Origin of the sequence: Haloarcula pellucida (assembly GCF_014647235.1) — an archaeon.
Classification (GTDB): Archaea; Halobacteriota; Halobacteria; order Halobacteriales; family Haloarculaceae; genus Haloarcula; species Haloarcula pellucida.
This window is the reverse complement of sequence record NZ_BMOU01000004.1, coordinates 382,702-437,386: the sequence shown is the minus strand read 5'-3', so window position 1 is coordinate 437,386 and position 54,685 is coordinate 382,702. Positions and strand designations below refer to the sequence as shown.

The window sequence follows — 54,685 nt, the reverse complement described above, 5'->3', positions numbered from 1 at the left end:
GTCTCGCTGAACGTCCCGCTGGTGCTGGACCTCGTTGTCGGCGGGTCCCTGCCGCTGGCGAGTCGGCTGACGGTCCTCGTCGAGTTGTACCCGTTCGTCGGCACGTTCTTCCACCCGGCACAGGGCGTCTTGCTGGTGGCCGTCGCCGCGCTGACCGGCGTGGACGTAGCGATAGCGACCTATCACTTCCGGGAACACGGTTTGCAGATTCGACAGGGCGGGGCCGGCGCCGCGGGCGTCCTCCTCGGGACGCTCGGGGCCGGGTGTGCGGCCTGCGGGTCGGCCGTCCTGCTGGGACTGCTCTCGCTGTTGGGCGTCTCGACGTCGCTCCTCTTTCTCCCGCTTGACGGACTAGAGTTCGCCGTCGGTGCGCTCGTCGTCCTCACGCTCTCCATCTACTGGCTCGCCGACGGGATGCGCGGCGGCGAGATAAACGGTTGCCCGGTCGATATCTGAGCGGCGGTCTCATACTGGTGGCTGTAACAAACTGAAGTACTTCGCCACCCCGGGGTGGCGAATATCGTTACGAACTTACAGCCACCAGTATCAGTCGTCCGTCGCCTGTTCGCTCGCCACGCTCGTGTGGTCGACGTCGACCGTCGCGTCGGTGTCGTACTGCTGGAGTTCGAACTGCAGGGTCTCTGCGTCGGTCGCGAACGTGTCGACGCTGTCGACCATCTCGCCGACGACGGCGTCCTGCTGGTCGGCGGTGGTTGCTACCTCGCCGGCCTCCGTCGCGGTCTGGTCGGCGATAGCGCTGATGTCGTCGATGCGTTCGACCACGTCCTGTGCGGTGCTGGCCTGCTGGTTCGTCGCGCGGTCTATCTCCTGAATGCTGTCGTTGACGTCGACGGTGGCTTCGACGACGTCTTCGAGCGTGGTGATGGTCTCGGAGATGGTGTCGCTCCCGCGGTCGACGGCGGACTCCATCGTCTCCATCGCCTCGACGGAGTCGCCGACCTGCGAGCGGAGCGTCTCGATGAGCGTCTCGACGTCGGCCGTCGCGTCTTTCGTCTCGCTCGCGAGTTGCTTTATCTCGTCGGCGACGACGGCGAACCCGGACCCGGCCTCGCCGGCCCGGGCGGCCTCGATAGAGGCGTTCAGCGCCAGCATGTTCGTCTCCTCGGCGATACTGTCGATGACGTCTAGGATCTCGGCGACGTCGCCGGCTATCTCGTCGAGTTGCTGGACTTCGCCCGCGGCGGTCATCGACCGATGGCGGATGGCGTCGACGGCGCTCTGGGCCTCCGAGGAGGAGTGTTGGGCGTCCCGGCCGAGTTCCGCGGCGGTGTCGCTCCGGTCGGCGATTTCGGTGACCGACGAGGCCATCTCTTCGGTGGTCGCCGAGAGGTCGCTGAGTTCGTCGGCGGCCGCCGAGAGTTGCGCTCGCTGGGTCGACGCGCCGTCGGCGATTTCGTCGACGCTCGCGGTGACGGACTCGGTTTCGCTACGGACCTGTTCGCCCTGACTCGCGACCAGACCGCTCTCGTCGGCGATACGCGCCGAGATGGCCTGCCCCTGCGCGATGGCCCGTTCGAGCGCGTCGAGCGTCTCGTTGATGGCCGTTCCGACCTCGCCCATCGCGTCGCTCATGCTCTCTGTGTCGACGCGGGCGGTCAGGTCGCCGTCGGCCGCGGCCGCGAGCGTATCGCGGTACTGGGTGGCTTTCAGTTCGAGGTGACTGGAGAGTGCTTCCATCTCGTTTCGTTCGTGCTCGGCGGCCGCTGTCGCGTCTTCGGCCTCTTCGCGGGCCGCTTCGGCGCGCTCCTGTGCGCGTTCGGCTTCGCGTATGGACTCGCCCAGCGAGTGGGCCGTCCGTTCGAGCGTGTCGTACGTCTCGCCGATTTCGTCGACGCGGTCGACGCCGAAGTCGATGTCGTACTCGCCTTCGTCGACCGCTCGGGCTTTCTGGTTTATCTCGATTATCGCACGGTACAGCTCACAGTACCCCAGGAATCCGGTACAGAGGACGATGGCGGCGGCGAAGGCAACAGCGGGTAGCGCATCGGAAAACAGCGTCGCCGCGATAGCCGGACCGACGACGACCGAGATGAGCGCGAGCAAGAAGAGGCGGACGCCGAAATCTCGACGAAGCGGGCCCGGGAGGTACGGTTCGGCGGTCATCGGCACGGCACCGACCGAGACGAGCAGTCGGCCGACGAGACGGCTCTCGGCCGTTTCGGGACTCATCTATCCTCCTCCGTACGACGGGCGTCGGCGTGCAGCGACTGCAAGCGAGGTGTCGAATCGGGCATATTCCAAGGTAGCGGCCCGTAGTCTCAAAAAATAGGGCCCCGGATTATCACAGTTGATGCTCGCGGGCCGCCGACCGTTCAGTTCGTCGTCGTGATCTCGACCACGTCGCGGTGGTCCAGTTCCGTGTCGGCACCGACCTGCCGACCCGAGCGAACGTCGTGGGCGTGGAGGAACCCCTCGCCGATGTCCGTATGCAGGAAGTACGCGAAGTCCTCGGCGGTCGACCCGTCGGGCAGGACGAAACAGTCCTGCAGGAACGTGCCGTCGTCCTGTGGCTTTCGCGCACCGGGGAAGACGGCGATGGCGTCGAGTTCCTCGAACAGCGCCGTCTCCAGTGCCTGCTGGACGCCGGTGCCGTCGAACTCGTCGACGAACTCGCGAATCTGTTCGAGGCCGGCAGCCTTCTCCTCGGGGAGGTCCGCCGTGACCTCGAAGTCGTCGTCGCCGGGCCGGTACTCCAAGACGCCCTGTTCGTCGCCGTTCTTCAGGGCCTTCTCGGCGTGGGCCGAGACGGGGACGAACGTGAGGTGCTCGTACTCGGGGTCCGAGGTGACCGTCTCCCAGTTGTCCTGTGCCGCCGGGGTGTCCATCTTGTTGGCCGCGATGACCATCGGCTTGGTGCGGATGCGGATCTCGCGGGCCAGCGCCTCCCGGTCCTCGTCGTCCCACGTGTCGGGGTCGAGTTCCATATCGAGCGAGAGGACGACCTGCTTGATCTCGTCCTCGCTGATCTTGAACGCCGACATCTGCTCTGCGAGGTCGGCCTCTATGTCCTTGTCCTCGCCGTGGTAGCCCGAGCGGTAGCGCTCGATGCCTTTCTCTAGGACGTCGAGGTACCACATGTCCAGTTCGTTCTCCAGAAAGTCGATGTCCTCGCGGGGGTCGTGGTCCTCGGTCGGTTCGCCTTCGAGGTCCGTCTCGCCAGTGAAGTCGACGACGTGGATGAGCACGTCGGCCTCGTTGAGGTCCGAGAGGAACTGGTTGCCGAGTCCCTTGCCCTCGTGGGCACCGGGGACGAGGCCGGCGACGTCGACCAGTTTCGTCGGGACGAACCGGACGCCGTCGGCACAGTAGCCGTGGTTGGGGGTACAGCTATGGTCGAACTCCGGGGCTGCACACTCGACGCGGGCGTACGCTTCGCCCATCGAGGGGTCGATGGTCGTAAACGGGTACGCCCCCTCGGGGACGTCGTTCATCGTCGCCGCATTGAAGAACGTGGACTTGCCGACAGAGGGCTTGCCGACGAGTCCGATCTTGTAGCTCATTGGGAACTAGCAGGCCAATCGGCGGCTAAAACGTTGCCAAACGGAGCGCGAGCGCGTGTGAGTGGCAGGCACAGGACCCGTCTCGGGTGGAACGGAGTGTGCCGTGGAGCGACGGCGGCGGAGCGAACGAGGCGACGGAGCCCGCAAACCGGCGAGCGGCGGTAGCCGCGAGCGTGCGGCGCAGTCGAGTGGTGTGAGGGCTGCGCTCGTCACTGCGTGTCGCGCCCTCGCTACTGCTTGCGGGTCCCCGTGGTCACCGCTGTGCGTTCCGAGGGGCTTCGCTGGCGCTCAGACCCACCCTAGTCCCACAACGACCGCTCGTATACGTTGACGGGCAGTTCTTTGCCACCGAACCGCTCGGTACGCTGGTCGACGTGGTCGAAGTGTTTCCGGTAGAAACCGTTGCCGACCTCGTTGTCGACGAGTACCTCGTCGCGTATCTTCCGGACCGAGAGGCTCTGAAGGTGTGTCTTGCCCCGGTCGAGAAGTCGACTCCCGATACCTTCGCCCCAGTAGTCGGGGTGGACGTAGAGGTCGAGGTCGCCGATGCCGGCCGGGTCGGTCATCCCGCAACTGGCGTAGCCCACCACGTCGCCGTCCGCCGTCGCGACGAACAGACCGATGTCGTCGAGGTCGACCATCTCCTCTAGGAGGTCGTCGCCGTACCCCTCCGTCAGCAGTGTCTCGACGGTGTCTGGCCCCAGAATGCCGTCGTAGACGGCGTGCCACGAGGCGCGAGCGACCTGCTGAATCGACGAGATGTCGGTCTCGTCCGCCGGTCGGATACGCAGTTGGAACGACATATGTGAACGTGTCACGCCCACAACTATAGAACTATCCCTGCGGCGGGGCTGTGCGGGGGCCGGACTACTCCCCGGCGCGTTCGCGAGCGGCGGCGACGACCAGCGGCAGGGTGATGGTCGCGTCGGCGTAGACGCTCACGTTACGGGCGTCTTTCTCCAGTTTGCCCCACGACCGGGCCTCGTCCAGCGTCGCCCCGGAGAGGCCGCCGGTGTTCGAGGGGTCCATCGTCAACTGGACGGCGTAGTCGTAGGCGTCCGGCGAGACGAGCATCGTCTGGAGGACGTAGTTCTTCGGGACGCCGCCGCCGACGACCATCGCGCCGGCGCTGTCGGCCTCGTAGGCGATGTCCGTGATGTCGGTCATGTCCGCCAGCGCGTCCACCGTGAACTCGCTCGTCTGGGAGTACATCCACGCTTGCAGGCCCAGCACGGAGTCCTGGAACGCGGGACAGTACACCGGGACGTCGTTCTCGTAGGCCGCCGCGAGCACCCCCGCGTCCTCCGCGACGTCCTCGCGGGCGTTGACCTCGCTGTTGGCCCGTCCCAGCTCCTCGGTCATGCGCTGGATGGACACCGCGCCCTCGGCTTCGAGGACGGAGAACACCTCCTCGCGGAGGTGGTTCTCGAACAGCGCGAAGTGTTCCTGCGGGAGGTAGACGTTGTAGATGCGGTCGACGCCTTCATCGCGCAGGGTCTCGTCGTGTTCGCGCTCGGTCCGCTCCGGCGGCGTCACCTCGCCGTGGTGGTGCTTCCCGCCGATGGCCTCGATGGTGTCGTGGGTCAGGTTCGCGCCCGTCGTCACCAGGACGTCGACGTGGCCGTCCCGAATCAACTCGGAGACGACGGCACGCATCCCCGTCGGCACCATCGCGCCGGCCAGTCCGAAGAAGGTGGTCACGTCGTCGTCCAGCATCTCGGCGTAGACGTCGACGGCCTCGTGGAGGTCGTTCGCGCCGATACCGGCCTCACCGTAGCTCTCGGCCAACTCGCCGACCGTCATTCCGGCGCGGGCCTCTGCGTGTCCGATGGGGTCGTGACAGAACGTCTCTCGGTCCTCGTGGTCGCTCATTGATCCACTGTGGTCGGTCCGAGGGCTTGAACGACGTGGTTCACACCAGTGTCTCGGTGTGGGTCCGGCCGTCGAACGGGAACCGAGTCCCACGCCCGAACGTCGCGACAAGATACGAGTGGGTCGCCACAAGACCATTCATCCCCCCGCCCGTGCGAAGAAACGATGCCCGCGTCGAACGTTTCGTCCTCGCTGCCCGAGCGAACACGGACACGGTTACAGGGTGGGGTCACACACGTCGCCGACCGCGACCCGCTGACGGTCCGGAGTCCGTTCACCGGCGAGGAGATGGGTACCGTCCCGGCCTGCCAACCAGCGGACGTCACAGAGGCCGTCCGGACAGCACAGGCGGCACAGAGCGACTGGAGCGAGCGCCCCATCGAGGAGCGAGCGGCCGTCCTCCAGCGGTTCGCCGACGAGGTGCTCGACCACCGCGAAGAGTTGCTCGACATCGTCCAGTTGGAGGCCGGAAAGGCCCGACTCGATGCCCACGTCGAACTGCTCGACATCGTTCTCAACGCCGACTACTACGCCCGGGAGGGCCCGAACCACGTCGCGCCGACCCGGCGAGACGGCGGGTTCCCCCTGCTGACGAAGGCCGTCGAACACCACGACCCGGTCGGGGTCGTCGGCCTGATCGAACCGTGGAACTATCCCCTGACGCTGGCCATCTCCGACATGCTGCCGGCGTTGCTGGCGGGCAACGGCGCGGTGCTGAAACCGGCCGAAGCGACGCCGTTCTGTGCGCTCCGGGCGGTCGAACTGCTCGTCGACGCCGGCGCCCCCGAGGACCTCGTGCAGGTCGTCACCGGTCACGGCACGACCCTGGGCGAACCGCTGATCTCGAGCGTCGACTACGTCACCTTTACCGGGAGTACGGAGACGGGCCGGACCGTGGCGTCGCTGGCCGGCGAACACCTCGTCGACGCCTCGATGGAACTGGGCGGGAAAAACGCCGCCGTGGTTCTAGACGACGCCGACCTCTCGCAGGCGGTCACGGGGACGGTCCACGGAAGCTACGCCAACGCGGGCCAACTGTGTATCTCCTTCGAGAGAATTTTTGTCCACGAAGCCGTTTACGACCAGTTCGTCGACCGGTTCGTCGACGCCACCGAGACGCTGGACCTCGGTGCGTCGCTCAAATTCGGCCCGGACGTGGGGTCGCTCATCGGCCAGCACCAACTCGACACGGTCGAGGACCACGTCGCCGACGCCCGCGAGCGCGGTGCCACCGTCGAGACGGGCGGGCGCCGACGCGAGGAGGTCGGACCGCTGTTCTACGAACCCACGGTGTTGACGGACCTGCCCGACGACGCCACCGCCGCCTGCGAGGAGACGTTCGGCCCCGTCGTCTCGATAACCCCGGTCGCGGACGCCGACGAGGCGGTCGCACGCGCCAACGACACCGACTACGGCCTCCACGCGAGCGTCTGGACCGAGGACACGGACCGCGGCGAGGCGCTCGCCCGCCGTATCGAGGCCGGGTCCGTCTGTGTCAACGACGCCTACCTCGGCATGTGGGCCTCGACGGACGCCCCCATGGGCGGGGTCGGTGACTCCGGCATCGGCCGGCGTCACGGCCCCCACGGCATCCAGAAGTACACGGAGTCACAGACGGTCACGACACAGCGCCTCCATCCACTGGTACCCGTCGAGGGCCTCCCGAACCGCGTCGCCGCCGCGGGAGCGACGCTGAGCATCCGGGCGCTCCGGCGACTCCGACGACTCTCGCCACTGGACGGACGCTGATGCGGTTTCTCACGGGCTTTCTGGGATCGCCACTCGTCGGCCGACTGGTACGCGCGCTCGGACGGGCCAGCGACCGCCGGGCCGTCCCGGGTACGGTCGGACTCTCGTACGCGGCGCTGTCTCGCCTGCCGCGACTGGCCGACCGACTCGGCGTCGAACCCGAAGCGCTCCCGTACCTCTCGCACCCGACGAGAACACGCGGCGAGCGCTCGCGGGAACCGGCGTCAGGTGTCCGCTGTTCGAGGCGTACGTCGACACGCTGGTCGCGTACATCCGCGAGCATCCGGGCGTCGACGACGCGGCGATGGTGTGATACGACGGCCATTGTCGAGTGTGCCCACGGACCGTAGAACTATGTCGCCTCGTTGTCTACCCCCGACGATGGAGTCCGAACACGCGTTCCTGCCTCTGTTCGCGGTCGTGCTCTCGCTCGGCGTCACCGGTCTCCTCGCGATACCCTCGTGGTCGATGGTGTTCGCGACCCTCGCGGCGGTCGCGTGTCTCGGCATCGGCGTCGTCGTCTACGCCACGTACTGGTACTGACTCCGGTCAGATGATGCGTGCTACAGTCTCGTCGAGTGCCGACAGCGGGACCGTCTCCGCGTCGACACCGGGCGCGTCTAGGTCGCGTTCGGTGAATCCCGTTCCGGTGGCGACGAGTACGACGTCGTCGTCTGCCACGAGGTCGCCACGGTCGTGCAACCGGCGAGCGCCCGCCAGCACCGTCGCACAGGCGCTCTCGACGAACAGGCCCGCGCTGCTCGCTAGCGCTCGGCGCGCGTCGAGGATGGCGTCGTCGTCCACGGCGAGAACCCCTCCGTCGGTCTCGCTGGCGGCCGCCAGCACCCGATTGCCGCTCGGCGGGTCGGCGTTGGCGATCGAGTAGGCGACCGTCTCCCCTGCCTCGACTGGCGTGACGACGTCGTCGCGCCGGGCCCACGCCTCGGCGATGGGCGCGCAGGCCGACGTCTGTACGAAGTAGAGTCTCGGTACTCGGTCGACGAGGTCCGCGGCAGACAGGTCTCGAAAGGCCTTCCAGACACCGCTCGCGTGACCGCCGCTGGAGACGGGGAGTACGACGGCGTCGGGCACGTCGGGCGCGAACGACTCGGCGATTTCCAGCGCCGTCGTCCCCTGACCGGCCACGCGGAGCGGCGTGTCCGAGTTGACGAACCGGACGCCGGCCTCGGAGCCGACTCGAAGTGACTCGCGGTAGAGGCGGCCGTAGTCGCCCTCCACCCGGAGTATCGTCGGGTCGTAGCGAGCGAGGAGCGCCAGTCGTTCGACGGGGATGTCCGCCGGGACCAACACCAGACAGTCGAGCCCAGCGCTGGCGGCGTGGGCGGCCATCGACCGGGCCATGTTGCCGTGGGAGACGGTGCCGACGGCGTCGTCCCCGGCCGCTGCGCCCGCCGCGACGCCGACGGCGCTCCCGCGGTCTTTGAACGTCCCGGTCGGGTTCGCCCCCTCGTACTTCACGTGGACGGTCGCGCCCACGTCGTCGTCCAGTCGCGGCGCGCGCACCAGCGGCGTGCCGCCAGCGCCGGCGGCCAGTCCGGCCGGTGTCACGTCCGGCAGGAGGGCACGATAGCGCCACAGCGACCGCTCGGAAGTGTCGGGCCACTCGAAGGTCGAGGGGTCGGTCTGGACCCAGTACGGTTCGCCGCAGTCACAGCGGGCCCCGTCCGCGAGCGCCGCCGTCGTCCCGCAGGCGTAACAGGAGAGCGGCACGTCCATACCGCCTGTTCGACCGTGAGGGACCTAACACTGCCGCCGGTCAGTCCAGCGCCAGTTCGGCACCACAGCAGTCCGAGCGGTAGCGCTCCCGCTCTCGCACCAGTTTGCAGTCCCGGTAGCGCCGTGCCACGAGGTCCCCGCAGGCTACACACGAGAGGACGTACTTCGGGTCGGCAAAGGCGGGGCAGTGGACGTCGGTGTCGAGGTCGGCCGCTCGTTCGCGGAACGCCCGGCCGTGGTCCGTCGTGCCGTCGCGCTGGTACTGCTCGACGTGGACGAGTTCGTGGCGCAAGGTCGCTTCCCACTCGGTGCGGTCGAAGGCCTCGAACGCCTCGCGAGTCAGCGACAGGGTACAGGGAAGTGGCCGGCCGTCGGCCCCCTCGAGACGCTCCCAGTCGTAGGGTTCTCCCACCGCGGCGTCGGGAAGCGTCGGGCGCTTGACGGCCGCCGCGCGCCGCTTTGCGCGGGCAGACACCTCCCACTCGACGAGGTCGAAGCGCACGTCGACGCCCCACTCCCGGCGTACGTCCCGACAGTACTCGCGGGACCACGCGACGATGTCGGCGTCCGATGCCACGTCCTCGTAGGCGACGCGCTGGCCCATCAGAGCCCGGTCGGGCAGTCGACGAACGTCGTCTCTAGCCCCCACTCGTCCAGTTTCGACTGCAGCGAGCGGACGCCGAACGTCTCGGTGGCGTAGTGACCCGCCAGCACGACGCTGATGCCGGCCTCGCGGGCCTCGTGGTACACCTGCTGTTTGCCCTCGCCGGTGACGAGGACGTCAGCGCCGACCTCGGCAGCCTCCGCTACCCAGTCGACGCCGCTGCCGGTGACGATGGCCACGTCCTCGACGAGCGACGGGCCGAAGTCCAGCGTCCGGACGGACTGCCCGCCCGTGTCCAGTTCGGCGTCGAGCGTCTCGGCGAGGTCCGAGAGCGTCCTCGCCTCGGCCAGCGTCCCGCGCTGGCCGATGTACTCCGGCCCCATCTGACCGAACGGCGCACGGTTGTCGAGGTCGAGTACGTCCGCGAGGCCGGCGGCGTTGCCCAGCGACTGGTGGCCGTCCAGCGGGAGGTGGGCGACGTACAGCGCGAGGTCGTCGTCGACGAGCGGTGCGACACGGCGGTAGGTCGTGTCGGTGACGCGCTCGACCCCGCCCCAGATGATGCCGTGGTGGGTCACCAACAAATCCGCGCCGGCGTCGCTGGCGCGGTCGATGGTCTCGACGGCGGCGTCGACGGCGACGGCCGCGTGGTCGACCGGTTGCTCTGTGGGACCGACCTGCAGGCCGTTGGGGCTAGCGTCGACGTCGGCGTAGGAGGCCACGTCCAGTTCGTCGTCGAGTCGGGCGGCGATGTCGCCTGCGTGCATGGACTGGTGTTGCCCCTCCGGGGTGGTATGCCTTACTCCGCCGCGACGAACTGCCCGTTCTCCTCGCCGATGAGGCCGCGGTCGACGGCGGCGTCGATGATGGCATCGAACTCCTCGGGTTCGATGTCGTAGGCGTTGACGGCGACCGCACGAATCTCGCTGCGGTCGACCGGTAGCTGGCGGTTCTGGAGCAGACGCATCACCTTGCTGTACTCCAGTCGAGTCAGCGACGGGCCGTCACTCGTGTCGTCGGCCCCGGTATCGTCGACCTCGTTGGCCGACTCGGGTTCGCTCTCGGCGGCAGTCGTCTCGACCGCGCCCGGTGACACCGGCTCCGTCGCGGTCGTCTCGCTCGACTCGTCGGCGTCGTCCGTCTCGTCGGCGGCCGCCATCGGATGCGTGCGGTCGGGTTCGGCCGACTGCGATTCGGCCTCGTCGCTGTCGAGCGGTCCCTCGGCTTCGTCGTCGCTCGTGTCCTCCAGCAGACCCGCGTCGGACCCCGCTTCTTCGACGGCCGTCCCCGTCTCGTTGGCGTCGCCGACAGCCATCGGATCCGGGTGCGGGTCCAGCCCGGACTCGTCCATCACACCGCTCTGGTCCTCCGGGTCGTCGTCGACTGCCGCGACGACCTCTCTCAGCACCGTCGCGAGTTTCCGCCGGCAGGTCGGACAGAGCGTCACCCGCTGGTCGGACGCCGACTCGGGTTGGAGGCGCTTCGGGACGACTGGGTACTCGGAGAGCGAGGCGTCTAGGGCCGCGCCACAGAAGTAACACGACGAGAGTCGATCCATGTCGCCACGTGCTCACGCCTCCGTCTTAAAACCGTCACGCCCTAGCCGGGACACCCTCCCTCGAACGCGTCGTCCCGTGCCTCCGCCGGTATCGTCACCCGGACGCGCTCGCCGTAGTCGCGAAACTGCGTCGTGAGCGTCGCCGTGGCCGTCTCGCCGTCGCCGCTGACGACGACTTGCACCTCGCTCCGGACCGGTCTGTTCGTCGTCGCGTCCAGCCACAGGTCGACGGTGACGCTGTCGACGTTCGGCGACCCGAACAGCGGTCGGCTACCCGCCCCGTCCCGGTAGGCGTCGAGCGCCTCCTTCGAGGGCGACCCGGAGAGGTGGACCGTCTCCCGGCCGTCGACCGTCTCCGTGCCGTTGTGGTAGAGGTCGCCCGAGGACAGGAGCGCGAGTTGCCGCCCGAGCGGCGTCGTCTCGGTCCAGTTACGCTCGGCTGGGAACTCCTCGCTGCCCCAGAAGCCGCTCGGTACGCCGCCGCCGCGACACTCGACCAACGCCGTCCGGTTGTCGACGTAGGTCTGACTGGTGGCACCGTCGACCGTCAGGTTGGTCGCGGCACGCCGGGTCGTCACGTTGACTTTCCCGACACCGCTGCCGTCGATTTCCCGAGCGCTGGCCGTCGTCGAGACGGTGACTGCGAGGTCGTACCGGTACGATTCGATAGTTTCTGCGCGCTCGCGAGCGGCGTCGAGTCGGTCGACGGCGGCTTGCTCGCGGACGGGGTCGTCTCCGAGGACGGAACACCCCGCGAGGACGAGGCAGGCAGCGAGCGCTACGTGGAGAGCAGGGCGGCGCATCGGCCGCCGCTACTCACGACGACAGAATGAATCTTGTGTCAGGCCTCGGCGTGGGCGAAGACGAACGCTCGCAGGAGTTTCGCCGCCAGCGTCGCGGCCTGTCCGTCGTCGCGGTCGTTCACCTCGACGACGTCGAACCCGACGGCGTGTGGCGCGACCGACTGCACCGCGTCGCGCATCTCTCGCGGGGCCAGTCCGAACGGTTCGGGCGTCCCCGTCCCCGGCGCGAACCCCGGGTCGGCGGCGTCGATGTCCACCGAGAGGTACACCGACGCGTCGTCGAAATCCGGGGTCCAGTCGGCCACGTCTTCGGGTGGGACGACGGTCACGTCGTCGGCGTCGGCGCGATTCCACTCCGCCTCGCTCCCGGTCCGAGCACCGAGGACGACCGCGCGGTCCGCGACCGACAGCGCGTGGTGTGTCACCGTCGCGTGGGAGTACTCGTCGCCGGCATACGACTCCCGCAGGTCCAGGTGCGCGTCGAGACAGACGAACACGTCCGGGTCGAGCGCTCGCACCGCGGCGACGCTGACGGTGTGTTCGCCACCGACCAGCAGGGGGACGGCCCCGTCCCTGTCGAACTCGGCGACGGCGCTCTGGAGGAACGTCAGGTACTCGGCGGTGTCGGCCGTCGGGCCGACGTCGCCGTGGTCGTAGACCCCCAACTCGGTGAAGTGCTGGTCCGAGCGGTGGTCGTAGTCGTCGAACTGTTCGGCGAAGTCACGAACGCGGCGCGGCCCGAACCGGGCGCCGGGACGAAAGGAGGTCGACACGTCAAGCGGCGCCCCCACGAGGGCGTAGTCGGCGGCCCCGCGCTCGGCGACCGCACCGGGAAACATCGTTACGAGCGGGTGATCTTGCGCTGTTCCTCGTACTCGAGATACTCGATTTCGTCGTCGGGCTGGAGGTCGACGTCCTCGGGCATCAGCATCGTGAACGTCTCGTAGGTGTCTAAGTCCATGACCTGTGCGTCGTCGCCGCTGACGGAGACGACCTGTCCCTGCTTTCGGTCGATGATGGGGACCCACACCTTCGCGTCGACGGGCTGGGAGAGCGAGCGCTTCTTGCTGTCGAAGACGCCCCGTGCGTCGATACGAGCCTTGGCGCTCCCGTGCTTGCCGGGTTTGGCCGTGCTGTAGGAGTCGATCTTACACGGCGCGTCTTCGATCATGACGTAGCTGCCTTCGTCGAGTTCGCGAACCTCAGTCTGCTCTCTTGCCATACGGCCGCGTTACCCCTGTTGGGGTATAAACGGTTTGGAATGACGTAGTGGCGTCACCGCTGGCGTGAACCGTGTTCTACGGTCGCTGGGGGCCAGAGACGGCGCGGCGAGTTGGAAGGGCTTATTACCGGAGAATAGTAGGAGGTGGTATGCCACTCACAGACGCGCAGTTCGAACAGTACCAGCGGGACGGCTACGTCGTCGTCGAGGACTGCCTCGACGGCGCGACCGTCGAGGCCGTGACGACGCGCATCGAGTCGTACGTCCGGAACGACCGCGAAGAGACGGGGTTCGAGCGGATGCTCGAACCCGATGTCGACGCCGATAGCTTCGAGGACGGCGACCCGGTTCGGAAGTTCGAGGGTATCGACATGGTCCGTGAAGACGACGTCTTCGCCGACCTCGTCCACGACGAGGCCATCGTCGACGTCGTCGAGCAGTTGCAGGGGTCGAACCTCCACCTCCTCCGTAGCGCCGCGATGCTGAAACCGCCCCGCGTCGGCAGCGAGAAGAAGTTCCATCAGGACGCGGCGTACTACCCCATCCACCCGATGGACCACGTCACCGTCTGGATAGCGCTCGACCAGTCGACCACGGAGAACGGCTGCATGCAGGTCGTCCCGGGAGCGCACACGGACGGTTTGCTCGGCCACGAGGCCGTCGAGTACGACACCGACATCGCCATCGCCGAGGCCGACTACGGCCCCGAGGACGCCGTCGCCCTGCCGATGGACCCCGGCGACGTCCTCTTTCAGCACTGCCTGTTGCCCCACTACACCGCACCCAACGAGACCGAGGACTGGCGCCGCGCGTACATCGCCTCGTACATGCGCAGTCGCTCGCGGTTCACCGACGAGAACCCGCCGGAGTGGGTCGACAGCTACGACGTGACCGGCGAGAGCTTCGCGGGGTGCGTGTAGATGGCGACCAGCGACTCCGGCGTCCTCTCGCGGTTCTCCGAGATGGGCCCGACGTGGCTCGCGGGCGCTATCGCCACTGGACCGGCGACTATCGGGGCGCTCGTCACCGCAGGCGCGAGTTTCGACTACACACTCCTGTGGGTCGTCGTCCTCTCTGCGGTGATGGGTGCGACCGCGCAGTATCTCGCGATGCGACTCGGCCTCCTCACGGAGGCCGGCATCGTTACCGCCGTCGAGGACAACCTCGGAGAGGCGTGGGCGTGGCTGCTGGTCGCCGACACCGTCGTCGCCGCCGGACTCGCCCAACTGGTCATCATGAAGACGCTCGCCGGCGTCTCCGCGGAAGTCGCGGGCTTCAGTCCCGTCGTCTGGGCGGTCGTCTGGGGCGTCGTACTGGCCGTCGGCCTCGCCGGCGGCGGCTATAAGTACGCCGAACTCGGTGCGAAAGTACTCGTCACGCTCGTGGTTCTCCTGTTCGTCGCCTCCCTGTTCGTCGTCCCCATCGACTTCGGTGCGGCGGCAGCGGGCCTCGTCCCGGCCATCCCGGCCGGCGTGGAAGGGGCACTGCTCGCGGCCGGTATCCTCGGTGGCGCCGTCCACATCGCCCTCGTGACGATGCAGTCCTACACGATGCGGGCCCGCGGCTGGACGACCGAGGATTCGGACCTCGCCGTCTTCGACGTCGGGGCGTCGATGCTGGTCGCCTTCGGCATCGCCAGCCTCGCTATCTTCCTCGTCGCCGCGTCGGTGCTCAGCGACCCCAGTCTCGGGGCGGTGGGCGCCGCGACAGCGCTCGGCCCCCTCGTCGGATCGAACGCGAAGTGGCTGTTCCTGCTCGGTCTCTGGGGCGCGGCCGTGACGACGCTGGGCGGCAACACCGTCGTCCCGCCGTACCTCGTCGCCGACAAGATGGGATGGGCACAGGACACCTCGGACTCGCGCTATCAGGCTACCGTCGCCGCCTTCGCGCTCGTCAGCATCCTCGGCGTCTTCATCCCGGGTGCCGTGTTCGGACTGCTGATTCAGGCGCTGGCTATCGGCTTCGTCGGCACGCCGTTCGTGCTTGCGCTCGTCGTATACCTCCTCAACGACCCGACCGCCGTGCCGAAGACGAACTCGCTGCTAGAGAACGTCGGCGGCCTCCTGCTGATCGGTATCAGCACCGTGGTCGCCGGCCAGTGGGTCAAGCGCGTGGCGGCCGGCGGCGTGACCGACCCCGTGTCGCTGTCGATTCTTTCCTTCGCCGCCGTCCTCGCCGCGGCGATGCTCGGCCTCGCGGGGCTGTCGGTCCGCAACTGGCTGGGGCGGGACACCGACCGCTCGATGGCGGCCGACTGAGACGATGTCGGACAGTCCGGTCCCGCTCGACGGTTCGGCGCTCGTCGTCGGCCCCTCGAACGTCGGCAAGACGCGGTTGACGGCACGAGCCCTCGACCGCTGGGTCGCCCGGCACGGGACCGACGGCTGTGTCGTCCTCGACTTCGCGCCGACGGTCGAACGGGACGGCGAGGTGCTGGGCGGCCCGCTCACGCAGTTCACCACCGTCCCCGAGGGCGTCTCCAACGGCGTCGTTGACGCCCACGCGCCGCGCTCGGAGGGCGAGACCGACGACGAGGCCCGCGCGCTCGCCGCGGAAAACGCCGCGGCGGCCTTCGAGGCGCTCGACGCCGCACCGGCGACCCCGACGGCCGTCTTCGTCAACGACGCGACCATCGCGCTGCAGGCAGACCCGGACGCGACGGGGCGACTGACCGACTACTGCGAGCGGGCCGACTGTGCGGTTTTGAACGCCTTCGAGAGCGACGAACTCGGCGTCGACAGTTCAGTGTCGGAAAACGAGGTCGCTGGACTCGACGCGCTCCGGTCGTGGGCAGACCGGATCGTCGAGCTTTCGTAGGGACGCCAAATACAGCTCTTGACAGGACCGTTTTCAGCCAGTAATGACTGATACAGCCGCTCAGTAGTGTGCGGATCGTTGGCTCTAATTCTGTCATAACCAAGCCATCTGAGATGATCAGTCCTACTGAAGAGACTGAAACATAGGACTCTGTTGAAACCCTCAGATGATGATACATTTCGACCCGGGTCTGGTCAGTACAGTGCGTGCAGCTATCGTGAGGTAGTGACAATGAAAACGACGAGTATACCGAGTGCCAAAACAATCGCTGGCCAGAAGGCGAGTCCTGTCCCAATAACAAGCGAGCTTACCCAAGAGAATAGCACAGCAGTAGCAACCAGAAAGCAGACGGCGAGTAGAAGTCCGCCTACGACCCTTCCGACCCCTCCGAGTGGTTCTTCTTCGGGACGACCCTGCGAAGGTGAACTATCGTCGGTCACTAGTAGAAGTGATTAGCTAGCTATACAATTACTTATTGGAACACACACCTGACTGATCGCTCAATAGAAGAGATGTCCTGAAATCAACAGGTGCAGCAGGCACCGGGCTAATGGATGGTTGTCACCCCGAACCCCCCTAATACGCTCTGAGTCGTCTGTTTCCCGATCCAGGAGCGTGGGACACTGGTTCGCTGCACCGCTGTCAAGCACACCCGCGGTGACGCTGCTCATCGTCGTCGAACCCGACTAGGCCTCCTCGTCCTCGAACGAGGTGGCGAGGCCGCCCGTGCTCTCGCCCTGCTGTCGTTCCCGCATACTCTGGCGGGTGAACTGCGGTTTCGCGCGGACGCCCTTCTTCGAGCGAAACGACCACCACAGCGCGCCAGACACGGCGAGGACACCGGTACCGGCGATGGCGGCGACGATGGGGGGCGCCTCGGCGTAGAGGAACGCCGTCGAGAACACGGTGCTCGCGAGCAACATCCCAAGAATCAGTCGCTTCGTCATCGTCGCCAGCAGGCGGTCCGAATCCTCGATGTCGGCCCGAATCTGGAGGTCTTCGCGCTCGACCCGGTCGAGGACGGATTCGAGTTTCGGCGGGATGCGGACCGCCGACTGCGCCGCGTCTTGCACCTCCGTCGCCCGGTCCTCGACGTAGTTTCGGACGCCGGCGGCGATGTACCCCTCGTCGCGGAGGTACGCTGTCGCCACCGAGATGAAGTCGAACTCGGGGTCCAACGTCACGCAGACGCCCTCGACGACCGTCGCCACCCGCAACACGAGCGCCAGATTCGACGGAAGGCGAAGCGGGAACTCGTAGATGGTGTCCTCGACTTGCTGGATGATTTGCTGGACGCGGTACTGTTCGATGTCCTCGCCGCGGGCGTCCGCGATAGCCAGCTCCATCACGTCGCCCATCACCTGCCGGTCGGCCTCCGGGGAGAGCGTCCCCATCTCGATGAGGGCGTCTAAGATGGCGTCGATGTTCTGGTCGGCGACGGCGGCGTAGAAGTCGACGATCTTCTCCTGGACGAACGGGTCGACGCGGCCGGACATCCCGAAGTCGTAGAAGACGAGTTTGCCGTCCTCCTGTACCGCGAGGTTCCCCGGGTGCGGGTCGGCGTGGAAGACGCCATCGTCGATTATCATCTGGAGGTACGCGTTCTGGAGCGTCTCGGCCAGTTGCGTCCGGTCGAAGCCCCGTTCGTCTAAGTCCTCGATGTCGTTTATCTTCGTTCCCGGGACGTACTCCATGGTGAGGACACGTCGGGTCGAGTGCGTGTCGATGACACGCGGAATACGGACGCGGTCGTTGTCGGCGAAGTTCTCCCTGATCTCGCCGAGCATTCGCGCCTCGCGCTCGTAGTCCATCTCCTCGCGAATGGTCTTTGCGAACTCGTCGGCCAGCGTCTCCAGCGAGAACGAGCGGGACTCGTCGATGAAGTACATCAGCAGGGGCAGGGACCACCGGATGACCCGGAGGTCGGCCTCGACGAGGTCCTCGATGTCCGGGCGGCGAACCTTCACTGCGACGGGTTCGCCGTCGACCTCGGCGCGGTAGACCTGTCCGAGCGAGGCCCCGCTGATGGCGTCCGTCTCGAACTCGGCGAACCGGTCGTCGACCGGCCCGAGTTCGGATTCGAGGACGCGCTTTGCTTTCGGCCACTCGGCGGGCGGGACGCGGTCCTGCAGTTTCGAGAACTCGTCGATGTACTCGGGCGGGAGGATGTCGGGCCGCGTCGAGAGCAACTGCCCGAGTTTGATGAACGTCGGCCCGAGCGTCAACAGCGACTCCAGCAGTGCCGCCGCACGCTTGCGCCGTTGCTCGTTCGTGACCTGTCGCGAGGACCCGACCAGCAGGAACCGGTTCCGGTCCCGGGCGTACGCGAGCAACAGCGGCAGGAACTGCCATGCGACGACGAAGAACCGTCGGTACGCGCGGAGGTTCACCTACAGGGCACCCCGATCAGGCCTCGTCGATGGGAATCGTCGTGCTCGGTGCGGCAGTGGCCTTCGGGAGGGTGAGTTCGAGGACGCCGCGGTCGACGGCACCCTCGGCCCCCTGACCGGTCGCATCGGGTGGAAGCGGGAGTTCTACGTCTAAGAACACCGACCGGTCCTCTCGGACGAATCGGAACTCCTGGGGGACGTCCTTGCTGCGCTGTCCTTCGATGACCAGACGGCCGCCTTCGACGCTGACGTCGAGTGTCTCCGCGGTCACGCCCGGCAGGTCCAACACGAGCAGGTACGCCTCCTCGGATTCGAGCACGTCCGCGAATACGGCGTCCGGGAGGTCCCGCAACGCCTCACGCAGCGCTGACATGCGACGGTCTAAGGACGGCGGGGCGTTAAACCCGGCGGTTTCGGCAGGCTCAGAAGACGACACGGACCAGCGTCGTCCGGCGTGTTGCCGGACCCGTAGCACGACTGGTCACAACACGACGGAACCGACGAACAGCAAGCCGAGCACAGCGAGACCGACGCCCAGACCGACTCGCCAGAGCCCGGCGCGGGCGAAGCGCCACGCGGTCCCTCGTTCCGACGCGTCCGAGACGACGAACACGGGCGTCCCGTCGCCGTCCCCGACGACGGCGTCGACGAGGTCACTGCCCCACTCGACGGACGGTCCCCGACTGGTCTGCCCGTACACGTACACCGACTCGCCGACGTCGAGGCGGCGCTCGGTGAAGCGCTGTCTGTTCCCGACGCTGAGTTCGGTGACGAGCAGGTCCACCGTCCTGTCCTGTGGGTCGACGGCGTCCGTCTGGGCGACGTACCGGGCGAGTCTGTCGGGCAACTCGGTGCCCGGCGGGACGGTCACGGTGTGGTCTTCGAGGCGGATGTCTGCCCCCGTCGGGTCGACGCGGACCCGGTCGGTGCCGTCGTCGACGACGAAGTCCACGCCGTCCATCCCCTCCTCGAGAGTGTGCCACGAGGAACTCTTGCCCGACGAGCGGAGTTCCTCGACTTCGTAGGTGTAGGCCAGACACGGCGACCCGGTGAAGGGCGCCGTCACCGTCCCCTCCTCGCCGTCGACGGCGGTACCGGTTATCTCGACGGGACCGGTGTAGCCGTGTAGCTCTCGGACGGGAACCGGGTCGTTTCGAAGGATGTGAAACACCGTCGTGAGTTCGCGTCCGCCGGTGACACAGAGGTATCCGGCGACGGCGAGGAACGCGAGGGCGACCAACTGCGGGAGGACCATGCGCGGACCCGCGGCGGCGAGGCGCAAAAGCGTTCCCGAACCGACGGCGGAATTGCCCCACTCCGGAGTCTTTTGCCGTCGCAGTCCCAACGAAGGGTATGGCCGGGGCTTCGCCGACGGATTCCGAAGAGTGCAGTCTGGAGACCGCCCGCCGCCAACTCGGGAGCTACGCCGTCCCGGTCGACCGGACCGACCGCATCCCGCTGTCGGTCGCCGTCGGGCGGGTGCTGGCGACAGACGCGACGGCCTCCGAGCAGGTGGCCGACGCCGCAATCGGCGTCGACGAGACGGTGTTCGAACGAGGCCATCAGATCAGGCCCGCCGACGTGGGACTGCTGAAAGCCGCCGGGGTCGACGAACTGCTCGTCCGCCAGCGCCCGCAGGTCGGTATCCTCCCGACCGGCGACGAACTCGCACAGCACGTCTCCGGTGCGGACGCCCGCACCGAGACGGCGGGGTTCACGCTCGCACAGTACGTCGACCGGTGGGGCGGGAAAGTCACCTATCGCGACCCCGTCGCAGACGACCCGCCGGCGCTTCGGATGGCCGTCCAGCGCGACCTGACCCGGGATATGCTCGTCGTCACCGGCACCGAACCGGGCGACACGCTCCGTGAGGTCGTTCGCGAACTCGGCGACGTCGTCGCCGACCGCGTCGCCATCTCCCCGGGCCGGGAGACGGGACTGGCGGTCGTCGAGAACCGCCCGATCCTCCTGTTGCCGGAGTCGGCGGTCGCGGCTCGCGTCGGCGCGCTCCAACTCCTCCGGCCGCTGTTGAAGGCCTTCGGCGACGCGCCGCTCACGCCCCATCCGACCCGGACGGTCCCGCTGACCGACGGCATCGACGCCGACCCGTCGCTCCGGACGTTCGTGCCGCTGGCGGTTGACGAGGACGGCGCTACGCCGCTCCCGGGCACCGACATCGCCACCGCGACGCGGGCCGACGGCTGGGTCGCCGTCCCGGAGGGGACTGCGGGACCGGCCGCCGGCGACAGCGTCGACGTCGAGAACTGGGACTACCTGCCGTAGCTACTCGATACAGTAGGCCCCGGGGACGGCACGGAGCGAGTTCGCCGCCCGGCCTTACAGGTCCAGCAGCGTCGTGACGCGGTGGTCGCCGCGCACGCACCGGTCCGTGGATACCGGCGACTCTCGGTGGACGTGGATGCCGTCCAGTCCGGCGTTCCGGGCGGCGCCGATGTCGCCGGGGTTGTCGCCGGCCAGTGCGCCGACGTGACCGTTGTGCCCGACGCCCATCTCGCCCATCGCCCGGTGGACCGGCGCCGGGTCCGGCTTCCAGCCGATGTCGTCGTCACAGCAGACGACCGTGTCGAACCAGTCGGCGATGTCGAGGTGGTCGAGCACCGGATCCGTCAGATACCGCTGACAGTGCGTCACGAGCCCCACGGGGTCCGTCCGGTCGGCGAAGAACTGCTCGGCGTCGTCGTAGAGGTACGTCGCCTCGGCACGGGCCTGCGGGTCCTCCTCGTCGTGGAACGCGGTCCAGAACTGCTCCGGGTCCACACCGCGGTCGGCGAGCAGTTCGGCGCGGGTATCGCCCTGCCCGTACCACAGACGGGCGGCGTCCTGTTCGGTGAACCCCTGACCGAGGCGGTCACCGACTCGGGCTATGACTTCGACCGTGTACGACGGGTCGACGTCGACCAGCGTCCCGTCGAGGTCGAATAGCCAGAAGTCGTAGTTTCGGGGCATAGGGAACAGTGCATAGGGTAGTTTCGGGTATAGTCTTTCTGTCCCTAACGGGTCCGTAACGAACGACTAATCGGGGACCGGTATCACTCGACGCGGATGGAACTCCCGAGGTACTTCGAGAGTACTTCGGTGACGTTCTCGGCGTTGAACGCGTCGAGGTCGGCGGCGATAGCCGCCCGCAACGCATCGAGGTACGCCTCGGTCGTCTGGAGTTCGCTAAAGGAGGCCGACTCGACGGGGACGCCGAGTGCGTCTGTGGCCTGCCGCCGGAAGTGGGCTTCGTCGGCCAACTCGCCGCGCCAGAGGGTGTCCCGGAAGAACAGCCACCCGTCCTCACCGGGTGGGTTCGCCGTCCGGTACAGCACCGTCTCGAAGCGGTCGGGTTCGACGGCGAGTCCCTCGCCCGGCGTCAGTCGGACCGTCACGCGGAACACGTAGCGGGCCGGTGCGTCGTCGGGATCCCCTGACACGGCCGTTACTCGTAGATGCCGTTCAGTCGCTCGGCCATATCGACGTCGTTCTCGGTGATGCCGCCCGCGTCGTGTGTCGTCAACCGAACCTCGACTTCGCCCCAGCGGATGGTCATCTCGGGGTGGTGCCACGCGTCCTCGGCGACGCCCGCCGCGGCCGCGAGGAATCCAGACGCGTCGAGGTAGGCGTCGAACTCGAACGTTCGGACGATTTCGTCACCCTCTCGCTCCCAGTCCTCGGGGAGGCGCTCGGTGATCTCCGAATCGGAAAGCAACTCTGCCATACGCTAGCGGTCGCCTGCCAGCCGCAAAACAGTTGTGTCGGCCGGTTCAGTCGGCGTCGAGTCGCTGCCGGAGCCGACGCTGGAGGAAGACGACGCCAACGACGGCGACCGAGAGGCTCGCGAACAGCCAGAACGGCAGGTCGGCGTTCTGGAAGCCGACCCACGTCGCCGCCAGCCCCAGCGCGAGGACCAGCAGACAGCCGTAGGTGAACGCCTGCACGAGCCGTCGCTCGCGCCGCCGCTGTGTCTCGGTGTAGTTCGTCACCTCGTACAGTCCGCCGACGGCGGCGACGACGAAGCCGACGCCGACGACGAACGGGAGCAGCGTGACCATCTAATCGTCGGCCAACTGTTCGAGCACGGACGCGGGGATCTCGTCGCGCATCCCTTCCGGGATGTCCTCGATAGCCACGTCCTCGATCGCGGCCGGCGGATCGCCGCTCTCGGGTCCGAACTCGGGGTCGAACAGTTCCAGTGCCGTCTGGATGGTCGACCAGTCGTCCTCCTCGGCGGCGTCCCGAAGGCTCCGGGTCGGCGCCGCGAGCAGTTGCGAGACGATGGCGTCGGCCATCGACTCGACGATTTCCCGTTGCTCCTCGTCGAAGTCGGCACCGGTCATCGCCGTGTTGAGTTCGGCGGTTTTGACCTGCTCTGCGCTCTCGTACATCGCCGAGATGACGCGGTCGGCCCGCTTGCGCTTGTACTGGGTCAGCAGGTGGTCGAACTCCTCGTCGACGAGGCGCTCGACCGCCTCCGCCGCCCGGCGGCGCTGGGCGCGCGTCTCCTCGGTGACCGACTCCAACGCGTCGAGGTCGTAGACGGTGACGCCGGGCACGCCGTCCGCGTCGGCCGGGACGTCCCGTGGCTGGGCGATGTCGACGACGTACGTCTCGCCGGACTCGGCGAACGTCTCGGCGTCGAAGACGTGCTCGTTGCTTCCGGTCGCCGTGACGACGATGCGGGCCTCCTCGACGGCGGCATCGGCGGCGTCCAGCGCCACGGCGCTCGCGTCCACGTCGACGGTTTCGGCGACGTGTTCGGCGTGCGGGACGGTGCGGTTGGCGACGATGACGCGGTCGACGCGCGTCGAGAGCGCCTTCGCGGCGAGTTGTCCCATCTCGCCGGCGCCGACGACCAGCGCCGTCTCGCCGTCCAGCGAACACTCGCGGTCGACCAGTCTGACGGCGGCCGACGCCAGCGAGACGACGCCTTCGTTGATTCGGGTCTCGTTACGGGCGCGCTCGCCGACGTGGATGGCCTTCGTCACGCCGTCTTCCAGCAGCGGGCCGATGCCGCCGACGCCACGGGCGTCCTCGTAGGCGTCGCGTAACTGGCCCAGAATCTGGTCCTCGCCCAGCACGATGGACTCGAGGCCGGCGGCCACTCGGAGCAGGTGGCGCAGGCTCTCTTCGTGGTCCATCGTGACGGCTACGTCGTCCGAGATGTCGTGCGTGAAAAGCGAGAGGGCGTCCAGGCCCGTCTCGTGGTCGGGTGCGACAACGTACCCCTCCGTCCGGTTGCACGTCTGGAGCGCGAGCGCCTCCTCGACGCCCGGTCGAGAGAGCAGCGACTCGACGGCGTGGCGTTGACTGTCCGTCGCTGCCGTCTCCAGTTGATCGACGCTCGCGCGGTCGTGTGATACGCGAACGCCGACGATGACGCCGTTGTCCTTCATCACGTGGTCTCACCCGGGAAATCTCCGATCACGTCTTGGGCTACCTGTCGGGCTTTGGTTCTACCACTATCTAAAGCCTTCCAAACCTCTCGCTCTCTGACGACGGCGCGGACTGCGTCTCGCCGTTCGGCGGGCGGGACTCCCTCCGATTTGAGGGTCTCTCGCAGTTCGCCCGTCAGTTCAGCCATCTCGCCCGCGCCGGCGAACTCCGACTCGAACCGCTCGCGGAGGTGTTTCGACAGCGCCGGGGCCCGGCCGCCGGTGGCGACGGCCATCGTCACCGGGTCGTCCCGGACCGTCGCCGGCACGACGACGTTCCCGACCGACTGGTCGCCGTGGTCGTCGGCGCGGTTGACGAGTGCGCCGTGGTCCCGGGCGGCCGACTCGGCGGCCGCGTTCAGGTCCGCGTCGTCCGTCGCGGCGACGACCAGCGCCGGGTCGGTTCGCGCTATCCACCGTCGAATCTCGTCGGTGTCGGGCGCGGCACGAATCAACTCGGCACCGCCGAACTCGCGGTCCCCGAACTCGGGACTCACGACGACGACGGACGCCTCCTCGGCGAACCGCCGGGCTTTCCGCGCGCCGACGGGGCCGCCGCCGACGACGAGCACGGTTTCGCCTTCGAAGTCGTGGAGTAGCGGTATCATCCCTGGTCGGGGGCCGATTCGACGTTCGCTTCGGCTCTATCCTTAACTCTAATGCCCGTCTTCTTCAATATTCGCGTCGAGAACAGGGTGTCCCAGTCGTCGTCGCCGACGTCCCAGTACTCGGCCATCCGGTCGTGGACCTGCTGGATGCGGCGCTCGCTCTCGGCCTCGTCGCGGCCGTGGGTCATCGCGAAGAAGTTGTACGGCCAGACGTCCTCGTGGCGCGGTCGCTCGTAGCAGTGGGTGACGAAGTCGAACTCGGCGATAGCCGGTCCCACCTCGTCGACGACGTCGTCGGGCACGTCCCAGACGGTCATCCCGTTCTCCGAGTAGCCCAGCGCGTAGTGGTTCGGGATGGCACCGACCCGGCGGACCTTCCCCTCCGCGTCGAACCGCTTGATAGTCTCTAGGACCCACTCGGTGTCGGCACCGATGGCGTCGGCCACGTCGGCGTACGGCGTCTCGGTGACGGGGAGTCCGCCCTGAATCTCCAGGACGAGGTCGAGTTCCTCGGGGGTTAGGGACTGCCTGTCGGTCGGTGTCACGTCGGGGCCGGCGTCCGAGCAGTCGATAGCCTGCGTCTGTGGGCCCTCGACGGGGAACTTCGCGCCGACGTGGAACTCCTGCTGTTTGGGGAGGTTGAACGTCGGTTCGCCGGTCTCTGCCTCTATCTCGGCCAGTACGTCCTCGACGCGGCTCTCCTCGGCCACCGAGAGGACGAACCACATGTTGAGATAGGGGTGTTCGCGCTCGTAGTTGTGGGCGACCTCGGGGTGGGCGTTCACCATCTCCGCGTGGTCGTCGTAGGCGTCCTCGGGGGCGTGTGTCGCCACCAGCGTCGCCGTCCCACCGATTTCCTCGGCGTTGATGAGTGCGCCAAAGCGGGTCAACACTCCCGCCTCGTCGAGTCGCTGGACCCGTTCGAGGAGGTCGTCCGCGCTCACGTCCACGTCGTACTCGGCCAGTGCGGCCGCCGCCGGTTCGAACGGTCGCTCGACGACCGGGAACCCGCCCTGAAACGCGTTGAGGATGGCCCTGTCCACCCGCCCGAGGTCTTCGCTCATGTACGACGCTCGGGACTCTGTGAATAAAAACGGCGCGGGAGCGGTATCGCCACACGCGGGCGGGACTGGGAGTTTGTGGTCTGCTCCGGTCTGTTCGACCCAGTGCTTTAGCGCCTCCGACACCTAGTCGCCCCGTGCAGATATCCACCGCTGAACTGGCGGTGCGGTTGCTCGTCTACTGTCTCGTACTGGTGGGTGCGCCGCTCTTTTTCGTCGTCATGTTCCGCGTCATGGACTACACCGCACGGGAGTCACTCGTCGAGCAGTTCAGCGGTCGGCGGGCCGGCCTCGATACGGGCCAGCTAAACGCCTACTTCGAGAAGGCGGACGTCGAGGCCCGGACCTGCCAGTTTTGTGGGTCGGCGAACGGTCCCGACTACACCTACTGCCACAACTGTCAGGAACGGCTCTCCGATTAGTCGCCGCGGACGCCGGTGACCGCGAACCCGCGGTCCTCGATGGCCGCTAAGATGGCCTCGTGGTCCGCGCTGGCCTCGTAGTAGAAGACGAGGTCGAACGACCCGTTACGCAGGAGTTGCTGGCACTCCCAGACGAACTCCTCGCCGTCCAGCGTCAGCCCCTGGTGTTGGTTCGAGGCGAACTCCGGGTCGTCGCTGCCGGAGTAGACGAAGGTGTCTGTCGGGTCCATCCCGTACCCCTCCGCGATGTCGTCGCCGACGTCGATGGTGGCCTGCATCATCTCTATCTCGTCGCTGCCGTCGTACTCCGTGTGGACGACGGCGCCGTTGAGTTGAATCTCGCCGGGTTCCAGCAACTGTTTCGTCCGGCGGTACAGGTCGTCATCGAGTGTGTCGGCGTCGCTCATACGAACACCTGCGCTTGCGGGTGCCTAATGCACTTCGGATTCACGACGCCGTAGCGGCCGCTCTCGCCACCACGACAGTCTCGTCGGCCACGAACGTGTTCGCTTACAGGCGCGTCACGTTCTCGGCGCGCGGACCCTTATCCGCCTGCACGATGTCGAACTCGACCTCTTGGCCTTCTTCGAGGTCGGGGCCGCCGACGTCCTCCATGTGGAAGAACACGTCCTCCTCGGCGTCGTCCGTCTCGATGAAGCCGTACCCGCCCGTGTCGTTGAAGAAGTCGACTGTGCCGGTCGCCATCGTTACAACCTCGTGAGGTTCTTCGCTCGCGGACCCTTGTCCGCCTGCTCGATGTCGAACTCGACCTCTTGGCCCTCTTCGAGGTCGGGGCCGCCGACGTCTTCCATGTGGAAGAACACGTCCTCCTCAGCGTCGTCTGTCTTGATGAAGCCGTAACCGCCCGTATCGTTGAAGAAGTCTACCGTACCGGTCGCCATTGCATCTCTACGTAGACGTCGGGGGTATTAAAACTATGCGGCGCAGTCACATGGGCGGTCGGAGCCACAAACGCCTTATCGCTCGGTTGATACACTACGGGTGATGCGAGACAGGGTCCACAGTCTCGGCTACGCCGCCTACGAACGCCTCCTCCGCTGGGAGCTGTCCGGGACCCCGAGCCACGTCGCCGTCATTCAGGACGGGAACCGCCGCTACGCCCGGAAGGAAGACGTCGAAACGAACCAGGGGTACACGGAGGGTGCGGAGACGACCGAGTCGCTGTTGCACTGGTGTGACGAACTCGACATCGAGGAGGTGACGCTGTATGCCTTCTCGACGGAGAACCTCGACCGACCCGAAGAACAGCGGGCGTACATCTTCGACCTCGTCGAGGAGAAACTCCGCACGTTCGCCGACGCAGACCGGGTCCACGACGCCGAGGTGTGTATCCGCGCCATCGGTGAGACGGAGATGCTGCCAGAGCGGGTGCAGGACGCCATCGACTACGCCGAGGCCAGAACCGCACAGTACGACCGCCTCAACCTCAACGTCGCGCTGGCCTACGGGGGGCGCGCGGAACTGCTCGGCGCGGCCCGGGCGGTCGCCGAAGCAGTCGAGGCCGGCGAGATCTCGTCGGGCGACGTCGACGTCGACACCGTCGAGGACCGCCTCTACGAGGGCCCGACGCGCGACGTGGACCTCATCGTGCGCACCGGCGGCGACGAGCGCACCTCGAATTTCCTGCCGTGGCACGCCAACGGGAACGAGGCCGCGACGTTCTTCTGTACGCCCTACTGGCCCGAGTTCCGGAAGATAGACTTCCTCCGGGCCATCCGGACCTACCAGAACCGCGAAGAATCGTGGCGCACGACCCGCGCCCGGCGGGCGCTGACGCTCGTCCGCGCACTGGAGAACGCCGAGGTCGAACAGGCCCGCCGCGTTCTGGGCCGGTTCCGCGACGCCCTCCCGAGCCGCGAACGAGAGGCCCTCGACGAGGAGTACGAGGCCGCCGACTGAGTACGGACACCGGACGAGGGACTGGTGGCGGTCGCCCGAGCGACGCTCGGCAGGATTCGTCCTACCGGCCAAATCGCCGCTGGCGCTCCTGATAGTCCCGCAACGCCCGTAAGTAGTCCCGACGCCGGAAGTTCTGCCAGTTCACGTCGGTGAAGTACAGTTCGGAGTACACCGACTGCCAGATCATGAAGTCCGAGAGCCGTTCAGCGCCCGTCTTGATGACGAGGTCCGGGTCCGTCGGGAAGACGAGGTGGTCTTCGACGGCGGCCTCGTCGATATCCTCGGGGGCGAGCGTGCCGGCCTCGACGTCCTCGGCGAGTTTCTGGACGGCCGTGGCGAACTCCGACTGGCCGCCGAGGCCGATGGATATCTGTATCGGCGCGTCGGCGACCGTCTCGTCGTCCGGCCCGCGGATCGCGATCGGCTTCGGCGCACGCAGGTCGGCCAGTTCCCGACGAATCGTCGGCACCACGTCCTCGTCGAGGACGCTCACGTACACCACGACAGTATCGGCCTCGTACTGGACCGCCCAGTCGAAGAATCGCTCTAAGGTGGTGTAGGCGCCGTCCGTCAACAGATCTCGCTCGGTGATGACGAGTGCCACCGTCTCCGGGAGGTCGGCGTCGCTCATCCGCAGTCGGGTGGCGAGGTACCTATCGTAGAGGCCCACGACGACGGGTACACCGACCGCTCGCCTAAACTTCACGGTCCGGGACCGTCGGCCTGCGGACGTGTTCACAACGTACTGACGGATAGCCCGCAAGTTCGGAAAGGGTAAGTGGCTCTCGGGGATACCGGCGGGACGTGACTTCGACAGTCCGACGTGCTGGGGCGTTCGCTGCGGTCGGGACGCTAGCGTTCGTCGTGCCGGCCGCGACCCGCATCCAGTCGCCGGCGCTCGCGACTGTCGCCGCGACGGCCCCGTTCGTGCTCGTCGCGGTACTCGCCATGACCGTCGTCGATCAGGGGTCGGCGCTGTTCGAGTTGTTCGCCCGCCCCGGGGACTACGAGGACGGCAAACTGTACGGCCTCGCGGCCTTCGCGCTCGCCGCGGCCGGCCTCGCCCTGATAGCGGTCCAGTTCGGACTCCCCGTCTGGGTGTTCGTCGGCACCGTCGTCATCGTCGCCTACGGCAACCTCGGCCAGCGACTGGCCGCTCGGGTTCGGACCGACGAGGTCGTCGCGTCCGCCGGGTTCGTCGTCAGCGGATTCGCCACCGGCGTCGCCGCGCAGTTGGGGGCCGCCCGCTTGCAGGGCGCCACGGTCGCGTGGCCCGACGCGCTGTTTCTCGCCGCCAGCGGTGCCCTCGTCGCCGCGCTGCTCCGGTCGGTGCTGTTCGAGCGTGACGACCCGCTGGTGATGCTCTCGGTCGGGTTGTTGCTGTGGCTGTTCTTCGAACTCGACCCGTCGGTGGCCTCCCAGCGCGTGTTCGTCGCACTGGGTATCTCGGCCGTCCTCGGGTACGTCGCGTACGCGCTGGATACGGCCTCCTTACCCGGCATGCTTACCGGCGTCCTCCTCTCGCTGCTGACCATCGTGCTGGGCGGGTACGGCTGGTTCGCGATGCTCATCACCTTCTTCGGCCTCGGCGGTCTCTCGACGAAGTACCGCTACGAGGAAAAGAAAGACCGCGGCATCGCCGAGGAGAACGAGGGGGCCCGCGGGAGCGGGAACGTCCTCGCGAACTCCATCGTCGCGCTGGTCGCCGTCCTCGCGTGGGCGGCCAGTCCGAGCCACACCGCCGTCGACCCGACGTTGTTCCTCTATGCCTTCGCCGGCGCCGTCGCCGCCGCCATGACCGACACCTTCTCCAGCGAGTTCGGCGGCCTCTACGACAACCCCCGACTCATCACCACGCTCCAGCCGGTCGAACCCGGCACCGACGGTGGCGTCACGTGGCAGGGCGTCGTCGCCGGCCTCGTGGGGTCGGGCATCATCGCCGGTATCGCTGCCGTTACCATCGGCACCGTCGGGTCAGTTGGCGCGGCGGTGATTCTGGTCTGTGGGTTCGTCGGGATGACCGTCGACAGCCTCCTCGGAGCGACCGTCGAAGGCACCGTCGTCGGCAATCAGGGCGTCAACGCGCTGGCGACGCTCGCGGCGGCTCTCACCGGCGTCGCCGTCGCCGTGGGCCTCGCGCTGGTATGATTCGTCCGGCCAGCGACGCGGACCACGACCGCCTCAGCGCCATCCAGTCGGCCGCGCTCGACCACCCGTGGCCGGGCCTGCTCGACGTCGCAATCGACGGGCCGCCGCTGGTCCTCGTCCTCGACGAGAACGGCCCGATAGCGTACGCACTCGCCGTCCCGGACCACCCCGTCGCCTACCTCGCGGAGTTCGCCGTCGCGCCGCCGGCACAGGGACAGGGTCACGGCACGCGGCTGATGGACGGCCTGCTCGACACCCTTCGCTCGGAGGGGTTCGAGACGCTTCGACTCACCGCTCGGGCCGACGAGGAACGCGTCCGGTCGTTCTACGAGCGGTTCGGCTTCTCGGTCACCGACCACCTCCCGGACCACTACGACGACGGCGACGGCGTCCTCATGGTACTGGACCTCTAGCCGACGGTTCGGACCTGCACGCTCGTCGGTTGCTTGACGTACTCGCCGTCGCCGGTCGCGACGACGACGTCGACACCGCGCTGGGCGGCGACGTCTACCACTTTCTGCGAGCAGATGTCGTCTAAGACGATGGTCCGGGGGACGCCGTCGCACGACTCGACGAGCGAGACGACGTCGTCGGCGTCGCCCTCGGCGAGGACGGTCAGGTCCTCGTCGAGCAGTCGGACGGTGCCACTCTCGCTCCGGATGACGGCGTCGACGTGGTCCGAGAGCCCGGCTGGGTCCGCCGTCTCCTCCTCGGTGGCGTCTTCGTCGCCCGCCGAGTCGTCCTCGTTGGGCGTCGCCGTCTCCTGCCCGCCCGTCGCGGCCGCTACTCGCTCGTCCGGCGACGGCGAGACCGGGTCGGGTCTGCTGACCGCCGCTGCAGACTCGGCGACCGTCTCGTCCGCGCCCGTCTGTGACCCGTCGACGGTGCCCGCCCCGTCGGCGCTCGTTTCGACTGCTTCGAGGGCGGCTTCCGGGGAGTCCGCGTCGGCGACGGTGTCGTAGGGCACCTTGTCCCGGAGCGCCTTCATCGCCTCGCCGCGCGAGAGGTCCTCGACCGAGTGGCCCCGCGGCGCGACGGCCACGTAGTCAACCTGCCCGACCTGTGCCAGTTCCTTCAGGATGAGGTCGCCGCCCCTGTCGCCGTCGAGGAAGGCCGTCACGGTCCGGTCGTTCGTCAACTCGGCGACGGCCTCGGGGACGTCGGTCCCCTCGACGGCGATGGCGTTCTTCACGCCGTACTTCAGCAGTTGCAGGACGTCCGAGCGCCCCTCGACGACGACGATGGCGTCGGAGTCGGCGACCCGTGGGCCGGCGGGGAGGCCCTCGTACTCCGTGATGTCCTCGACGCGGGCACGCTGTCGCACCGTCTCGACGATGTCCTCGGTCTGGACGGACTGCTCCTCGAAGGCGGCCAGCAACTCCGTCGCCCGGTCGACCACTTCCCGTCGTTTGGCGCTCCGGACGTCTTCGATGTCCGAGACGGCTATCTCGGCCCGGCAGGGGCCGATTTGCTCGATGGTCTCTAGGGCCGCCGCGAGGATGGCCGTCTCGACCTTGTCGAGGCCGCTCGCGACGGTTATCTGGCCGAACGACTGGCCGCTTTCGGAGCGTATCTCCACGTCGATGCGGCCGACCTTCTTCGAGTCCTGTAAGTCCCGAAGATCCAGTTCCTCGCCGAGCAACCCTTCGGTCTGTCCGAACACCGCGCCGACGACGTCGCTTCGCTCGACGACGCCGGCGGCGGTAATGTCCGCGTGTATCAAATATTTCGCTGTGTCGTGCATTATCCCGGACTCCCGGTCCGTCGCAGAGAGTGGCGACAGACCGCTGTCACTATGCTTACGTTGGCGACGGCGCTCCAAATAATTGGCGTCGCGGGTCTGTCTGGTGGTTAGTCCCACGCAGCGACGCCGGTCACTGCTCAAGTACGCGCTCTACGACCTCGATACCGTTCTCCACCGAGGCCATCGGGTCCGCGGGGTCGTCGTGTTCGAAGACCAGCCACTCCGTGCCGGCGTCGCGGGCGGCCTTGACGACCCCGGGCAGGTCGACGACGCCCTCGCCGAGTTCGGTCGGTTCGCCCGCGGCGGTCACGTCTTTCAGGTGGACGACCGGGGCGCGGCCTGCGAGGTCCGAGAGGAGCGCCGCGGGGTCGCGGCCCGCCGCCTCCGCCCACCCCACGTCGAGTTCGAACCCGACGGCCGTCTCCGCGACGAGGCGGTCGAACGCCGTCTCGGTCCCCACGGGGACGAACTCGTGGTCGTGGTTGTGGTAGAGGAGCGGCCGGTCGAACTCGCTTGCGAGGGCGTCGAGCATCGCGGCCGTCTCGTCGACGGTCGCCGTGTCTATGAAGTGGTCCGGGTCGAGATACGGGACGACGACGGACGGGACGCCGAGCGTATCGAGTTCGGCGGCGACGCCCGCCGGGTCCGCCCTGAGTTCGTCGGCGTCGACGTGCGCGCCGGCCGCCACCAGTCCCACCTCGTCCATCGCTCGGGCGGTCTCCGGCGGGTCCTCGATGCCGGCGAACTCGACGCCGTCGTACCCGGCGGCGGCGACCCGGTCGAGCAGCGCCGGCGTCGAGACGTCGAGGTTCCGGAGCGTCCACAACTGGACTGCCGTGTGCATACCTTCCTCTGCCGGCGCGACTGTCATATAACCGGCCCCACAATACGGTCCCATGGGATTCAGCGAAGCGAGCATCGACCCGGCACGGTTCCTCGAAGACGTGGAGATGCGCGTCGGCGAAGTCGTCGACGTGGCGGACTTCCCCGAGGCGCGAAAGGACGTCTACAAGCTCGAAGTGGACTTCGGCGAGGAGACCCTGCAGTCGGCGGCGGGCCTCACCGACTACTACGACCACGAGGACTTGCTGGGCGCGCAGGTCGTCGCCGTCGTCAACCTCGGCACCGTCTCTATCGCCGGGTTCGAGAGCGAGTGTCTGGTCACCGGCGTCGACGGCGGGGACGGCGTGGTCCACCTGACGACCGAGCGCGACGTCGAACCGGGGACCCGCGTGTACTGAAGAGAAAAACTCTTCATAACTTCGCTGTGAAGGTTCGATACCCATTAGTATCGCCAGTGTGTACCATGCGTCGATATGAGCGTCGCACGAACCGTCGGCTGGACAGTCGTCGCCGTCGTCCTGATGGCGCTGGCCGTCCCGTGGTTCCTCTGGGGCAGTGCGGGTGTCGCGTTCGGACTGCCGGTGTGGCTCTGGTGGCACATTGGCTGGATGGTGCTGGCGAGCGTCGTCTTCGCCGTCTTCGCCCGGACCGACTGGGGCCTCGGCGTCGAGGGGGTGCACTGAGATGGCCGACACCGCCCTCCAACTGGGTATCGTCGGTGCGTACATGGTCGTCGCGCTGGCGGTAGGCGTCGTCGCCTACCGCCTGACCGACCGGAGCGCCGAGGACTACTACCTCGCCAGTCGGACGCTCGGCACCGTCGTCCTCCTCTTTACGACGTTTGCCACCCTCCTCTCGGCCTTTACCTTCTTCGGCGGGCCGAACCTCGCGTTCGCCGCCGGCCCCGAGTGGATCCTCGTGATGGGACTGATGGACGGCATCATCTTCGCCGTCCTCTGGTACGTGCTGGGATACAAGCAGTGGCTGGTCGGCAAGCGCCACGGCTACGTCACGCTAGGGGAGATGCTCGGGGACCGGTTCGGGTCGACGCCGCTCCGGGTCCTCGTCGCCGGCGTCAGTCTCGTCTGGTTGTTCCCGTACGTGATGCTCCAGCAGAAGGGGGCGGGACAGGCCATCGTCGGCCTCACGGAGGGGGCGGTGCCGTTCTGGGTCGGCGCGGGCGGCATCACGCTGTTCATGATCGTCTACGTCGCCGCCTCCGGGATGCGCGGTGTCGCGTGGACGGACACCCTCCAGGGCCTGTTCATGCTCTCGCTAGTCTGGGTCGCCGTCGCGTGGATTCTTGCCGCCGTCGGCGGCGCGGGCGAAGCCACCGCGGCGCTCGCCGAGACGAACCCCGAGTTCCTCGCGCTGGGCGGGGGGCTCTACTCCCCGCAGTGGATGCTCTCGACGGCCATCAGCATCGCCTTCGGCGTGACGATGTTCCCCCAGATAAACCAGCGGTTCTTCGCCGCCGAGTCGAAGACGGTGCTGAAGCGGACGTTCGCGCTGTGGCCCGTCCTCGTCCTCCTGCTGTTCGTGCCGGCGTTCATGCTCGGCGCGTGGGCCGCCGGCCTCGGCGTGACGGTGCCGGAGGGCAGCAACGTCGTCCCGGCACTGCTGGCGCAGTACACGCCGACGTGGTTCGCGGCGCTGGTCATCGCCGGCGCGATGGCGGCGATGATGTCTTCCAGCGACTCGATGCTCCTCTCGGGGTCCTCGTACCTGACGCGGGACGTCTACCGCCCGCTGAAGCGCGTCTTCGGCGAGGGCGAGACGGCCGCGGAGGACGCACGGGAGGCGCTGGTCGCCCGCATCGGGGTCGTCGCGTTCGCGACACTCTCGTTCGTCGCCAGTCTCTACACGCCGGGGACGCTCGTCCAGATAGGTGACACCGCCTTCAGCGGCTTCGCCCAGTTGACGGTACCCGTCGCGCTGGCGCTGTACTGGCAGGGCACCACCCGCTACGGGATGTACGCCGGTATCGGCGGGGCGCAGGTGTTCTACGTCTTCCACGTCTTCCCCGTCGTCGAGACGCTCGCCGGAGTGGTCGGCGCCTCCGTCGCGCTCCCCACCGCGTACGCGGGCTGGACGCCCGGTATCGTCGGCATCCTGCTCGGATTGGTCCTGACAGTCGGCGTCTCGCTGGTCACCTCCACCGCGCCGGAGGAGAAGCCGGCGGTCTACCGGGTCGACGGCGTCGACGCCGACTGACGGCCGTCTGCTCCGCCGTCTCTCACCACCCGGTTGTGTCGACCGGTCGCACACCCGGACGCCCGTTATCTATCGATGCGGCTAACGACGCTTGCATGACGCTGGAACAGTCGCAAGCGCCGGATTTCACGCTCCAGAGTACCAGCGGTGAAGACGTCTCCCTCTCAGACCACCTCGGCGACGGCCCGACGGTCGTTCTCGTCAACCGCGGTCACTGGTGCAGTTTCTGCGCCGAACAGCTCCAGACGTTCAGCGAGGTCGCCTACGACCTCTGGTTCAACGACGACGTCGACGTCCTGCCCGTCGTCACCGACCCCATCGGGCCGGTGACGGAGATGCGCGACCGCTTCGACCTCGACTTCCAACTGCTCGCCGACCCCGACGGCGATGTCGCAGCGCAGTACAGCGGCACCGAGGAGACCAGTCACGGTCTCACCGGCATCGCCGCCACCTACGTCGTCGACGAGTCCGGGACGGTCCAGTACGAACAGGTCGCGGACCACCCGGCCGACCGCACCTACGGCAACTGGGTGCGATACTTCGTCCGCAACGGCTACGAGGACCCGTTCGGCGAGTGAGGACGGGGCCGCCGTGGCCGAGATGTGAACCTACAAGGGCGTCCGGGCCGACGGTCCGATATGGACGTTTCAGAGAACGTCGGCGACCGCGACAGACTCGCCCGTGCAGCCCTCGCAGTGGTCCTCACCATCGCCGCGATTCGCTCGTTCCGGAACGGCAAGCGCATGCGGGGCCTGCTGGCCGGTGCCGGTGCGCTCGTCTTCGGATTCAACGCGAGCACGAAGTACTGCGGCGTCAACGACGCCCTCGACATCGACACGTCGGTCGGCGTCGCCGAGGACGAGTCGGACGACGACACCGCCGTGGTATCGACTGCCGACGAGACGACCGAGTCCGCGACGGAGAGCGCGCCCTCCGGCGCGTCGCTGACCTGTGCCGCCTGCGGCGACCCCATCGTCGTCGGCGAGTCCCGAAGCCCGAACGAAGACGGCGAGACGGTCCACGACGCCTGTAAGTAACTGTTCGGTCGGTGCCCGTCGCCGACGCGGCGGGAGTCTACGGGAGTTTATAACCGTCCGTGACGGCAGTTTGGGTATGCAGACCCACATCGTCCCGGTCGGGTTCGACTACGACCGGCTTATCGCGCCGCTGGTGCGCGAGCAACTCGACGTGGACCGCGTCATCCTCTTAGAGGGGGCCGTCGGTTCGGAGGCCAACGTCGAGTACTCGCGCAACCTCGCCGAGAAGTTGGAGAAAGACTACAGCAACCTGCTGGGGGCCGAGACCGAACGCGTCGTCGTCGCCGACGTCTACGACTACGACGAGGCCTTCGAGCAGGCGTTCGAACTCATCAACGCGGAACTCGACGCCGGGGGCGAGGTGTGGGTCAACGTCTCAGCGATGCCCCGGACCGTCTCCTTTGCCTTCGCGACGGCCGCCCACTCCATCATGGTCGAACGCGAGGGCGACCGGGACCGCATCCACACCTACTACACCGTCCCCGAGAAGTATCTGGAGACGGAACTCGCCGAGGAACTGCGCCGACAGGTCGCCCTCCTCGAAGACCTCCAGCAGGGTGAGGCCGTCGACGAACGGGTCGACGAGCGACTGGCGACGGCACTGGACCTCTTAGAGGAGTTCGACGAACGCGGCACTACCATCGGGGCCAAGGAGATAGACGGCTCCCACATCGTCGAACTCCCCGTCGCCTCCTTCTCGAACGTCAAGCCGTTCGAGGAGGTCATCCTCTTCACACTGGGCGAACACGGCGAGTTCGAGTCCGTCTCGGAACTGGCCCAGGAACTGGCCCGCGATCTCGGCGAGGAGTACACCGACTCGTTCCGCTCGAAGGTCATCTACAACGTCGACCGACTCGGCCCCGGCGGCAAGGGCTACATCGAACAGGAGGAACACGGGAAGTCCTACCGCACCCGCCTCTCCCGTATCGGCGAGTTGTGGGTCCGCGCCCATTCGGCCGAGGACCGCGACCACGAACTGCCCTAGATACCGTCTATTGATTCGGTAACGTCGTCGTGCTTCGACAGCATCGGAACGTCCCACCTCGTGGAACAGCCAATCGGGCGGGACTTTCTGGCTGTTCGGACCCCTGCTCGCGTCCCCACACTCAAGAGTTGTATCGACACCAGCAAACCGAAGTCGTTTAGCCCCCGGTTGGCCCACATACACGTAATGGCGCGTCGAGCAGTCTCCGAAGCCGTTCTCGTACCCGTCGTAGTAGGGGCCCCCACGCCCCACTAACACCACCTCTCGACGCCCGCACCGTTTTCGACCGACACGCCGCCGTTCAGACATGAGTGACACACAGGACCCACCGACCGAGGAATCGCCAACCGACCAGTCCGAGAGCATCGACGGGGAGTACGACCCCAGCGAGATAGAGCCCAAGTGGCAGGACCACTGGGTCGCCGAGGACACCTACGCCTACGACGGCGACGCCGACACCCGATTCACCATCGACACGCCGCCGCCGACGGTGTCTGGGAACCTCCACATGGGCCACCTCTATCAGTTCACCCTGCAGGACTTCGTCGCCCGCTACCACCGGATGGCCGACGACACCGTCTACTTCCCCTTCGGCTACGACGACAACGGCATCGCCTCCGAGCGCCTGACAGAACGCGAACTGGACATCCGCCACCAGGACTTCGAGCGCCGCGAGTTCCAGGAGAAGTGCCGCGAGGTCTGTACGCGCTACGAGGACGAGTTCACCGAGGACGTTCAATCCTTGGCTATCTCCGTCGACTGGGACAACACCTACAAGACCATCGCGCCGGAGGTCCAGCGCGTCTCACAACTGTCCTTCCTCGACCTCTACGAGCAGGGTCGGGAGTACCGCCAGCGCGCGCCGACCATCTGGTGTCCGGACTGCGAGACGGCCATCTCGCAGGTCGAACAGGAGGACGAGGACAAGTCGACGAAGTTCAACGACATCGCCTTCGACCTCGTCGAGGACGGCGACGGCCCCGTCGAGGACGAGACCTTTACGATTTCGACGACGCGCCCGGAACTCCTCCCAGCCTGTGTCTCCGTCTTCGTCCACCCCGACGACGACGCGAACCAGCACCTCGTCGGCGGCACCGCGCGGGTCCCGCTGTTCGGCCAGGAGGTCCCTATCATCGCCGACGAGCGCGTCGACATGGAGACCGGCAGCGGCCTCGTCATGTGCTGTACGTTCGGCGACCAGAACGACATCGAGTGGTATCAGGCCCACGACTTAGACCTCCGACTGGCCATCGACGAATCGGCGACGATGACCGAGGTGGCCGGCGACTACGAGGGCATGAGTACCACGCAGGCCCGCGCGGCCATCATCGAGGACTTAGACGTCGAAGGCTACCTCCTCGAATCGCGCGACCACGAGCACACCGTGCAGGTCCACGAGCGCTGTGGCGTCGAAGTCGAGTATCTGGTCACCGAGCAGTGGTACATCAAACTGCTCGACAAGAAAGACGAGTACCTGCAGGCCGGCCGCGACATGGAGTGGTTCCCCGAGAAGATGTACAGCCGCTACCAGCACTGGATAGAGGGGCTAGAGTGGGACTGGTGTATCTCCCGCCAGCGCGATTCGGGCATCCCGATTCCGGTCTGGTACTGTGACGAGTGCGGTGAGCCGATTCTGGCCGACCCCGAGCAACTGCCCGCGGACCCGCTCTCGGACGACCCGCCGGTCGACGGCTGTCCGGACTGTGGCCACGACACGTTCACGCCCGAAGAGGACGTCTTCGACACGTGGGCCACCTCCTCGCTCACGCCGCTCGTCAACGCAGGCTGGGATTGGCACGCCGACGCCGACGCGGCCGAACCCAACTCCATCACCGACGGCACCTTCGAGATGGAGATGCCGGAACTGTACCCGTTCGATCTGCGCCCGCAGGGCCACGACATCATCTCGTTCTGGCTGTTCCACACCGTCGTCAAGTGCTACGAGCACACCGACGAGGTGCCCTTCGAGAACGTCATGGTCAACGGGATGGTCCTAGACGAGAACCGCGAGGCGATGTCCAAATCGAAGGGCAACGTCATCCCGCCCAGCGAGGTGCTGGAGAACTTCCCGGTCGACGCCGCCCGCTACTGGGCCGCCGGGACCTCCATCGGCGACGACTTCCCGTACAAGGAGGGGGACCTCGAAGCGGGCGAACGTCTGCTCCAGAAACTCTGGAACGCCTCCCGACTCGTCGACCAGTTGACCCCCGCCCACGACGCGGTCGGCGACGTCGACGAGGCCGACCTCTCGGCCGTCGACCGCTGGCTACTGGCGGAACTCGACGCGACCATCGACTCCGTGACGGCGAAGTTCGAGGACTACGCGTTCTCGAAGGCCCGCAACGAACTGCGGTCGTTCTTCTGGAACACCTTCTGTGACGACTACCTCGAAATCGCCAAACAGCGCCTCTCGGACGGCGGCGACCCGTCCACGGAGTACACGCTCCTGACCGCTCACCGGACCTTCCTGAAACTGTTCGCGCCGTTCCTCCCGCACATCACCGAGGAACTGTGGAGCCGAGTCTACGGCGAGGACGAGTCGGTCCACACGACCGACTGGCCCGTCGCCGGCGGCTACGAGGCGGACCTCGAAGCGGGCGAGACGGCGATGGAAGTCGTCTCGGCGCTCCGCCGCTACAAGACGGAGAACGGCCTGCCGCTGAACGCCGACTTAGAGCACGTCGAGGTGTACGGTCACGTCGAAGGGTTCGCGGCGGCCATCGCCGAAGCGATGCACGTCGACCGGCTGGAGACGTTCGAGGACGCCCCGGACATCACCACCGAGGTCAGCGACATCGACCTCGACTACTCCATCGTCGGGCCGGAGTTCGGGAGCGACGTCGGCGCACTCGACAGCGCCATCGAGGCCGGCGACTACGAGATCGACGGCGACACGCTGGTCGTCGCCGGCGGCGAGTTCGAACTGGACGCCGAGATGTTCGCCGTCGAGGAATCTCGTACGTACTCCGGCGAGGGCGAGATGACCGAGACGGAGAACGCCGTCGTCGTCGTGCGGTAAGCGACGAACTGCGTTCGGCCGCCCTTCTTCGCGCGCATCGCCGCGACCAGTAGCATCAATGCCGACCGGCGAGTACGGTCGCGTATGCAAGACGAGGCGGCGATACGGGACCGCATCGAGGCGCTTCGGGACGAGTACGACAGCCACGACCCTCCGTCCTCGGAACTGGAGGACGAGGCCGAAGTGGCCATCCTGCGCGCCATCGAGGAACTGGAGTGGGTGTTAGAGGAGCGCGACGAAGACGACCCCTTCACTATCTGAGCGCCGCTCACTCGGTCGCTGACCGGCGCTTTACCTTCTCGACCCGCGTCGACAGCGCCCAGAACGTCGCGGCGATGGTCAGGACGACGGCCCACCCGGCCGCGAGGTCGTGCGCGAGGACGGTGTGGTCGAACGTGTAGGTCGCCACCAGCGGTTCGCCGCGGAGCCACGTGTGGTGGGGGCCTCCGAGTACCGGCACGAAGTAGTCGACCACGTCGTTGAAGCCGTACCAGAACACGGCGACGGCGACCGCCGGGACCGAAAAGCTCGCGTAGCGGTGGATGAGGAACGCCTCGACGGCCATCGCCACGTGCGAGAGGACGAGAAACCAGTAGAGCCACGCCGCGATGCCGCCCGGGCCGTTGATGACCAACTGGACGAACGGCGTCCACAGGCCGAGTTTGATACACCCGAAGAACGCGAGCATGTGCAACCACTCGGCGTCCCAGTCGAGCCGCCACGCGGCGAAGGAGAGGCCGATGAACATCGTCGCGACGGGCGAGTCGGGGATGAGCGGGTAGGCGAGCAACGGCGCGGCCCCGAGTTGCCCCTCGACGAGCGGCGGCGCGAGGTTCAGCGGTCGGCCGGCGTAGTACCAGAAGCCAAACAGCGTCCCGACGAGGTTGACCAGCGCGATGGGCCACGCCAGCCGTAAGCCGACGTTTTCGAGCCACTCGGGAAGTGGCGCGACGTACCGTGGGAGTCCCTCGGTGGTGGGCACTGGCCCGTCGAAGACCCGCGCGACGATCGCCTCGATGCGCCCACCGACGCCCTCCTGTGTGGCCATGTCTCCGCTGTGGGATGGCGTGGGCAAAACGCTAGCGGTCGGGCGGATAGCGTACACCCGCGCTCAGACGCTGATGTCGAACCGCGCGCCGCCCGCCTCGCTCTCGGTCACCGCGACGGTCCAGCCGTGTCGGTCTGCGACAGTCTCGACGATGGCCAGTCCGAGACCGGTCCCCTTGGCGGCGGTCGTGTATCCCGTCTCGAATACCCCCTCACGGTCGCTCTCGGGGATACCCGGCCCGTCGTCGGCGACGAAGAATCCCGTTCCGTCGTCGAGAGGGCCGACGGCCACCGTCACGTCGGACCCGGCGTGGTCGATAGCGTTGTCGATGAGGTTGTCGATGAGGCGGTTCAGTTCGGTGGGGTCCGCCTCGACGGTCGGGAGGTCACCGACCGAGAGCGTCGCCTCGCCTGTGCTGTGACTGGCCCACGCTTCCGAGACGGCCTCGGACAGGTCGACGGGTTCCGGCGTCGGGTCGACGTCGCCGTGTCTGGCGAAGCTCCCGAGTTCGTCGGCCAGCGCGGCGATGCGGTCGTGGCTCCGTTCGATAGCGTCCAGTCGCTCGTCGTCAGCGCCCGTCTCCCGTAGCAACGCGACGTTCGAACTCGCGACCTGTAGCGGCGACCGGATGTCGTGAGCGACTTCGGCGAGGAACTGTTCGAGGCGCTCGGTGTGCCGTTCCAGCGACTGCTCGTAGTGCTTGCGGTCGCTGATGTCGAACGTGATGCCGATGAGACCGACGATGTCGCCGTCCTCGTCGCGCCACGGCACCTTGGAGGTGAGTACCCACTCGTTGAACCGCTCCTTGTCGGTGACGACGTCTTGCTCGTAGTTGTCTTCGAGATGGTCGAAACTGTACGTCTCGCCCACCTCGTCGATGGTCTGTTCCTCCTTGTGGATGATCGGTTCGCCCGTCTCGATGACCGACATGTCGTCGGCGTAGGTGTCCTCGGAGTGGGGTCCGGGGTAGAGTTCGCGGTCCGTCTTGCCGATGGCCGCCTCGGGGTCGTCGACGTGTGCGTGACTCATTCGGACGTGGCGACCCGCCGCGTCTTTGATGTACATGTGGTGTGGAACCTGCTCGAAGATAGTGTCGAGCAGGCTACTCTCGTACGCGAGACGGTTTTCGGTCCGGGCGTGGTCGACGGCGTTCTCGATGCGGTTTTCCAGCATCTCGAACGTCTCGCTGTCGCCGCTCTTCTGGACGTAATCTGTGACACCGGCCGAGATGGCTTCGCTCGCGACCTCTTCGCTCCCTTTCCCGGTAAACAGGATGAACGGCAGGTCCGGGTGGTCTTCCCGCACCTCTCGCAGGAGTTCGAGGCCGTCGATGGGGCCCATGTCGTAGTCCGAGACGACGCACTCGATGTCGCCCTCTGTGAGTCGGTCAGTGACCACTGTCGGGTCGGTGACGGAGACGATGTCGAGCGCGTCGGACTGGCGAGTGAGCATGGCTCTCGCCACCTCCAGAAAGTTCGCGTTGTCGTCGACGTGGAGGACCCGTATCTGTCCTGTGTAGTTGAGTGGGGGCCACTCCATATCCATCTGTGTACTGATTATCTGCTGAGGATAAATACCACTAGCACGTCACGGGCCGTCGTTCGCCGGACTCACTCCGGCCCGTCCGTTCCTGTCCCCGCCAAGGACACGCGTTAAGTAAATCCAGTCCTAATCCCCGATCAATGCCTGAAGCTACCGATCTGGAGGACCTCCGCCGCGGTACTGACCTCGTCAAGCGCGGGTTCGCGAAGATGCAGAAGGGCGGCGTCATCATGGACGTCGTCACGCCCGAACAGGCCCGCATCGCCGAGGACGTCGGCGCCGTCGCGGTGATGAACCTCGAAGCGGTGCCGGCCGACATCCGCAAGCGTGGCGGCGTCGCCCGGATGGCCGATCCGGCGTCGCTGCAGGCGGTCATCGACGAGGTGTCCATCCCGGTGATGGGCAAAGCCCGTATCGGACACACGAAAGAGGCCGAAATACTCGAAGCCGCGGGCGCCGATATGCTGGACGAGAGCGAGGTGCTGACACCGGCCGACGACCGGTACCACATCGACAAGCGCGAGTTCACTGCGCCGTTCGTCTGTGGCGCTCGCAACCTACAGGAAGCGCTCCGTCGCATCGACGAGGGTGCGGCGATGATTCGCACGAAGGGCGAGGCCGGCACCGGCGACGTGAATCAGGCCGTCCACCACCAGCGCAACATCAAGGGCGCCATCCGCAAACTGGAGGGGATGAACTACGAGGAACGCGAGAAGTGGGCTCGCGAGCACGAGGCCCCCGCCGACCTCGTCCACGAGACGGCCGATATGGGTCGCCTGCCGGTCGTCAACTTCGCCGCCGGCGGCATCGCGACGCCCGCCGACGCCGCGCTGATGATGCACCACGGCTGTGACGGCATCTTCGTCGGTTCGGGCATCTTCGGCGCCGAAGACCCCGAGGCGATGGGCACCGCCATCGTCGAGGCCGTCAACAACTGGGACGACCCCGAGAAACTCACCGAGATCAGCAAGAACGTCGGCAAGGGGATGAGAGGCGACGCCAACGCCGACCTGCCCGAAGAGGAGCAACTGCAGGGCCGCGGCGTCTAAACGGGCACCGCTTCGCTGTCCGTTCCGTGGTCACACCGCCGGTTCGGTCGTTCCGTCTACGGATCGGAAACGAAGACACAAGTCACTACGGTGGTGATATGGGGGGTGTGCAGGGGACGGATACGACGACTGAGGCTGCGGATCGGTCCACACAGTCGCTACTCGACTTCGTGCAGGCACTCCAAGAGTCACTCGAAGCGCTCGCGGCGTCGGAGGGCCAACTCGTCGCGACGGCCATCCTGCTCGGCGTCCTCGTGTTCAGCGTCGTCGTCGTCCCAGCGCTGCTCGCTCGCCTGCGTACGCTCGCCGTCAGCCAGCTAGGGTCCGGTTGGCTGACTCGGCTCGCAGCCTATACGCCGACGTCGTTCCGCGGGGTCCTCCTGCGGACGGCACAACTGGCGGTGCTGTTGCTCGTCGTCCTCTCCTTTCTCGTCGTCTGGGACCTCGTCGACGTCGCCGGGACGCTGCGCCCGTACGTCGAGAGCGACGACCCGACGCTGTTACGGACCCTCCAGACGGCACTGCTCGTCACGGTGGCGTTCGTCCTCTCGGATCAGTTACAGCGGACTATCGACCGCCTGAGTCTGGCGCTCGACGACTTCACAGAGCATCAGGAGGAGATTCTGCTCCGTCTCGGACAGGTGACGATCTTCGTCACCGCCGGGGCGTCCATCCTCGCCATCTGGGGTATCAACATCGGCGGCCTCCTCGTCGGGGCCGGCTTCCTCGGTATCGTCGTCGGTTTCGCGGCCCGACAGACGCTGGGGTCGCTCATCGCCGGGTTCGTTCTCATGTTCTCCCGACCGTTCACCATCGGCGACTGGGTCGTCGTCGGCGACGAGGAGGGTATCGTCACAGACATCACCATCTTCAACACGCGACTGGAGAACTTCGACGGCGAGTTCGTGGTCATGCCGAACGACTTGGTGAGCGAGCAGGCGATAACCAACCGGAGCCAGAAGGGGCTGTTACGACTGACCCTCGACGTCGGTATCGACTACGACGCCGACGTGGACACGGCGATGGAGACCGCAGAGGATGCGATGGCCCGCGTCGACGACATCATAGACTCGCCACCGCCACAGGTCGTCCCCAAGTCGTTTGGCGATTCGGCCATCGTCCTCGAACTCCGGTTCTGGATCGACCACCCGACGCCGCCTCGCAAGTGGCGCGCCATCTCGGCTGTGGTTCGGGAAATCAAGACGGCCTTCGACCGGGAAGACATCGCTATCCCGTTCCCACAGCGGACGCTCGAGACCAGAGGCGACGGAGCGGTCGACGACCCGGTCCGGTCGGTCAGCGCCGACGCCGAGGACTAGTCGAACAACCCGTCTAGCAGGAGGCCGGCCCCGAGCAGCCAGCACCCCGCGAGCAGGCCGAGCGCGCCGACGTGGAACAGCCACGCCCGCCCGTATCCACCGACGAGCGGCGTGCCCGCCGCGGCGAGGACGGCGTCGACACCCGCTGTGAGCGTGGGTGCGTCCACGAGCATTCCGGCGACAGTCCCCACGACCAGCGGTAGCGTCGCCGCGGCGAGAGCGAGTCCGGCCCGCGTCGCCCGTCGGCCCACGACTGTCGGGTCGGTGTCGACGGGCGCGTCGAGCGTCGAACGCCGCTGTGACATGAGGTGTCATAGCATACGAAAGCGCATAAATCCCCCAGAACTGCGGGTGGGCCCTGTCGAACCGTTCGAGGACCGCCACCCGTTCGATTCCGGATGGTTTGGTGGCTACGCGGCGGTAGGCGTCGCCTGTCGAAGCTATTATCCCCGGGCGCACGAACGGAGTGGTATGAGCACTCCGCCGGGGGAGTATTACACCGAGGAACGCTGGCAGAACTGGCTCGACCGCATCGAAGAGGAGGGTGTCGACCCCGAAGACGAGGATTCGGCGCGCCTCCTGTTGAACCTGCAGGACGATGCCGCTATCGCCATCGCGAAGATACTCACCGACTACGAGGACGGCACGCTAGACGAAGAGACGACGCTGGACGAACTCGCCGGGGTCAGAGAGATCGTCCTCGACGACATCGAGATGGACGACGAAGAGACGCTGATGCTGATAGACGGCGTGCAAACGTCGCTGGTCTGTGTCTTCTACGCCGCCGAGGAGTACGTCGCAGAGGGTCCCGCCGAAGAGGCGACGGTCGCCGACTACGTCGGTGCCGCAGCGGACGCCGAGGCCGAAGAAGACCTCGACGCGGCGCTTGGCTACTGCGTGCAGGCCGGGACGCGCATCATCGACGGCGACGAACTCGCGATGGACGTCGCCGAGGACCTGGAGTACGGCCTCGTCTCCGAGTGGGTCAACGGCCTCGACAGCCTCCAGACGGCGATGAGCGACCCCGAAGTCGTCGAAGAGGAAGACGAGAGCTGAGTTACCGGACAGGTTTTTACCTACCACTCCGCAACTACCCTGCATGGATTTGGTCGGGGACCGGAGAGCACAGTCGGTCCAGGTGGGGGCCGTACTGTTGTTCGCCGTCCTCGTCGTCGCGTTTTCGAGCTATCAGGCCTTCGTGGTCCCACAGCAGAACGAGGAGATTGAGTTCAACCACAACCAGCGGGTCCACACCCAGATGCAGGACCTGCGAAACGCCATCGTCTCGCAGGTCGGCGGCGGGTCGTCGGCGTCGGTGTCGGTGACACTCGGGACGAACTACCCGAGTCGGGCCGTCGCGGTCAACCCGGGGCCGCCGTCCGGGTCGTTGCGGACGAACGGCACCGTCGACGCCTCGAAGGACCTGACGCTCAGTAACGCCGTCGCGAGTGGTGAGACCGGTGACCTCTGGGACGGGTCGCCCCGGCGGTACAACACCGGTACGCTGGTCTACGAACCGAACTACAACCTCTATGGCTCGGCTCCCACCACCTACTACGAGCACTCCGTCGCGTACAACCAGTTCAGGAGCGACGCGCTGCCGCTGTCGGGACAGACGCTCGTCGAGGGGCGCCGCATCTCGCTGGTCGCGCTGAACGGGTCGCTCGGCAGGTCTTCGAGCGGGACGACGACGGTGGACGTCGAACCGGTGAGCCAGTCGACCCGCACCGTCACCGTCACAGACGACGGAACGAACCCGGTATCCGTCTCGCTGCTGACGCGGCTCTCCCCCACGCAGGTCCAAGGTCTCCTCGACGAGGAGTACGATCCCGGTGGCACCGACCCCGACGCCTACGTCACCAGCGTGAGCAAGACCGGCGAGAACGGGCCGTTCAACAACGTCACGATTGCGTTCGAGTCGGGTGTTGACTACCGACTCCAGATGGCGAAAGTCGGCGTCGGGTCGCGCGTCACCGACGAGGAGGACGCCTACGTCACGGTCGTCGACTCGGGTGACGCGACGGTCACACAGAGCGGCGAGACCGAGATCGTCCTTGAAGTGCGAGACGCGTACAACAACCCCGTCGAGGGGGTGACCGTCGAGGCCAGCGACAACAGTTCCAGTCCGGGGTCGTTCGCAGATACGACCCGCAGTACCGACCAAGATGGACGAGTCACGTTCACGTACAACACTGACGGGCCCACCGCGACGACGCCCCATCAACTCAACTTCACGACGACGGAGGCCATCACCGGCGACGCAGCGGTGACACCGAACCTCGGTTCGTTCGACGCCGGGGACCCGAAGAACGTCACGCGAACGGTGACCGTCGAGTCCGAGAGTACCGGTCTCCCAGCGGGGAGTGTCTCCCTCGTCTCGGCGCTGGCGAAAGACGACGACGACGCGGACGGCGACGGCGACGCCAACACCGTTCCCGGCGGCGTGGACCTCTCCTTCCAGAACACCTACAACAAAGAGATAACCGTCACCGACATCGACATCCGACCGGCTGATACGACTATCGACGCCCTCGCCGACGAGTCGGCGGGCATCGGACCGACGGACAACGAGTACTACGTGGACGGCGACGTACAGGACGCGTACGTCGACTTCAGCCAGTTTTCCTCCGGATTCTCCGGCCGGGACGGCGTTTCGCTCCCGCGCGAGACCGACCTCGACATCGACGGGCGCATCAACGCCGACAACGCCCGCGTCTCCGCCGGGACGACGTTCACGGCGTACCTCTATGAGTTCTACCGCTACGACGAAGGGTCGGGGACCGCCTCGAACGTCGACATGCGGGGCGAACAACTCCTGGTGTCGCTGACGTACACCGTCGACAGCGTGGTCTACGAACGAACGTACACCGTCTCGCCCGCCGACACCAGCGGTTCGTTCAGTAGCACGCGGGCCACTGGACTGGTGCCCAACGCGAAGCAAGAACAAACGCTGACGTTTACGCCCTCGACGACGCTTCCGGCGGGGACGACGGTCACCATCAACCTCGACGACCCGCAGACGGTGAGTCCGTTGCAGGTCGACTACGGGTCGGCTTCCATCGCCTCGGCCGGCGGCGGGTCCGCCACCTGGGTCTCTCAGTCCGACGACGACCGGACCCGCATCGAGTACACCCCGTCGAGCGACGTCGCGGCGGGAACGCAAGTCTCCATCAGACTGACCGACGTCATCGCCGGCGACCAGAGCGACCAGTCGAACCCGTACTCGGTGCCGTTCACCCGGGCCGATACGGGTAACACCGTGACCGACGACTTCTCGGTCACTCGCGGGGCCGGTACCTCGGCCCTCGACAGCGTGAGCGTCGACGACCTAGACCCCAACACCGGGAGCCAGACCCAGCAAATATCGTTCTCACCGACGTCCGGGACTACGCTCCCGAACGGCGAGACGGTGTACGTCGACCTCTCGAACGCACAGGGTGCCGACGACGTGAACTACGGCAGTGCGAGCGCCACCGTCGCTGGCGGCGGTGGGTCCGTCCAGTTCCTCGAACAGGGCAGTGACGTCGTCCTGCAGTACACCTCTGACGGGGCGACAGACGGCGACATCATCACGCTCGAACTGACCGGCGTCAGCACGGGGTCGGGCGCGAACTCGCCGTACACCGTCGGTCTCAGTCGGAGCGACGCCGACACCGCCGGCACGACGTTCGCGGTCAGTTCCCCGAGCGTCCAGAACGGCATCCGGTACGAAGGCGGCCTCACGACCACCGGAAGTAACAGTGCGGTCCAATTCGAGATTAGCAACAGCGATTCGAACTTCGCACGGATTCAGGCCGTCTCTATCACTGCACGAAACGGCGTGTCCGGAGAGATATACAACGACGGGCCGCGCGAGATAGACATATCTGGCGGTGATTCAGACGGCTACGAAGACGTTGACGGCAACCCGACTTCCAGAGCGCTCTCGGCAGACGGCAGTCGTATCGACTTAGACCAGAACGCGGTCCTCAGTACCACAGGCGGCGGAAGTAGCGCGGTCGTGTTCGTCGGGCAGTTCGGGACGGCGAGCGGGAACACGTTCACCCAGTACGACTTTACCGGGCTAACGAAAGTGACGAGTTCGGACAACTGGGACGTTCGTGTCACCATCGAGTTACAAAACCGGGGAGACGTCGTCTATTACTTCCAGGAGACCTGATCGACGACATCGACCGTCGTTACCGTCTCCGAAATTCGACGATCGTCGAATACACAGTCGACAAACACATATGCCGTCCCCGTAACTCTCAATCTATGACAGCAGTCGGTATCGACGCGATGGAGATCTGGACAGGGAAACTGAAGCTGGACCTCGCCGAGACGTTCGCGCCGGCCCAAGGTGACGACCCCGGGAAGTACACGAAGGGGCTGGGGCTGCACGCCTCCTCGTTCCCGGACGTCTACGAGGACATCGTGACGATGGCGGCCAACGCCGCCCACCGACTGATGGAGCGCAAGGGGCTCGAACCGGCGGACATCGGCCGCATCGACGTGGCGACGGAGTCCTCCTTCGACAACTCCAAGCCCGTCTCGACGTACGTCGCGGGCTGTCTCGAACAGGTCTACGACGGCGACTTCCACCACGCGAACAAGGGCGAGCGGAAGTTCGCCTGTATCGCGGGCACACAGAGCTTAGACGACGCTTACAACTGGATTCGAGCCGGTCGGAACCGCGGCCGGGCGGCCATCGTCATCGCCACGGACACGGCGCTGTACGCCCGCGACGACCCCGGCGAGGCCACGCAGGGGGCCGGCGCCGTCGCGATGCTCGTCGACGAGGACCCGAGCCTCGTGGAACTCTCCACCGAACAGGGCTTTGGCAGCGCCGACGAGACGGACTTCCTCAAGCCGAACCAGCAGTTCCCCTCCGTCGACGGCAAGCGCTCGGTGAACGTCTATCTGGCACGGATGCGCGAAGCGCTGGACGACTTCGCGTCGCAGGTCGGCGACATCCATCCCGACGACTACCCGCTGATTCCGTTCCACACGCCGTTCCCCGGCATGGTCCGGAAGGCCGCGGCGCTGGGCTACCGGCACATCATCCGCGGCACCGACGTCGAGGACCTCGTCGCCGAGGAAATCGGCCACCAACCGATGCGCGAGGACTTCGAGTCCGACGACGCGTTCCGCGACGCTATCCGGGAGTACACCGACGCGCTAACCGAGACAGAGCGCTACCAGGACTGGTACGCCGACACTATCGACCCGACGCTGGAGATCTCACGCGAGGTCGGGAACTGGTACACCGGGTCGGTCCACATCGCCCGCGCCGCCGGTCTGAAACACGCCCGCGAACACGGCCGCGACTTAGCCGACAAACAGCTACTGGTCGCCTCCTACGGGTCGGGCGCACAGGCCGAGGTCCACGCCGAGACGGTCGTGCCGGGCTGGGAGGAGGAGATCGCCCAGTTGAACATCGACGAGCAGAATCGCAAGCGGTACAACCTCTCGTTCGAGGAGTACGAGCAGATTCACGACGTCCACAACCACGACACGAACGCCGACGTCGAGGAGTTCACTGCACCCGAATCGGAGTTCGTCTTCGACGGCTGGGGGCGGATGGGCGAACGGAAGTACCGGTACGTGGAGTAGACCGGACCCGGACGACGTGCGGTCCGCGTAAACGACGAGCGGGGAACGACGTCACTCGCGAGGCGTCTCACTCCGCTCGACGGGTCGTTCCGGCGCGGCGGCTTTTCGATCGGTGTTCCTGTTACCGAGAGACGTATCCACGCCGCAACATCGCTTTGAACCGCCAGACTGGCCCGTACTGCCGTCGTACACGCCCGATCTTACCATCGGCACACTTTTATTTTAGACGAATCTAATCTCGACTATGCAGAAGTCTAAAAACTGGAACGGCGTCGAGTTCTCTCGGCAGTCGAATCCCGATGGTGGTGCTGTCTGATGCCCGACGACGGGCCACGGTCGACCGGCGACCGCGAGGACGCGGCGGAACTCACCGAGTCGCTCTCTGACCGACTCGTCAGTGCCGTCAAAGACGACGCGGCGGTCAGTCGCCGTGCGGTACTGGGCGGGTTGGGGCTCGCAGGCGCGAGCGCCGTGGGGCTCTCCGGCGGTGCCACTGCGTCGGGCGACCACGATGGCGCCGAATCGCCACACGGTCGCGCCGGCGTCGTCGGCGAGTTCCAATCTGCGGATTTCGATCCACACGAGTTCCTCCGGACGTTCGAGACTGGAACGGTCAAGATGGAAGACGGGCAGCGCGTCCGGGAGTTCGAACTGGACGCGTCGCTCCGAGAGATCGAAATCGCGCCGGGCGTCACGTTCCCGGCGTGGACCTACGACGGGCAGGTCCCCGGGCCGACGTTGCGGGCCGTCGAGGGAGAACTCGTTCGCGTTCGGTTCAGCAACGGTCAGGACCACCCCCACACGATCCACCCGCATCTGAAGAACGTCGACCCGCAGATGGACGGCATCCCCCAGAACGGCCCCGGCGTCATCGAACAGGGCGAGCGGTTCGTCTACGAGTGGCAGGCCCGGCCGGCGGGGTGTCACTTCTATCACTGTCACTCCATGCCGCTGAAAGAGCACATCCACCGCGGGCTCTACGGCGCGATGATCATCGACCCCGACCCGGAGCGCGTCCGGCAGAACCCGCGCGACTACGTCAACTACCACGGCCCGATGACCGACGACCTGCGCGCCGAGTTGGTCGAGGAGGCCGAACTGCGTAACCACGAGTACCGCGCCGACGAAGTCGACGAGATGGTGATGGTGATGAACGGCTTCGACACCAACTTCGACGGCGACAACGAGGTGTACGCCGCGAACACGCGGGCCTTCGCCTACGGCGTCGGGTCGACCGACGCCGAGAACGGCGAGTGGGAGGCCGGCGAGACGGTCAAGCCGATACAGATACGACGCGACCAGCGTCAGCGGGTGTACCTGATTAACGCCATCGAGTTCGACCTCGTCAATTCCTTTCACACCCACTCGCAGTTCTTCGACTACTACGACCACGGGACGACGCTGAAACCGACACACAAGACCATCGACACCATCATGCAGTGTCAGGCACAGCGCGGTATCGTCGAACTGGACTACTCGGACCATCAGCCGGGGCTGTATATGTTCCACGCCCACCAGTCGGAGTTCGCCGAACTCGGCTGGATGAGCTTCTTCGAGGTGCGAGCATGACCGACGAACGTACCGACGGTGGCGCGACCGTTGCCCGCGGCGGAATGCCCTTTGGCCTCCCGACGTGGGTCGGGGCCGTTGCACCGCTCGTCTTGCTCGCCGTCGTCGTCGCGGGGTTCGTCTTTCTGAACCCGTTCGCCGGACTGGTGACCGGTGGCGCGTTGCCCGACGTCACGGTCACGCACGCGTCGCTGCCGAACGACGAGACGGTGGTCCTCCACGTGACCAACAACGGGCCGGACCCCGTGACGATCAGTCAGGTGCTCGTCAACGACGCCTACTGGGACTTCACGCTGTATGCCGGCGGCGAGGCGACGAACACCCTCGCACCGATGGAGAGCGGGCGCGTCGTCGTCCCGTACCACTGGACGCCGGGGTGGGACCTTCACACCGGTCTCGTCCTCTCGGACGGGACGACGTTCACGCACACGATTCCGGCCCCGCAGGTGTCGCCGGGGCTCACCGGTGAGTTACTCGGCCTGCTGGCCGTCGTCGGTCTGTTCGTCGGCGTCATCCCCGTCGCACTCGGGATGCTGTGGTACCCCGTGATGCAAGGCATGAGCGACCGGTCGCTGCACGCTATCCTGCTGTTCGCCGTCGGCGTGCTGGCGTTTCTGGCGTTCGACGCCGGGTTCGAAGCGTTCGAATTGGCGGCCGAGGTGCCCGGCGCCTTCGAGGGGAACCTCCTCGTCGTGCTCGGTATCCTCGGGGCCCTCTTGCTGGTGCAGGCCGTCTCGGCGTGGAACGCTTCGGGTGACGTGAATCCGCTGGGTATCGCCTACCTCGTCGCCCTCTCCATCGGCCTGCACAATCTCGCCGAAGGGCTGGCCATCGGGAGTTCGGTGGCGCTGGGGCGCGTCTCGCTTGGCGCGTTCCTCGTCGTCGGCTTTATGATTCACAACGTCACGGAAGGCCCGGCAGTGGTCGCCCCCGTCGCCGACGGCGAGCGCCCGGCCCTCTGGCACTTCGTCGCGCTGGGTGCCATCGCCGGCGCGCCGGTCATCCTCGGTGGCTGGATAGGCAGCATCGCCTTCTCGCCGACGCTGGGGGCGCTGTTTCTCGCCATCGGCGTGGGCGCTATCCTGCAGGTGAACTGGGAGATCGGGACGATGGTCCGGCGTCGCGGGTCGCTGGGCACGCCGACGAACGTCCTCGCGTTCCTCGTCGGCCTCGCCGTGATGTACGCGACGGACCTACTCGTCGCGCTCTGAGCGACGAGCAACCCGACGTTACGGGAGGCTCCGTAACCCGTCCAGCACGTCCTCTATATCCCGGTCCGTGACCGCGAGCGAGAAGTCGTCGATGCGAGCCAGATCGGCCGCCTTCTCCCACACGTCGTCGCTGTCGAGGCCGTGCAGGATGACGGCGTTCGGCGTCGGCGAGACGACGCGCAGCGCCACGAGCGGGGACTCCCCGCGGGTGACGTTCGTAAACACCAGCGCGCGGTTGGTCGACTGGCCGTACAGTTGATAGAACTCGTCGGAGGAGAGGCGCGTGATGGCGGCGATGGAGTTGATGACGGTGTGGCCGGCGACGGTGTCCTGCCCGCCGCGGTGGAGTTCCTCGGCGCCGATGGCGTCGTACACTCGCTCGACGGAGACGTTGGCCGAGTACTCCCGCAGGTCGTGGACCACGTCGCTGTCGAACCCCGAGGACAGCACGCGGGCGTGCTGTCGGATGTGGTCGCCGCCTCGCTCTTCGTCGATGTCTAAAAGCGCCCCGACGAGTCGCCGGACGACGGCGATACCCGGGTTGTCCCGACGCCCGCTCTCGTAGTCGGAGACGACCGACGGTGAGACGTCCAACCGGTCGGCCAACGCCGTCTGTGCAACGCCGAAGTCGGTACGCCACTTCCGCAGAGTCGCCCCCGGGTCGTCGCTGAGTGCGACTTCGCCGGCTATCTTCTCGGCGAGTTGGGCGCGCGCGCCGCGTGTCATTAGTTAGCAAGATTATCGGACTGGAACAAAAACGTACCGGAACGCCGGTCCCCATCAGGACGCCGTCACCGACTCTTCGACGAGGACGGCGCCCGTCGGCGTGTGGACGACCCGAACGGTGAAGCGGTCACCGGAGTCGAGGGGACACTCGCTCGTCGCCAGACGGAACTGGGCCGTCTCGCCGGCGCTCCACGTCCCGTCGTCGTCGACGTCGCCCGTCCCGATAGGCCCCTCGACGGCGTCGTAGGCGTTGTCGAAGACGTCGTCGCCGCGGACGTACGCCTCGGTCGGCCGGAGGTCGTCACCCTCCGCGGGGAGGTTCACCAACCGACCCGACTTCCCGCAGGCGTCGCTGGCGTCGACGACCAGTTCGAGGTCGGCGACGCGTAACGGGTCGCCGGCGAGGTGCGTGACGCGGACTATCTGGTCGGTGTAACGGCCACCGCCGGTCGCGTATCGCTCGAACTCGCCGCTGGACTGGGCGACGGTCGGGGCCGGGCCGCGTAGGTCACTCGCGTACCCCACGGTAGCGGCGGTCACCGAGGCGGCGAGGACGACGACGAGAGCGACGAGCAGTACCACTGCGACCACGGGCGTGACCGCTCGCTCGTCGCCTGTCTGACTCGGGTATCGACGTGCCACGGCCGTCGGTGGCCGCGCCTTCCCACGTAAACGCTTGGCCGCGTCAGTCGCCGCCGAGTGCCGTGCCGAGGACTGCCCCGAGCGTCCCGAAGACGACGGGGTAGAGGATGCCTGCGAGGACGACGGCGGTCAGGAGATCGGGCGACCCACCGCTCCCCTCGCCGACGCTGACCGCGAACAGCAGTGCCCCGATGACTGCCAGCGGGAGGTAGCCCAGCGTGACCGCCGGGCCGACCCGGAGCGCACGCGCCGTCTCGACCGCGCCGTCGACACGGGCG

The 54,685-nt window shown here is 66.8% G+C and carries 60 protein-coding genes and 1 pseudogene (2 of these 61 running past the window's edge); 28 read left to right on the top strand and 33 right to left on the bottom strand.

The genetic code is table 11. The features are described 5' to 3' along the window. Positions 1 to 456, top strand: the 3' portion of a protein-coding gene (locus IEY28_RS14400; protein WP_188999077.1) for a hypothetical protein. 147 nt of this gene lie to the left of the window's left edge; 456 of the gene's 603 nt are visible here — the last part of the coding sequence; its start codon lies off the left edge, out of view; its stop codon occupies positions 454 to 456. Positions 457 to 546: 90 nt separating this feature from the next. Here IEY28_RS14400 and IEY28_RS14395 read toward each other — a convergent pair whose 3' ends face one another. The 4 genes from IEY28_RS14395 to IEY28_RS14380 form a co-directional block, all read right to left on the bottom strand. Continuing rightward, a complete protein-coding gene (locus IEY28_RS14395; protein WP_188999073.1) occupies positions 547 to 2,190 on the bottom strand; it encodes a methyl-accepting chemotaxis protein in 1,644 nt (547 codons plus the stop codon). Positions 2,191 to 2,333: 143 nt separating this feature from the next. Then, positions 2,334 to 3,521: a redox-regulated ATPase YchF gene (locus tag IEY28_RS14390; protein ID WP_188999070.1), complete on the bottom strand. Its 1,188-nt coding sequence runs from the start codon at positions 3,519 to 3,521 to the stop codon at positions 2,334 to 2,336. Positions 3,522 to 3,820: 299 nt separating this feature from the next. Further along, positions 3,821 to 4,324, bottom strand: coding sequence for a GNAT family N-acetyltransferase (locus IEY28_RS14385; protein ID WP_188999067.1), 504 nt, complete (start codon positions 4,322 to 4,324; stop codon positions 3,821 to 3,823). Positions 4,325 to 4,388: 64 nt separating this feature from the next. Then, a complete protein-coding gene (locus IEY28_RS14380) occupies positions 4,389 to 5,393 on the bottom strand; it encodes a deoxyhypusine synthase (RefSeq protein WP_188999062.1) in 1,005 nt (334 codons plus the stop codon). Between the two features lie 165 nt (positions 5,394 to 5,558). Here IEY28_RS14380 and IEY28_RS14375 point away from each other — a divergent pair, with 165 nt between their 5' ends. The 3 genes from IEY28_RS14375 to IEY28_RS14365 are packed head-to-tail and all read left to right on the top strand — an operon-like array spanning position 5,559 to position 7,685. Further along, positions 5,559 to 7,142 (top strand): succinic semialdehyde dehydrogenase, encoded by a 1,584-nt coding sequence (locus IEY28_RS14375; RefSeq protein WP_188999058.1) that lies wholly within the window; start codon positions 5,559 to 5,561, stop codon positions 7,140 to 7,142. Continuing rightward, positions 7,142 to 7,492: a hypothetical protein gene (locus IEY28_RS14370; protein WP_188999053.1), complete on the top strand. Its 351-nt coding sequence runs from the start codon at positions 7,142 to 7,144 to the stop codon at positions 7,490 to 7,492. Before IEY28_RS14375 ends, IEY28_RS14370 begins: the two co-directional genes overlap by 1 nt. Positions 7,493 to 7,523: 31 nt before the next feature. After that, on the top strand, positions 7,524 to 7,685 hold the full coding sequence (locus IEY28_RS14365) for a hypothetical protein (RefSeq protein ID WP_188999050.1): 162 nt from the start codon (positions 7,524 to 7,526) through the stop codon (positions 7,683 to 7,685). 6 nt (positions 7,686 to 7,691) lie between these two features. Here the strand turns inward: IEY28_RS14365 and IEY28_RS14360 are convergent, their stop codons facing one another. From IEY28_RS14360 to IEY28_RS14330, 7 genes are read right to left on the bottom strand one after another with little or no spacing between them, the layout of a single operon-like run. Next, positions 7,692 to 8,879, bottom strand: a complete 1,188-nt coding sequence (locus tag IEY28_RS14360; protein ID WP_188999045.1) for a threonine synthase — start codon at positions 8,877 to 8,879, stop codon at positions 7,692 to 7,694. A gap of 40 nt (positions 8,880 to 8,919) precedes the next feature. Beyond that, positions 8,920 to 9,483 carry a SprT family zinc-dependent metalloprotease gene (locus tag IEY28_RS14355; protein ID WP_188999040.1) on the bottom strand — a complete coding sequence of 188 codons (564 nt, stop codon included), beginning with the start codon at positions 9,481 to 9,483 and terminating at the stop codon, positions 8,920 to 8,922. Beyond that, positions 9,483 to 10,250 (bottom strand): Nif3-like dinuclear metal center hexameric protein, encoded by a 768-nt coding sequence (locus tag IEY28_RS14350; protein ID WP_188999036.1) that lies wholly within the window; start codon positions 10,248 to 10,250, stop codon positions 9,483 to 9,485. Before IEY28_RS14350 ends, IEY28_RS14355 begins: the two co-directional genes overlap by 1 nt. Before the next feature lie 32 nt (positions 10,251 to 10,282). Continuing rightward, positions 10,283 to 11,041 (bottom strand): hypothetical protein, encoded by a 759-nt coding sequence (locus tag IEY28_RS14345; protein ID WP_188999031.1) that lies wholly within the window; start codon positions 11,039 to 11,041, stop codon positions 10,283 to 10,285. 41 nt (positions 11,042 to 11,082) lie between these two features. Next, entirely contained in the window at positions 11,083 to 11,844 is a 762-nt protein-coding gene (locus tag IEY28_RS14340) for a LolA-like protein (RefSeq protein ID WP_188999028.1), read from the bottom strand. Positions 11,845 to 11,882: 38 nt separating this feature from the next. After that, a complete protein-coding gene (gene speB / locus IEY28_RS14335) occupies positions 11,883 to 12,683 on the bottom strand; it encodes an agmatinase (RefSeq protein WP_188999023.1) in 801 nt (266 codons plus the stop codon). Positions 12,684 to 12,685: 2 nt separating this feature from the next. Then, positions 12,686 to 13,066 (bottom strand): translation initiation factor IF-5A, encoded by a 381-nt coding sequence (locus tag IEY28_RS14330; protein WP_188999020.1) that lies wholly within the window; start codon positions 13,064 to 13,066, stop codon positions 12,686 to 12,688. Positions 13,067 to 13,215: 149 nt separating this feature from the next. On the opposite strand from IEY28_RS14330, the gene IEY28_RS14325 reads away from it, so the two are divergent. From IEY28_RS14325 to IEY28_RS21015, 4 genes and pseudogenes are all read left to right on the top strand, one after another. Further along, positions 13,216 to 13,986: a phytanoyl-CoA dioxygenase family protein gene (locus tag IEY28_RS14325; RefSeq protein WP_188999016.1), complete on the top strand. Its 771-nt coding sequence runs from the start codon at positions 13,216 to 13,218 to the stop codon at positions 13,984 to 13,986. After that, positions 13,987 to 15,324 (top strand): NRAMP family divalent metal transporter, encoded by a 1,338-nt coding sequence (locus IEY28_RS14320; RefSeq protein ID WP_220639389.1) that lies wholly within the window; start codon positions 13,987 to 13,989, stop codon positions 15,322 to 15,324. 4 nt (positions 15,325 to 15,328) lie between these two features. Continuing rightward, complete coding sequence (locus IEY28_RS14315; RefSeq protein WP_188999013.1) at positions 15,329 to 15,883, top strand: hypothetical protein; 555 nt, start codon at positions 15,329 to 15,331, stop codon at positions 15,881 to 15,883. Positions 15,884 to 16,382: 499 nt separating this feature from the next. Further along, positions 16,383 to 16,463 (top strand): annotated as a pseudogene (locus IEY28_RS21015) (twin-arginine translocation signal domain-containing protein); the annotation flags it as partial. 106 nt (positions 16,464 to 16,569) lie between these two features. Here IEY28_RS21015 and IEY28_RS14310 read toward each other — a convergent pair. The 3 genes from IEY28_RS14310 to IEY28_RS14300 form a co-directional block, all read right to left on the bottom strand. Next, complete coding sequence (locus tag IEY28_RS14310; RefSeq protein WP_188999010.1) at positions 16,570 to 18,273, bottom strand: ABC1 kinase family protein; 1,704 nt, start codon at positions 18,271 to 18,273, stop codon at positions 16,570 to 16,572. A gap of 16 nt (positions 18,274 to 18,289) precedes the next feature. After that, entirely contained in the window at positions 18,290 to 18,646 is a 357-nt protein-coding gene (locus IEY28_RS14305; RefSeq protein ID WP_166971832.1) for an Hsp20/alpha crystallin family protein, read from the bottom strand. 108 nt (positions 18,647 to 18,754) lie between these two features. Further along, positions 18,755 to 19,528 (bottom strand): GIDE domain-containing protein, encoded by a 774-nt coding sequence (locus IEY28_RS14300; RefSeq protein WP_188999006.1) that lies wholly within the window; start codon positions 19,526 to 19,528, stop codon positions 18,755 to 18,757. Between the two features lie 98 nt (positions 19,529 to 19,626). Between IEY28_RS14300 and IEY28_RS14295 the strand changes: the two genes are divergently transcribed. Beyond that, positions 19,627 to 20,556 carry a molybdopterin-binding protein gene (locus IEY28_RS14295; protein ID WP_188999003.1) on the top strand — a complete coding sequence of 310 codons (930 nt, stop codon included), beginning with the start codon at positions 19,627 to 19,629 and terminating at the stop codon, positions 20,554 to 20,556. 54 nt (positions 20,557 to 20,610) lie between these two features. Here the strand turns inward: IEY28_RS14295 and IEY28_RS14290 are convergent, their stop codons facing one another. The 7 genes from IEY28_RS14290 to ahbB form a co-directional block, all read right to left on the bottom strand. Beyond that, positions 20,611 to 21,240: an HAD family hydrolase gene (locus IEY28_RS14290; protein ID WP_188999000.1), complete on the bottom strand. Its 630-nt coding sequence runs from the start codon at positions 21,238 to 21,240 to the stop codon at positions 20,611 to 20,613. 83 nt (positions 21,241 to 21,323) lie between these two features. Beyond that, positions 21,324 to 21,710 carry an LWR-salt protein gene (gene lwrS / locus IEY28_RS14285; RefSeq protein ID WP_188998997.1) on the bottom strand — a complete coding sequence of 129 codons (387 nt, stop codon included), beginning with the start codon at positions 21,708 to 21,710 and terminating at the stop codon, positions 21,324 to 21,326. A gap of 5 nt (positions 21,711 to 21,715) precedes the next feature. Then, entirely contained in the window at positions 21,716 to 21,994 is a 279-nt protein-coding gene (locus IEY28_RS14280; RefSeq protein ID WP_166971822.1) for a 4a-hydroxytetrahydrobiopterin dehydratase, read from the bottom strand. Positions 21,995 to 22,040: 46 nt separating this feature from the next. After that, positions 22,041 to 22,328, bottom strand: coding sequence for a hypothetical protein (locus IEY28_RS14275; protein ID WP_166971820.1), 288 nt, complete (start codon positions 22,326 to 22,328; stop codon positions 22,041 to 22,043). Further along, positions 22,329 to 23,672 carry a glutamyl-tRNA reductase gene (gene hemA / locus IEY28_RS14270; protein WP_396275521.1) on the bottom strand — a complete coding sequence of 448 codons (1,344 nt, stop codon included), beginning with the start codon at positions 23,670 to 23,672 and terminating at the stop codon, positions 22,329 to 22,331. Then, complete coding sequence (locus tag IEY28_RS14265; protein WP_188998991.1) at positions 23,669 to 24,316, bottom strand: precorrin-2 dehydrogenase/sirohydrochlorin ferrochelatase family protein; 648 nt, start codon at positions 24,314 to 24,316, stop codon at positions 23,669 to 23,671. The genes hemA and IEY28_RS14265 overlap by 4 nt, the downstream gene beginning before the upstream one ends. Next, positions 24,313 to 25,380 (bottom strand): siroheme decarboxylase subunit beta, encoded by a 1,068-nt coding sequence (gene ahbB / locus IEY28_RS14260; protein ID WP_188998988.1) that lies wholly within the window; start codon positions 25,378 to 25,380, stop codon positions 24,313 to 24,315. The genes IEY28_RS14265 and ahbB overlap by 4 nt, the downstream gene beginning before the upstream one ends. A 134-nt stretch (positions 25,381 to 25,514) precedes the next feature. Between ahbB and IEY28_RS14255 the strand changes: the two genes are divergently transcribed. Continuing rightward, the gene (locus tag IEY28_RS14255) at positions 25,515 to 25,799 is read left to right on the top strand and encodes a DUF7577 domain-containing protein (protein ID WP_188998985.1); all 285 of its coding nucleotides are present in this window, start codon (positions 25,515 to 25,517) and stop codon (positions 25,797 to 25,799) included. Here IEY28_RS14255 and IEY28_RS14250 read toward each other — a convergent pair. The 3 genes from IEY28_RS14250 to IEY28_RS14240 form a co-directional block, all read right to left on the bottom strand. Next, a complete protein-coding gene (locus tag IEY28_RS14250; RefSeq protein ID WP_166971810.1) occupies positions 25,796 to 26,206 on the bottom strand; it encodes a DUF5778 family protein in 411 nt (136 codons plus the stop codon). The two genes, IEY28_RS14255 and IEY28_RS14250, sit on opposite strands and share 4 nt — an antisense overlap. A gap of 103 nt (positions 26,207 to 26,309) precedes the next feature. Next, entirely contained in the window at positions 26,310 to 26,504 is a 195-nt protein-coding gene (locus IEY28_RS14245) for a cold-shock protein (RefSeq protein WP_166971808.1), read from the bottom strand. A gap of 2 nt (positions 26,505 to 26,506) precedes the next feature. After that, a complete protein-coding gene (locus IEY28_RS14240; RefSeq protein ID WP_166971806.1) occupies positions 26,507 to 26,701 on the bottom strand; it encodes a cold-shock protein in 195 nt (64 codons plus the stop codon). A gap of 103 nt (positions 26,702 to 26,804) precedes the next feature. Between IEY28_RS14240 and uppS the strand changes: the two genes are divergently transcribed. Continuing rightward, complete coding sequence (uppS, locus tag IEY28_RS14235; RefSeq protein WP_188998982.1) at positions 26,805 to 27,719, top strand: polyprenyl diphosphate synthase; 915 nt, start codon at positions 26,805 to 26,807, stop codon at positions 27,717 to 27,719. 61 nt (positions 27,720 to 27,780) lie between these two features. Here uppS and IEY28_RS14230 read toward each other — a convergent pair whose 3' ends face one another. Continuing rightward, positions 27,781 to 28,389, bottom strand: coding sequence for an undecaprenyl diphosphate synthase family protein (locus IEY28_RS14230; protein ID WP_188998979.1), 609 nt, complete (start codon positions 28,387 to 28,389; stop codon positions 27,781 to 27,783). Between the two features lie 134 nt (positions 28,390 to 28,523). Here IEY28_RS14230 and IEY28_RS14225 point away from each other — a divergent pair, with 134 nt between their 5' ends. Further along, on the top strand, positions 28,524 to 29,867 hold the full coding sequence (locus IEY28_RS14225; protein ID WP_188998975.1) for a DUF92 domain-containing protein: 1,344 nt from the start codon (positions 28,524 to 28,526) through the stop codon (positions 29,865 to 29,867). Next, complete coding sequence (locus tag IEY28_RS14220; RefSeq protein ID WP_188998972.1) at positions 29,864 to 30,280, top strand: GNAT family N-acetyltransferase; 417 nt, start codon at positions 29,864 to 29,866, stop codon at positions 30,278 to 30,280. The genes IEY28_RS14225 and IEY28_RS14220 overlap by 4 nt, the downstream gene beginning before the upstream one ends. On the opposite strand, the gene dnaG is transcribed toward IEY28_RS14220, so the two are convergent. Then, the gene (gene dnaG, locus IEY28_RS14215) at positions 30,277 to 31,611 is read right to left on the bottom strand and encodes a DNA primase DnaG (RefSeq protein WP_188998969.1); all 1,335 of its coding nucleotides are present in this window, start codon (positions 31,609 to 31,611) and stop codon (positions 30,277 to 30,279) included. The two genes, IEY28_RS14220 and dnaG, sit on opposite strands and share 4 nt — an antisense overlap. A 130-nt stretch (positions 31,612 to 31,741) precedes the next feature. Continuing rightward, entirely contained in the window at positions 31,742 to 32,455 is a 714-nt protein-coding gene (locus IEY28_RS14210) for a sugar phosphate isomerase/epimerase family protein (RefSeq protein WP_188998965.1), read from the bottom strand. Between the two features lie 52 nt (positions 32,456 to 32,507). Here IEY28_RS14210 and IEY28_RS14205 point away from each other — a divergent pair, with 52 nt between their 5' ends. The 8 genes from IEY28_RS14205 to IEY28_RS14170 all read left to right on the top strand — a co-directional run bounded on the left by IEY28_RS14205 (position 32,508) and on the right by IEY28_RS14170 (position 39,970). Continuing rightward, a complete protein-coding gene (locus tag IEY28_RS14205; RefSeq protein ID WP_166971789.1) occupies positions 32,508 to 32,852 on the top strand; it encodes a tRNA-binding protein in 345 nt (114 codons plus the stop codon). A gap of 75 nt (positions 32,853 to 32,927) precedes the next feature. After that, a complete protein-coding gene (locus IEY28_RS14200) occupies positions 32,928 to 33,137 on the top strand; it encodes a DUF3311 domain-containing protein (RefSeq protein ID WP_188998962.1) in 210 nt (69 codons plus the stop codon). A gap of 1 nt (position 33,138) precedes the next feature. Continuing rightward, positions 33,139 to 34,668, top strand: coding sequence for a sodium:solute symporter family protein (locus IEY28_RS14195; RefSeq protein ID WP_188998959.1), 1,530 nt, complete (start codon positions 33,139 to 33,141; stop codon positions 34,666 to 34,668). 95 nt (positions 34,669 to 34,763) lie between these two features. Next, positions 34,764 to 35,246, top strand: coding sequence for a peroxiredoxin family protein (locus tag IEY28_RS14190; RefSeq protein WP_188998956.1), 483 nt, complete (start codon positions 34,764 to 34,766; stop codon positions 35,244 to 35,246). Positions 35,247 to 35,306: 60 nt separating this feature from the next. After that, the gene (locus tag IEY28_RS14185) at positions 35,307 to 35,705 is read left to right on the top strand and encodes a YgaP family membrane protein (RefSeq protein WP_188998953.1); all 399 of its coding nucleotides are present in this window, start codon (positions 35,307 to 35,309) and stop codon (positions 35,703 to 35,705) included. 76 nt (positions 35,706 to 35,781) lie between these two features. Next, the gene (locus IEY28_RS14180; RefSeq protein WP_188998950.1) at positions 35,782 to 36,690 is read left to right on the top strand and encodes an HFX_2341 family transcriptional regulator; all 909 of its coding nucleotides are present in this window, start codon (positions 35,782 to 35,784) and stop codon (positions 36,688 to 36,690) included. A gap of 307 nt (positions 36,691 to 36,997) precedes the next feature. Then, on the top strand, positions 36,998 to 39,709 hold the full coding sequence (locus IEY28_RS14175; protein WP_188998947.1) for a valine--tRNA ligase: 2,712 nt from the start codon (positions 36,998 to 37,000) through the stop codon (positions 39,707 to 39,709). A gap of 84 nt (positions 39,710 to 39,793) precedes the next feature. After that, entirely contained in the window at positions 39,794 to 39,970 is a 177-nt protein-coding gene (locus tag IEY28_RS14170) for a hypothetical protein (RefSeq protein ID WP_166971775.1), read from the top strand. Between the two features lie 7 nt (positions 39,971 to 39,977). Here the strand turns inward: IEY28_RS14170 and IEY28_RS14165 are convergent, their stop codons facing one another. Together IEY28_RS14165 and IEY28_RS14160 are read right to left on the bottom strand one after the other, a co-directional pair. Continuing rightward, positions 39,978 to 40,757, bottom strand: coding sequence for a DUF1405 domain-containing protein (locus tag IEY28_RS14165; RefSeq protein WP_188998944.1), 780 nt, complete (start codon positions 40,755 to 40,757; stop codon positions 39,978 to 39,980). A 63-nt stretch (positions 40,758 to 40,820) separates the two neighbouring features. After that, positions 40,821 to 42,296 (bottom strand): ATP-binding response regulator, encoded by a 1,476-nt coding sequence (locus tag IEY28_RS14160; protein ID WP_188998941.1) that lies wholly within the window; start codon positions 42,294 to 42,296, stop codon positions 40,821 to 40,823. A gap of 143 nt (positions 42,297 to 42,439) precedes the next feature. Between IEY28_RS14160 and pdxS the strand changes: the two genes are divergently transcribed. Both pdxS and IEY28_RS14150 read left to right on the top strand, forming a co-directional pair. After that, positions 42,440 to 43,348: a pyridoxal 5'-phosphate synthase lyase subunit PdxS gene (gene pdxS, locus IEY28_RS14155; RefSeq protein ID WP_188998938.1), complete on the top strand. Its 909-nt coding sequence runs from the start codon at positions 42,440 to 42,442 to the stop codon at positions 43,346 to 43,348. Between the two features lie 107 nt (positions 43,349 to 43,455). Beyond that, positions 43,456 to 44,667 carry a mechanosensitive ion channel family protein gene (locus tag IEY28_RS14150; RefSeq protein WP_229783147.1) on the top strand — a complete coding sequence of 404 codons (1,212 nt, stop codon included), beginning with the start codon at positions 43,456 to 43,458 and terminating at the stop codon, positions 44,665 to 44,667. Here IEY28_RS14150 and IEY28_RS14145 read toward each other — a convergent pair. Then, positions 44,664 to 44,972, bottom strand: coding sequence for a hypothetical protein (locus IEY28_RS14145; RefSeq protein WP_188998932.1), 309 nt, complete (start codon positions 44,970 to 44,972; stop codon positions 44,664 to 44,666). The two genes, IEY28_RS14150 and IEY28_RS14145, sit on opposite strands and share 4 nt — an antisense overlap. Before the next feature lie 166 nt (positions 44,973 to 45,138). Here IEY28_RS14145 and IEY28_RS14140 point away from each other — a divergent pair, with 166 nt between their 5' ends. From IEY28_RS14140 to IEY28_RS14120, 5 genes are all read left to right on the top strand, one after another. Then, positions 45,139 to 45,723, top strand: coding sequence for a DUF2150 family protein (locus IEY28_RS14140; protein WP_188998929.1), 585 nt, complete (start codon positions 45,139 to 45,141; stop codon positions 45,721 to 45,723). A 43-nt stretch (positions 45,724 to 45,766) separates the two neighbouring features. Next, entirely contained in the window at positions 45,767 to 48,826 is a 3,060-nt protein-coding gene (locus tag IEY28_RS14135; RefSeq protein WP_188998926.1) for a hypothetical protein, read from the top strand. Positions 48,827 to 48,921: 95 nt separating this feature from the next. Continuing rightward, positions 48,922 to 50,259 carry a hydroxymethylglutaryl-CoA synthase gene (hmgB, locus tag IEY28_RS14130; protein WP_188998924.1) on the top strand — a complete coding sequence of 446 codons (1,338 nt, stop codon included), beginning with the start codon at positions 48,922 to 48,924 and terminating at the stop codon, positions 50,257 to 50,259. 315 nt (positions 50,260 to 50,574) lie between these two features. Beyond that, the gene (locus tag IEY28_RS14125; RefSeq protein ID WP_188998920.1) at positions 50,575 to 51,828 is read left to right on the top strand and encodes a multicopper oxidase domain-containing protein; all 1,254 of its coding nucleotides are present in this window, start codon (positions 50,575 to 50,577) and stop codon (positions 51,826 to 51,828) included. Continuing rightward, positions 51,825 to 53,039, top strand: coding sequence for a ZIP family metal transporter (locus IEY28_RS14120; protein ID WP_188998917.1), 1,215 nt, complete (start codon positions 51,825 to 51,827; stop codon positions 53,037 to 53,039). The genes IEY28_RS14125 and IEY28_RS14120 overlap by 4 nt, the downstream gene beginning before the upstream one ends. A gap of 18 nt (positions 53,040 to 53,057) precedes the next feature. Here IEY28_RS14120 and IEY28_RS14115 read toward each other — a convergent pair whose 3' ends face one another. The 3 genes in view from IEY28_RS14115 to IEY28_RS14105 are tightly spaced (at most 54 nt apart) and all read right to left on the bottom strand, a layout consistent with a single transcriptional unit that may run on beyond the window. Then, a complete protein-coding gene (locus IEY28_RS14115; RefSeq protein WP_188998914.1) occupies positions 53,058 to 53,765 on the bottom strand; it encodes a helix-turn-helix domain-containing protein in 708 nt (235 codons plus the stop codon). Between the two features lie 54 nt (positions 53,766 to 53,819). Then, on the bottom strand, positions 53,820 to 54,407 hold the full coding sequence (locus IEY28_RS14110; RefSeq protein ID WP_188998911.1) for a type IV pilin domain-containing protein: 588 nt from the start codon (positions 54,405 to 54,407) through the stop codon (positions 53,820 to 53,822). Positions 54,408 to 54,450: 43 nt separating this feature from the next. Beyond that, positions 54,451 to 54,685: the end of a DUF7978 family protein gene (locus tag IEY28_RS14105; RefSeq protein ID WP_188998907.1), read on the bottom strand. Its footprint extends 332 nt past the window's final position; 235 of the gene's 567 nt are visible here — the last part of the coding sequence; its start codon lies off the right edge, out of view — the gene reads right to left on this strand; the stop codon is at positions 54,451 to 54,453.

Coding starts and splice junctions, on each gene's coding strand:
- hmgB (WP_188998924.1), top strand. CDS start 48,922: ATGACAGCAGTCGGTATCGACGCGATGGAGATCTGGACAGGGAAACTG.
- IEY28_RS14295 (WP_188999003.1), top strand. CDS start 19,627: ATGGCCGGGGCTTCGCCGACGGATTCCGAAGAGTGCAGTCTGGAGACC.
- IEY28_RS14125 (WP_188998920.1), top strand. CDS start 50,575: ATGCCCGACGACGGGCCACGGTCGACCGGCGACCGCGAGGACGCGGCG.
- IEY28_RS14370 (WP_188999053.1), top strand. CDS start 7,142: ATGCGGTTTCTCACGGGCTTTCTGGGATCGCCACTCGTCGGCCGACTG.
- speB (WP_188999023.1), bottom strand. CDS start 12,683: ATGTTTCCCGGTGCGGTCGCCGAGCGCGGGGCCGCCGACTACGCCCTC.
- IEY28_RS14265 (WP_188998991.1), bottom strand. CDS start 24,316: ATGATACCGCTACTCCACGACTTCGAAGGCGAAACCGTGCTCGTCGTC.
- IEY28_RS14340 (WP_188999028.1), bottom strand. CDS start 11,844: ATGCGCCGCCCTGCTCTCCACGTAGCGCTCGCTGCCTGCCTCGTCCTC.
- IEY28_RS14355 (WP_188999040.1), bottom strand. CDS start 9,483: ATGGGCCAGCGCGTCGCCTACGAGGACGTGGCATCGGACGCCGACATC.
- IEY28_RS14320 (WP_220639389.1), top strand. CDS start 13,987: ATGGCGACCAGCGACTCCGGCGTCCTCTCGCGGTTCTCCGAGATGGGC.
- IEY28_RS14395 (WP_188999073.1), bottom strand. CDS start 2,190: ATGAGTCCCGAAACGGCCGAGAGCCGTCTCGTCGGCCGACTGCTCGTC.
- IEY28_RS14145 (WP_188998932.1), bottom strand. CDS start 44,972: ATGTCACAGCGGCGTTCGACGCTCGACGCGCCCGTCGACACCGACCCG.
- IEY28_RS14250 (WP_166971810.1), bottom strand. CDS start 26,206: ATGAGCGACGCCGACACACTCGATGACGACCTGTACCGCCGGACGAAA.
- IEY28_RS14170 (WP_166971775.1), top strand. CDS start 39,794: ATGCAAGACGAGGCGGCGATACGGGACCGCATCGAGGCGCTTCGGGAC.
- IEY28_RS14350 (WP_188999036.1), bottom strand. CDS start 10,250: ATGCACGCAGGCGACATCGCCGCCCGACTCGACGACGAACTGGACGTG.
- IEY28_RS14390 (WP_188999070.1), bottom strand. CDS start 3,521: ATGAGCTACAAGATCGGACTCGTCGGCAAGCCCTCTGTCGGCAAGTCC.
- IEY28_RS14180 (WP_188998950.1), top strand. CDS start 35,782: ATGCAGACCCACATCGTCCCGGTCGGGTTCGACTACGACCGGCTTATC.
- IEY28_RS14165 (WP_188998944.1), bottom strand. CDS start 40,757: ATGGCCACACAGGAGGGCGTCGGTGGGCGCATCGAGGCGATCGTCGCG.
- ahbB (WP_188998988.1), bottom strand. CDS start 25,380: ATGAGCGAAGACCTCGGGCGGGTGGACAGGGCCATCCTCAACGCGTTT.
- IEY28_RS14375 (WP_188999058.1), top strand. CDS start 5,559: ATGCCCGCGTCGAACGTTTCGTCCTCGCTGCCCGAGCGAACACGGACA.
- IEY28_RS14385 (WP_188999067.1), bottom strand. CDS start 4,324: ATGTCGTTCCAACTGCGTATCCGACCGGCGGACGAGACCGACATCTCG.
- IEY28_RS14245 (WP_166971808.1), bottom strand. CDS start 26,504: ATGGCGACCGGCACAGTCGACTTCTTCAACGACACGGGCGGGTACGGC.
- IEY28_RS14290 (WP_188999000.1), bottom strand. CDS start 21,240: ATGCCCCGAAACTACGACTTCTGGCTATTCGACCTCGACGGGACGCTG.
- IEY28_RS14200 (WP_188998962.1), top strand. CDS start 32,928: ATGAGCGTCGCACGAACCGTCGGCTGGACAGTCGTCGCCGTCGTCCTG.
- IEY28_RS14300 (WP_188999006.1), bottom strand. CDS start 19,528: ATGGTCCTCCCGCAGTTGGTCGCCCTCGCGTTCCTCGCCGTCGCCGGA.
- IEY28_RS14345 (WP_188999031.1), bottom strand. CDS start 11,041: ATGGATCGACTCTCGTCGTGTTACTTCTGTGGCGCGGCCCTAGACGCC.
- IEY28_RS14380 (WP_188999062.1), bottom strand. CDS start 5,393: ATGAGCGACCACGAGGACCGAGAGACGTTCTGTCACGACCCCATCGGA.
- IEY28_RS14220 (WP_188998972.1), top strand. CDS start 29,864: ATGATTCGTCCGGCCAGCGACGCGGACCACGACCGCCTCAGCGCCATC.
- IEY28_RS14360 (WP_188999045.1), bottom strand. CDS start 8,879: ATGGACGTGCCGCTCTCCTGTTACGCCTGCGGGACGACGGCGGCGCTC.
- IEY28_RS14315 (WP_188999013.1), top strand. CDS start 15,329: ATGTCGGACAGTCCGGTCCCGCTCGACGGTTCGGCGCTCGTCGTCGGC.
- IEY28_RS14325 (WP_188999016.1), top strand. CDS start 13,216: ATGCCACTCACAGACGCGCAGTTCGAACAGTACCAGCGGGACGGCTAC.
- IEY28_RS14330 (WP_188999020.1), bottom strand. CDS start 13,066: ATGGCAAGAGAGCAGACTGAGGTTCGCGAACTCGACGAAGGCAGCTAC.
- IEY28_RS14195 (WP_188998959.1), top strand. CDS start 33,139: ATGGCCGACACCGCCCTCCAACTGGGTATCGTCGGTGCGTACATGGTC.
- IEY28_RS14190 (WP_188998956.1), top strand. CDS start 34,764: ATGACGCTGGAACAGTCGCAAGCGCCGGATTTCACGCTCCAGAGTACC.
- IEY28_RS14240 (WP_166971806.1), bottom strand. CDS start 26,701: ATGGCGACCGGTACGGTAGACTTCTTCAACGATACGGGCGGTTACGGC.
- dnaG (WP_188998969.1), bottom strand. CDS start 31,611: ATGCACGACACAGCGAAATATTTGATACACGCGGACATTACCGCCGCC.
- pdxS (WP_188998938.1), top strand. CDS start 42,440: ATGCCTGAAGCTACCGATCTGGAGGACCTCCGCCGCGGTACTGACCTC.
- IEY28_RS14160 (WP_188998941.1), bottom strand. CDS start 42,296: ATGGAGTGGCCCCCACTCAACTACACAGGACAGATACGGGTCCTCCAC.
- IEY28_RS14185 (WP_188998953.1), top strand. CDS start 35,307: ATGGACGTTTCAGAGAACGTCGGCGACCGCGACAGACTCGCCCGTGCA.
- IEY28_RS14140 (WP_188998929.1), top strand. CDS start 45,139: ATGAGCACTCCGCCGGGGGAGTATTACACCGAGGAACGCTGGCAGAAC.
- IEY28_RS14115 (WP_188998914.1), bottom strand. CDS start 53,765: ATGACACGCGGCGCGCGCGCCCAACTCGCCGAGAAGATAGCCGGCGAA.
- IEY28_RS14175 (WP_188998947.1), top strand. CDS start 36,998: ATGAGTGACACACAGGACCCACCGACCGAGGAATCGCCAACCGACCAG.
- IEY28_RS14120 (WP_188998917.1), top strand. CDS start 51,825: ATGACCGACGAACGTACCGACGGTGGCGCGACCGTTGCCCGCGGCGGA.
- IEY28_RS14365 (WP_188999050.1), top strand. CDS start 7,524: ATGGAGTCCGAACACGCGTTCCTGCCTCTGTTCGCGGTCGTGCTCTCG.
- IEY28_RS14275 (WP_166971820.1), bottom strand. CDS start 22,328: ATGGTCACGCTGCTCCCGTTCGTCGTCGGCGTCGGCTTCGTCGTCGCC.
- uppS (WP_188998982.1), top strand. CDS start 26,805: ATGCGAGACAGGGTCCACAGTCTCGGCTACGCCGCCTACGAACGCCTC.
- IEY28_RS14280 (WP_166971822.1), bottom strand. CDS start 21,994: ATGGCAGAGTTGCTTTCCGATTCGGAGATCACCGAGCGCCTCCCCGAG.
- IEY28_RS14135 (WP_188998926.1), top strand. CDS start 45,767: ATGGATTTGGTCGGGGACCGGAGAGCACAGTCGGTCCAGGTGGGGGCC.
- IEY28_RS14210 (WP_188998965.1), bottom strand. CDS start 32,455: ATGCACACGGCAGTCCAGTTGTGGACGCTCCGGAACCTCGACGTCTCG.
- IEY28_RS14205 (WP_166971789.1), top strand. CDS start 32,508: ATGGGATTCAGCGAAGCGAGCATCGACCCGGCACGGTTCCTCGAAGAC.
- IEY28_RS14305 (WP_166971832.1), bottom strand. CDS start 18,646: ATGTCAGCGCTGCGTGAGGCGTTGCGGGACCTCCCGGACGCCGTATTC.